Genomic DNA, 55011 nt, shown 5'->3' on the forward strand with positions numbered 1-55011 from the left:
GGCCTCATAGAGCGCCTCGCGCACGGAAGCGTCGCCGTTCTTGCTGATGCGGCCGGAGTAATCGGTCTCGCCTGACTGGTGCTTCTTCGGTGTCAACCCGAACAGCGGTCCCGCCCGCTTCGACGAGGCGAAGCGGGCGGGGTCGTCGATGGCGCAGGCATAGGTCAGCGAGATGATTGGTCCCACGGCCGGGGTCGACATCAGCAACCTGGCCTTGGCATCCAGAAGCGAGATCGCCCGCACCCGCTTCTCAAAGCTGTTGAACTCGCGCAGCAGCACCATGTGAACCGCGAGCATCGCCGCGGCGATCGTCTCGAGGGCCGGATGGCCGGCCACCAACTCGCTGATCCGTGTCGCAAAGTTGCGCTTCGTCGTCTTGCCGACCTTCAAGCCGAAGCCGCGCAAGATCCCGCGCAAGCTGTTCTCGATGTCCTGAAGCTTGGTCTGGATCAGCTTGCGCGCCGTCAGCATGGCGCGGGTCTCCTGGGCACTCATCGATTTGCAATGGACTGGCCGGAACCAGCCGAGCCGCATCAATTGCGCAATGTTGCGGGCATCGTTGCGGTCCGACTTCACCGGCATCGCCTTGAAGGCATCGCTCACATGGCGCGTCTCCAGAAGCTCAACGGCAAGGCCCGCCTTCTTCATCGCAGCGTAGAGCCACTGCGACAGAGGCCCCGCCTCAAGTCCGATCCGGGCGAGATCGAACCCGAGCGAATGGAGCCAGTCGATCAGTGCCTCCGGTTCGCTTGCCACCTTGGCCTCCCGGACGATCTTCCCCTTCGCATCGACAACGCACACACTTGAGCATTCCAACGACACGTCGATTCCGGCATAATGGTCCATGGTCGTCTCTCCTCGATGCTTGGGACGAGGCCTAACCTCGACCCCGTTACACCATCAATGTGAGGGACGACCGCCAACCTTCCAGTCAAGCCGCGCGACGCGCGCCACCAAATTGCGCCGTAGCTAGCGCGGCTTGGCTGGAAGGTCCCGGGGGGCCCGTTACCCCATCTACCGCCAATCAATCAGTGCCTGAAGTGCCGTGTCCCCGTGAACACCATGGCGATCCCGTGCTCGTCGGCGGCCTTGATCACTTCGTCGTCGCGCATGGAGCCGCCGGGCTGCACCACGGCGGTGGCGCCGGCCTCGATGCAGGCGAGCATGCCGTCGGCGAACGGGAAGAACGCATCCGACGCCACCACCGAGCCCTTGGTGAGCGGCTCGGCGAGCTTCAGCTCGGCCGCTGCATCCTGGGCCTTGCGCGCCGCGATCCGCGCTGAATCCACGCGGCTCATCTGGCCGGCGCCGATGCCGACGGTGGCGAGATCCTTGGCGTAGATGATGGTGTTGGACTTGACGTGCTTCGCCACCCGAAACGCGAACTTCAGGTCGCGCATCTCCGCATCATCAGGCGCACGCTTGGTCACGACCTTGAAAATCATGTCGTCGACCACCGCATTGTCGCGGCTCTGCACGAGAAGGCCGCCCGCCACCGTCTTGGCGGTGAGGCCGGGCGCGCGCGGATCGGGCAGGCTGCCGGCGAGCAGAAGGCGAAGGTTCTTGCGCGCGCCGATGATGGCGATCGCCTCTTCGCTGGCGTCAGGCGCGATGATCACCTCGGTGAAGATCTTTGTAATCTCCCGCGCGGTATCGGCGTCGAGTGCGCGGTTCATCGCGATGATGCCGCCGAAGGCCGAGGTTGAGTCGCAGGCCAGCGCCTTGCGATAGGCGCTGACGAGGTCCGAGCCCTCAGCGACGCCGCAGGGGTTGGCATGCTTGACGATGACGCAGGCCGCGGTGCGCCTGGCGTCGAACTCGCCGATGCATTCATAGGCCGCATCGGTGTCGTTGATGTTGTTGTAGGAGAGCTCCTTGCCCTGGAGCTGCCGCGCGGTCGAGACTCCCGGCCGCTTGTCGGGCGTCGCATAGAACGCCGCGGTCTGGTGCGGGTTCTCGCCATAGCGCAGCGACTGGATCAGCTTTCCGCCGAAGGCGCGGAAATCGGGTGCGTCGATTTCGAGCTGACGTGCGAACCAATTCGAGATCGCGGCATCATACGCGCCCGTGCGCGCGTAAGCCTTGGCGGCAAGGCGCCGGCGCAGCTTCAGCGTGGTTGCGCCTTTGTTGGCGGCGAGCTCGTCGAGCACGGCCTTGTAGTCCTCCGCCTCGACCACGACGGCGACGTCGTCATGGTTCTTCGCGGCGGCGCGGATCATCGCGGGGCCGCCGATATCGATGTTCTCGATGCAATCCTCAAAGCCCGCGCCTTTGTCGACGGTCGCCTCGAACGGATAGAGATTGACGACCAGGAGATCGATCGGTGCGATGCCGTGCGCCTTCATCGCTTCCGCGTGGTCCTTGTTGTCGCGGATCGCGAGCAGGCCGCCATGCACCTTCGGATGCAGCGTCTTGACGCGGCCATCCATCATCTCGGGGAAGCCGGTCAGCTCGGAGACGTCTTTCACCTTGAGGCCGGCCGCAGCGATCGCCTTGGCGGTGCCGCCGGTCGAGACCAGCTCGACATCATGCGCGGCAAGCGCCTTTGCGAAGTCGATCAGGCCGGTTTTGTCGGAAACGGAAAGAAGTGCGCGGGTGACGCGGCGGGGCTGGTCAGTCATGAGCAAGATCCTCTGTCTGAAGGAGTAATGCCCAGGCGCGCGGCAGCTATGTCCCACGCTTCCCGATGGTGCTCCATCCAAGGTCGCCAGTCGCGCGAGCGAGGGCTCGATAGCAGTTTTCGGTCGCTTTCACAACGATCAGATGGGGCCGGATCGCGGGCGTTTACAGCGGAAGTTCCGGCTCCCGCCGCGCGTTTCTGCGGGCGTTGGTGATCGCCGGCGAGGCGGTGGAGCGGACGAAACTCCAGCGGATCGAGGGCGCCTGCCGCGCATCCTGGCGGATCACGATCTGCGCGGTGCGGCGCGGGCCGTCATTGCCGGCCAGGAACACGCTGTCCTCGAGATCGACCTTGTCGTCGAGCGCCTCGAAGGTCCAGACGTCGCGGTTCGGCAACACCAGCATGACGCCGCGGGCATCGGACAGCCGGCTCGCCTTCACCGCCGCGTGCAGATGGAAGCGCAGCGCGAAATCGGCATCCGCGCCCTTGAAGCGTCCGCCCTGCGGCGGCGATAGCGTGTCCTCGCCGTCGATGCGCGCGCCGTCATTGGCGAGCATCAGCACGCGGCGGTGGATCGCGCCGAACTTGGCGAGATAGCCATCATGCGACGTCGTCAGCAGCGTGCCGTTCTGCACGATTTCGCGATAGCTCTCGACCTCGACGGGGCCGCTGGTGACGGGCGCGCCATGCAAGAGCCGCTTCATCGCCGACATCTCCACGAACTGGCATGATGAGGTGTCGTGATAGGTCAGCGTCGAATGCGCTGCCGTGCCGCGTGCGAACGGCCGCCAATTGTCGCGGCCCGTGGTCGGCATGCCGCAATTGGTGACGATGCGGCTGATGCCGGAGGACAGTTCGAACGACAGGCAGCCGGCATGGGCGTCATGGCTGACGCCGGCCGCCGGCGGCGGGCCGGTGTCGATGATCACGGTGGTCTGGCCGGCATCGAGGCGCTGGAAACCGGTATGCGGCATGTTCGCCATCGGCGCGCCGTGGGTGTCGTCATAGGCAAGCAGCGTCGCGAGCAGGTCCGAGGGTGTCGCGCTCATGCCGTTGAACAGCGCGAAATTGCCGTCGCCGTGGCGGAAGAAGCGCAGCATCGGCATCATGCGGTCGATCGCGTTGAGCAGCGCCGGCGGCGGCGCGATGTTGCGTGCGGCAAAGGTCTGCCGCAGCGGCAACAGGTCGATCAAGAGCTCGATCAGCGCACCCGGGTTGCGCGAGATATGTCCGCCGTCGGGCAGGATCTGCCGCTGCAATTCATCCGAGAGCTTCTTCGAGACGCTGCGGATGTGACTTGCCTGGTTGGCGAGGCACAGCGCCGCATAGCACAGCGCGATCAGCACCTGGAGTTTTGGCACCCCGTCGGGGATGTTGACCATGGTGTAGCGCAGGAAGCGGATCTCGCGCGCCAGCGCGCGCAGATAGCGGCGGTAGAATTTGTTGTCGGTGTCGTTGAGCACCAGCGGCGCCTGCGACAGCAGCGAGATCACGCGTCGCGCCAGCACGTCGGCGCGTCGCGCGACGGCACGGCGCTTGCTGCCGGGATTGGCGATCCAGTCCTCGATCAGCGCGCGCGCATTCGCGCGTGTCAGCGCGGTGTCGGCGGCGCGCAAATGGCGCAACCAGCCGAAGCCGAGCAGCGCGACCTCCCAATCCTCCGACGGCGGCTCGAGATCGAAGATCGAGCGGCCGTGGCAATTGACGATCTTGCCGGCGAAGACGAAGCGGCCGGCATAGATCTCGGCGGCGCGGGTCGCATCCGCGGTGCGCAGGTCATGCGGCGCGATGATCAGCCGGTCGGAGCGGCCGGGCCAGACCCGCGACAGGGCGACGGAACCACCGCTCGCGCGCGCGAGCACATTCCGCGCGAAGCGGTTCATCACCAGCGTCGAGATACGTCTGCGTTGAGCGACCGACACACCTTGCCTTGATGGGGAGAGGATTCCGACGAATCCTTCTTAATCCCAAAATCCGGCGGCCGACACCACCTTGAACGACGCGAATCAGCGCCGTGGTCGCAAAATCCACTGCAAAATCAGGATTTAACCAGCCGGGCCGCGAAAAATCCGTCGAGCCCGCCGAGCTTGGGATCGGCGTTCGGCAGATGGCTGGGCAGGGTGCGCAAGTCGCCCTCGGCGGTGATGATCTCGCCGAGCCCCGACACCTCTGATGCATCGACCGGGACGCGGCGAATCGCAGGCTCGGCGGCCAGTAGCGTGGCGATCGCATGCTCGCCCTCTTCGGGTTCCAGCGAGCAGGTGCAGTAGACCAGCGTTCCGCCGGGCTTGAGCAGCGAGACCGATTTTTGCAGCAACCGCTGCTGGAGCGTGGTCATCGCGGCGATGTCGGATTCCTGCCGGAGCCAGGATACGTCGGGGTGGCGGCGGATCGTGCCGGTCGAGGTGCAGGGCGCATCGATCAGGATGCCGTCGAAGCCATCGGCTGGGCCGGCCCATTCCACGGCGTCGGCGACGACAGTCTCGGCCTGGAGCGACAACCGCGTCAGATTCTCGCGCAGCCGCGCCACCCGGGCGGGCGAGCGGTCGATGGCCGTGACATGCGCGCCGGCCTGCGCCAGCTGCGCGGTCTTGCCGCCGGGAGCGGCGCAGAGATCGGCGATGGATTTGCCGGCAATGTCGCCGAACAGCCGGGCTGGCAGCGCGGCGGCGGCGTCCTGCACCCACCATTGTCCTTCGGCGAAGCCGGGAAGCATGGTCACCGCGCCGTGCAGCACCGTACGCACCGATCCAGTCGGCAGCACCTCGCCATGTAGCCGGCTCGCCCATTGCGCGGCGTCCGACTTCACGGTCAGATCCAGCGAAGGATCGTGGCTGAGCGCGAGCGCCATGTCCCTTGCGACTGTCTCGCCGTAATGCGCGCTCCAGCGCGCGAGCATCCAGGGCGGCAAATCCAGCGACTGCGCGGCAACCTCTTCCACCAGCGCCTTGCCCTCGCGGGCGCAACGGCGCAGCACGGCGTTGACGAGGCCGGCATAGCGGGCGGCCCGGCGGTCGGACTGCACGAGGCGAACGGAGAGATCGACGGCGGCGTGATCGGGCACGTCCATCCAGAGGATCTGGGCGGCGCCGATCAGCAGCGCGCTCTGCGCGCGCGGCGCATCGGAGGGGATGCCCTTGTCGAGCAGGCGGGACATCACGTGGCCGAGCGTGCCGAGCCGGCGCAGCACGGTGGCGACCAGGCGCCGCATCAGCGCGCGATCGCGGTCGGGAAGCGTCTTCAGTCCGGGATGGGCGCCGCTGCCGTCGAGCTGCTCGTCAAGTGTGCGGTGCTTCTGCAGCACGCCGTCGACGATGTCGGCAGCAATCCGCCGCGCGGCAAGACCAGGCACTTCGGATGGAGGGGCAAAACGTTGAGATGGCATGCGGAAGCAAGGTTCTCAGCAAGCGGCAGTTCCGCCGCAATGGGCGCATGCCTTGAGGACGCGATCTCTGGCACGCGAATATGCCAAATGTAAGAATCGCTTCCGGGTTTTTCAGCCCTTTCGGAGCAATTTCAGGAATGCGTTATTGGGCATCGCGCCGCGGGCCGTCCTGCGCTAGAAATTCGACGATGAGTGACCGGCCTCACGTTTCCGACCGCAAGCCGCTATCGCCGGCCGCCCAGCGTGCGCTGGCCGAAGCCGAAGCGCGCCGGCAGGCTGCGGCGATGGCGCATGCCGAAGCTGCGCCGAAAGAGGTGCAGGGGCCAAAGGGACCCGAGCCCACCCGGTACGGTGATTGGGAACGCAAAGGCATCGCCTCGGACTTTTGAGGCGCCGGGTTTACGCACACTTGCCGGTGCAGCCGACTCAGCCCTAGCGTGCGCGAATGCCCCGCTTCGATCCCAGCCATCAGTATCGACCCTCATTCCGCGGCTCGCCGTTCGGCCGTCGTTTCTCCGGATTGTTGCCGTGGATGTTCGTGGTCGGCGTCGCGCTGGCGGCTGTGCTCATCTTCAGGCACGGGACGAACTGGACGGTCCCGCACCCGGATGGCGGCGGCACGCGGGACGCCGAGATCGTGCTCCAGCAGGGCGGCCATCCCGATCGTCGCGAGTCGGTCGACGTTGTTCGCACCATTGACGGTGACACCTTTCTCGCGCGCGTTCGTCAGCGCGACGGCCGCGATCTCGTCGTGCGCGTTCGCTTGCGCGGCATCGACGCACCCGAGATGAAAGCATCCTGCCAGGAGGAACTGGACAAAGCCGAAGCCGCGGCCCGCGCATTGCGCGATCTGCTCGGCCAGGGCGGCGTGACGATCACCAACCTTGGCCCCGACAAATATGGTCGGGTTCTCGCCGACGTCGCGACCAGGCGAACCGCCAACGTTTCGGCGGCGTTGCTCGCCGGCGGTTACGCACGGAGCTACAATGGCGGCCATCGCGACGGCTGGTGCGCGCGCGGCTGGCGCTTCTGGTAACAAAAAAGCCGCGTCGACGGCGCGGCTCTTGTTGTCGGGATTTCGTCCCGGGGATCAGCGCGTCACGACGACCGTGGTGCCGACCGAGACGCGGCTGTAGAGATCGGTGATGTCGTCGTTGAGCATGCGGATGCAGCCATAGGAGACGAAGCCGCCGACCGAGCCCGGCACGTTGGTGCCGTGGATCGCGTATTCCCCGCCGGACAGCGTCATCGCCGCGACGCCCATCGGATTACGCGGCGAGCCGCCCGGAATGACGTCAGGGATGCTCGGCTTGTCGCGCTTCACCTCCGCAGGCGGCGACCAGGCCGGATTGCGGTACTTGCCGTCGATGCGGGTGGTGCCCGCCCACTGCTTGCCGGACTTGCCGACGCCCACCGGATAGCGCACCGCGTGGCCGTTATCGAGGACGAGATAGAGCCGACGCTCGTTGGTTTTGACCACGATGGTGCCCGGCGAATAGTCGGCCAGGTGCGTCCCCACCATTTCCGGCCGGGCCTGCGCCGCGGTCGACATCACGACCACCGCTCCGATGGTGGCAGCCAGCGCCACTGCAATCCTGATCGACATCGATTTTCCCCTTGACCCGAACCAATCGTCAAAAATGACGCACAACCGGCAATCGCCGACCTGCCAAATCCTCGTTAGGGGGCATTCTTAACCGCGCCTGTTAACCGGATGGTTTCCACGCACGGCCGCCAAGGGCCAGCCAGCAGGGGGAACAGAGGAAATGTTCGAAACAAAGTAAATGACTTGAAAACAACACTCAGCCGGAAAGATGCGGGCGCGCGGGCACGCGCCCTGACGAATGCGTGAGCGTGTGAACGGCTGTTGTTTGGGGGGCGTGGGGAGCGCGGTGGAATGCCGTTGGTTTTGTTTCCCGGACGCGGCGCGGCACGCAAGTGACGCGACGCAGAGCCGGGACCCAGATTTGTGCAAGGATAGATGGGCCCCGGCTCTGCAGCGCACCGCTATAGCAGCGCTGCGCTGTGTCCGGGGCACGAGAGACCCTGGCTCAGACCGACTTCTTGTTCTGCCGGTTCTTGACGAGATCGTCGACCACCGCGGGATCGGCCAAGGTCGAGGTGTCGCCGAGGCTGCCGGGCTCGTCCTCGGCGATCTTGCGCAGGATGCGGCGCATGATCTTGCCGGAGCGGGTCTTGGGTAGGCCGGGCGCGAACTGGATCTGGTCGGGCGAGGCGATCGGGCCGATCTCCTTGCGCACCCAGGTGACAAGCTCCTTGCGCAAATCCTCGGTCGGCTCGACGCCGGCCATCAGGGTCACATAGGCGTAGATGCCCTGCCCCTTGATGTCGTGCGGGAAGCCGACGACGGCGGCCTCCGACACCATCTCATGCGCGACCAGCGCGCTCTCGACTTCGGCCGTGCCCATGCGATGGCCGGAGACGTTGATGACGTCATCGACGCGGCCGGTGATCCAGTAATAACCGTCAGCATCGCGTCGGCAGCCGTCGCCGGTGAAGTACTTGCCCTTGTAGGTCGAGAAATAGGTCTGCTCGAAGCGGGCGTGGTCGCCATAGACCGTGCGCATCTGGCCCGGCCATGATCGCGTCAGGCACAGATTGCCTGATGTCTCGCCGTCCAGCACCTTGCCGTCGGCGTCGACGATCTCAGGCACCACGCCGAAGAACGGCTGCGTCGCCGAGCCCGGCTTCAGCTTGGTCGCGCCCGGCAGCGGTGTGATCAAAATGCCGCCGGTCTCGGTCTGCCACCAGGTGTCGACGATCGGGCAGCGGTCGTCACCGACGACACGGTGATACCACTCCCAGGCTTCCGGATTGATTGGCTCACCGACCGAGCCCAGCAGGCGCAAGCTGGCGCGCGAGGTCTTGGTCACCGGCTCGTCGCCGAACTGCATCAGCGCGCGGATCGCGGTCGGGGCGGTGTAGAAGATGTTGACCTTGTGCTTGTCGATGACGTTCCAGAATCGCGAATTATCCGGGTAATTCGGCACGCCTTCGAACATCAGCGTGGTCGCGCCGTTGGCGAGCGGTCCGTACAGAATGTAGCTGTGGCCGGTGACCCAGCCGACGTCGGCGGTGCACCAGTAGATGTCGCCGTCGTGATAGTCGAAGACGTATTGATGCGTCATCGCGGCGAACAGGAGATAGCCGGCGGAGGTGTGCAGCACGCCCTTCGGCTGGCCGGTCGAGCCCGACGTATAGAGGATGAACAGCGGATCTTCGGCGTGCATGTGCTCGACCCGGCATTCCGTCGTCACCATCGCGGCAGCCTCGTGATACCAGAGGTCGCGCGTCGGGTTCATGTCGACCTTGCCGCCGGTGCGCTTGACCACGACGACCCAGTCGACGCCGTCTGCCTTGGCGAGCGCCGCGTCCACATTGGCCTTCAGCGGCACCCTCTTGCCGCCGCGCAGGCCTTCGTCCGCGGTGATGATCACCTTGGACTGGCAGTCGTTGATGCGCTGGGCGAGGCTGTCGGGCGAGAAGCCGGCGAACACCACGGAGTGAACCGCGCCGATCCGCGCGCAGGCCAGCATCGCGTAGGCCGCTTCCGGAATCATCGGCAGGTAGATGGTGACGCGGTCACCTTTCTTGACGTTGCGGGTGCGCAGGATGTTGGCCATCCGGCAGACCTCGTCGTGCAGCTCCTTGTAGGTGATGTGCTTGGACTGCGAGGGATCGTCGCCTTCCCAGATGATCGCGGTCTGGTTGGCGCGGGTGTGGAGATGCCGGTCGATGCAGTTATGGGCGACGTTGAGGACGCCGTCCTCGAACCATTTGATCGAGATGTTGCCGGGCGCGAAGGAGACGTTCTCGATCTTCGTCGGCGCGTGCATCCAGTCGACGCGCTTGGCCTGCTCGGCCCAGAAGGCGTTCGGGTCCGAGATCGAGCGGGCGTACATGTCCTTGTACTTGGCCTGGTCGATCCAGGCGCGCTTCGCCCATTCCGCGGGGACGTCGTAGAGCTTCTCGGACATGTTTCCCTCCCTCCACATGCGGCAAGCCGAGCACGGGCCACTGGCGAGCCGACTTGATCGTTGAACTGATTATGCGTCGGGCTAACCGGACCCGACAAGGTGCACAAGCTGGACCTTCGGCGAGCGCCCGGCCAGACGAAGGATCAAGGCCATCGGGCCGGCTGTCGCAGATCTGGAACAGGCCGGGGCCGCTTTCGGGCCTTTGCCCAAACCCTCGGAACAGTCCGCCGCAGAGCCCCATGCATTCGCCAGAGGTATTTAGAAACCGCACCTCACTGATTCGGGACTCGCAATGCTGTTCGGAACACCCTAAGTGGCTAACCCGGGTCCAACGAGACCCTTGGAACAAAGATCAGAACAGCGGCATTGACCGATAACAGACAGGGCTAAGGCTTAAGACTATGATGGATCAGCAGAATTTCGGGACGATACGGCCCGCTTCAGCCGATCCTGCAGCCGTTGCGCTGGCCAAAGCACTCGGACAATGGCCGAAACCGGCAGGTTCCGCCCGTCTTAGCCCGAAAAAAGCGTTCGACACGGCGCCTGCTGCAACGGTCGAGGCGCTCGCCAAGGAACTGGGCCTGCGGCTCGGCGACCAGAACGAGCTGAAGATCCGGCGCATCAAGCGCGGCAAGGGCTATTCCTTCGTCCGTCCCAATGGCGCGCATATCCGCGATGCCCGCACCATCCGCCGGCTGCATTCCATGGCGGTGCCGCCGGCCTATCGCGAGGTGCGCTACTCGGCCGATCCGAGCTCGCATCTCCAGGCGGTCGGACGCGATGCCGCGGGCCGGCTGCAATATCGCTATCACGCCGATTGGGAGAAGGTCCGCGAGCAACGCAAGGCGCATCGGCTGGAGAAACTCGTCGGCGCGCTGCCAAAGATCCGGCGCAAGGTTTCGGCGTTCCTGTCGGGCGAGGAGCCGACGCGCGAGTTCGCGCTCTCGGCCGTCATCGAACTGATTGCGCGCACCGCGATCCGCCCCGGCAACGAATCCTACGCCCGCCTCAACGGCACCCGCGGCGCCACCACGCTGCTGAAGTCCAACGTCACGCTGGAAGACGATTGCTTCGTGCTGACCTTCAAGGCCAAGGGCGGCAAGGCGGTGCGCAAAGAGTGCGATGCGGCCAAGCTGGTGCGTGCCATCGGCATTTTGCAGGGCGTCCCTGGCAAGCGCATGTTCCAGTATCGCGATGCCTACGGCGTCGTGCGCGCGGTGAACACCACGCAGGTGAACGCGTTCCTGCGCGAGATCGCCGGCATCAAGATCTCGCTGAAGGATTTTCGTACGCTGATGGCCTCCGCCGTCGTCGTGGAATCGCTGTCGCGGATCACCCCGGCGACCAGCCAGCACGGCCGCAAGAAGCAGGTGCTGGAAGCGATCCGCGCCGCCGCCGACCAGCTCTCCAATACGCCGGCGATCTGCCGCAAGAGCTATGTGCACGACACCATCGTCACCGCGTTCGAGGACGGCATCCTCGAACGCTTCGCCGCGACCATGAAGGGCCAGCGCTCGCAGGCCAGGCGCGAGCAACTTTTGCAGCAGGTGGTGGCGACCGCGGCGGTCTGACCTTCGCCCGTCGCTACGCCTTGTTGGAAACACCCCTGTCGGGACCGGGATCGCCGCCCGCGGCCGCGGTCGTGAGCCGTTCCAGATAATGCGTCCATCCCGTCGCGTGGGCAGCAGCCTGTTCCTCGGTCGGCAGTCCGCTATGGGTCATGCGCAGCAGCGTGCCGCCGTCGCGTTCGATCAGGTCGATCTCGATCAGGCTCGAGCCGGGCGGCACTTCCTGGCCGCTCTCCCATCCAAAAGTGTAGGCGAGACGATGCACCGGCACGACTTCGCGGAACGCGCCGCGGGCGACGCCGCCGCGGGGGCCGATGCCTTTGAGCAGATACAGCCCGCCGGGATGCGGCTCAGTGGTCGCGTCGGAGCCCATCCAGCTCAAAATCTTCTCGGGGTCGGTCAGGTAAGCGAAGACGGTGGCGCGTGGGGCTGCGATCTGGGTCTCGCGTCGCACTATGAAGGGTTCGGTCATCGGCGATCATCCCTGGGCTGACACTGGGACATGGCGGCGCTCGCGCGGCCCGTCAAGGATTGCCCGTGACAAAGAGGGTCTGGCTTCGTCATGATCGGACCATGCACCTCTCGCCGACGCTCGCCTGGCTTGTCGATGCCGCCGCCGATAGCGCCGGGGCCGACCGCCTGCTCATGGAACTCGGCGCACATCTGGTCGCCGACGGCGTGCCGCTCGCGGCGGGCAGCCTGACGCTGGAGGTGCCACATCCGCTGATCGCGAAGCGGACCTGGTTGTGGCGCGCGGAGAGCGGCCGGGTGATCGAAGCGCTTGGCTTCGCACCTGGCGGCCTCGCGCCCGACACGCCCAACGATGCCGGCCGCCGCTGGCTGCGCGACATCGCGGACGGTGAGGTGCACGAAGACGCGGTCGGACCGCCCGATGGGCCTTTGCTCGGCTGGATCGGGCCGCGTCCGTTCACTGCGGACGAGATCGAGCAATTGCGCCGGGCTGCGCGCTTTGCCGCGACACCCCTTGCGGTGCTTGCCGCGCGTGCAACGTTGCGCGCGACGTTGGATGCTTATCTTGGCAAGCGCAGTGCGGAGCGGGTACTGGCGGCACCCCTGCGCCGCGATCTCGGCGAGACCATACAGGCCGCGCTGCTCTATGCCGATCTGCGCAACTTCACGCTCCTGTCGGAAGCCACGCCGCCTGCCGACGTCATCGCGGCGCTCGATGCCTGGTTCGATCGCATTGCCGGCGCGGTTCACGCCTTCGGCGGCGAGGTGCTGAAATTCATCGGCGACGGTGTGCTCGCGATCTTTCCGGTGGTCGAGGCGTCTCCGCGCCACGCGTGCGATGCGGCTCTGCGTGCCGCGAGCGCAGCCGAAGCCGGGATGGCGTATCTCAACGCGGAGCGCCGTGCCCAAGGTCTGCCGCCGCTCGCGTTCGGCGCGGCGCTGCATCTCGGCGGGATGCTGTGGGGCAATATCGGCGCCGCCAACCGGCTCGATTTCACGGCGATCGGTCCCGCCGTCAATCTCGCCAGCCGCCTCGAAGGATTGTGCAAGCCGCTCGGCAGGACGGTTCTGGTGTCCGGCGCGCTCGCCGCGGAGACGGACATGCCTCTGATCGCGCTTGGATCGCATTCGCTACGCGGCATCGCTGCGCCATGTGAGGTGTTTGCGTTGCCGGAGACGCAAGCTCGGATATCGTAGCGCTGATGGAGCAAAGCTAATCCCGGATCGGACTACACACCTGCAATTGCAGCAACTACATCCCACCCATCTTGCAGACGAGCTTCCATTCCTCGGCCGTCACCGGCTGCACCGAGAGGCGCGAATACTTCACCAGGGCCATGTCGGCGAGTTTCTTCTCGGCCTTGATCGTGGCCATCGTTACCGGCGTCTTCAAGGGTTTGTCGGCCTTGATGTCGACGCAGACGAATTTTGCGGTCTTGTCGGTCGGATCGGGATAGGCTTCCTTGATGATCTCCGCGATGCCGACGATCTCCTTGCCCTCGTTGGAATGATAGAAGAACGCCTTGTCGCCCTTCTTCATGTTCACGAGGTTTATGCGCGCGGTGTAATTGCGCACGCCGGTCCAGGCTTCGCCCTTGGCGCCCTTCGCCACCTGCTGGTCCCAGGACCACACCGACGGTTCGGATTTCACCAGCCAGTAGTTCATCGCAAACTCACCTCATTGTTGTTGGACCGGGATCCCTGCGGTTCGCCGCTAGGCTAAACCAGCGCGCACAGGTCGTTAAGTGCAACCTGCGACGCGGTAGAGGCCGCCGTCATTCCTCAGCCTTGAACGGCCTTGTCAGCAGCCCTTCGATCGCGGCGTCAATCGTCAACCGGCCATCCAGGATGGCAGCCACTGCCTGGGAGACCGGCATGTCGACGTGCCGCGCGGCCGCGAGCTCGACCAGCACGGGCGCAGTGAATGCACCTTCCGCAAGCTTGCCCGCCGGCGCCGCCTCTCCACGACCGAGCGCTATCCCGAGCGCGAAATTGCGCGATTGCGCGGTCGAACAGCTCAGGAGCAGGTCGCCGAGACCGGAGAGGCCGGAGAGCGTTTCCGTGCGCGCGCCACAGGCGCGGCCGAGCCGCGCCAGCTCGCTGAAGCCGCGCGTGGTCAGTGCGGCGAGCGCGGAGGCGCCGAGCTTGCGGCCGACCACGATGCCGGCGGCAATCGCCAGCACGTTCTTGGCCGCGCCGCCGATCTCGACGCCGCGGACATCCGTTGTGTGATAGGGCCGGAAGGTCGCCGAGCCCAGCGCCTGCACGAGGCTGCTGGCCAGCGCTTCTTCCACCGCCGCCAGCGTTACCGCAGTCGGCAGGCCGCGCGCGACGTCGTCGGCAAAGCTTGGGCCCGACAGGATCGCCGGCTGCGCGTGAGGCGCGGCCTCCGCGATCACGTCGGTCATGAATTTGTGCGTGCCGTGCTCGATGCCCTTGGCGCAGGCGACGATCGGCACCGGCTTTGCGAGGTGCGAAGCCAGCATGTTGACCGCGCCGCGCAGATGCTGCGCCGGCGTCGCGATCAGCAGCATGTCCGCGCGCGCCGCCATGGTGAGATCGCTCGTGACGATGATCTCCGGCGCGATCCGTACGCCGGGCAGCCGCGGATTGTCGCGGCTCGATGCGATTCGTATTGCGTGCTCGGCATTGCGAGCCCAGAGCGTCACGTTTCGTCCGGCTCGCGCAGCCACAGTCGCGAGCGCCGTGCCCCAGGCGCCTGCACCGATCACCGCGACGGATCGGAACGCTGTCATTGCTAGTATCCCGCCCGCGTTTTGCCGTACCCAGCCGGTGCCGTCGCGTTCGCGTCGAGCGACCAGCGCGCGCGGGGCTGCGCTTCCATCGTGTCGGTCATGCCGAGCGCGAGACGTTCGGCGCCGGCCCAGGCGATCATCGCGCCGTTGTCGGTGCAGAGTGCGGGCGGTGGCATGATCAGTTGCGTTCCGGCTTTCCTCGCAACGTCATGCAGAGCGCCGCGGATCGCCTGGTTGGCGGCTACACCCCCGGCCGCCACCAGAGCACGCGGCGCGCCGAACTGGTCGCGGAAAAGTTTAAGACCGACGCTCAACCGGTCCGCGGTGGAGTCGAGCACGGCAGCCTGAAAACTCGCGCAGAGATCGCTGACGTCCTGCGGCGTGATCTCAGCTAGCCGGCTCGCTTCGTTGCGCACCGCCGTCTTCAATCCCGACAACGAAAAATTGGCGTCGGGGCGTCCCTGCATCGGCCGCGGAAACGCAAATCGCCCCGGATCGCCGCTTGTTGCCGCGCGTTCGACCTGCGGGCCGCCCGGATAGGGCAGGCCCAGCATCTTCGCGACCTTGTCGAAGGCCTCGCCGATCGCGTCGTCCACGGTGGTGCCGAGCCGCACATACTGGCCGACGCCGGTGACCGCAACGATCTGGGTATGGCCGCCCGAGGCGAGGAACAGGCAATAGGGAAATTCGAGTGCATCGGTGAGGCGCGGCGTCAGCGCATGCGCTTCGAGGTGGTTCACCGCGACCAGCGGCGTGGCGTGCACCATCGCGATCGCCTTCGCGGTGGTGAGACCGACGATGACGCCGCCGATCAATCCGGGGCCCGCGGCGGCCGCGATACCGTTGAGCTGGGCGAAGTCGATGCCGGCCTCGTGCATGGCGCAGTCGATGATGCCGTCGAGCAGGTCGACATGGGCGCGTGCGGCGATCTCCGGCACGACGCCGCCGAAACGGGCATGCTCCTCGACCTGCGACCGCACGATATTGGACAGGATCTTGCCGCTGCCGTCAGGCGTGCGCTCGATCACGGCCGCGGCGGTCTCGTCGCAGGTGGTTTCTATGCCCAGTACCAGCATTGGCGAATTGGTATCCAATCTGCGCCCTTCTCACCCCTTGCGCTCATCCGCAAAGCAGAGTTCTGGTACGTCCGGTAGCATTCCGGGGTCGGCTTGCGCAATCGCCACGCGCAGCTCTCCTCGTGAATGCGTCACCGCCACGTGCCCGGAACCAAGCGATGTCCATTCTTGTCACACGGCCGCATCCCGACAATGTGGCGACAGCGGAAAATCTGCGCGCGCGGGGTCATGTGGTGCTGCTTGCGCCGGTGCTCAAGTTCGAGCCGGTCGCCTTCCATGACGAGAGTGAGACGGGCTACAGCGCCGTCATCGTCACGTCGGCCAATGCGATCCGTGCCGTCGCACCGCAATTGCCGGATCTTGGCCTCCTTCCGCTGCCGCTGTTTGCGGTCGGCGAGCACACCGCTGCCGCGGCGCGCGATGCAGGCTTTGCCGAGGTGGTGGTCGCCGGCGGCGATGCCGCGGCTTTGCGCGACAAGGTGATGGAGAGCGCGCGCAACAAGCGGCTGAAGAAAAAGAGCACGCTGCTTTATCTCGCGGGCGCGGATCTGTCGCGCGACCTCAGCGATGAGCTGGGCGCCGAAGGATTTAGCATCGTCACGCAGACGACCTATCGCATGGTCCCGGTCAAGCTGTTGCCGCGCGATGTCTGTGAGGGCTTTGCCGCCCATGGGATCGAGGCGGTGCTGCATTACTCCCGGCGCAGCGCGCGGGCTTTCCTGGAGGCCGCGCGGGGTGAAGGTGTCGAAATCTCGGCTCTGGCGATCCCGCAATGCTGCCTGTCCGAGACGGTCGCAGGCATATTGCGCGAGGCCGGTGCCTCGCAGGTTCTGGTGGCCGCGACGCCGGACGAAAATGCCTTATTTGACTCCTTGGAGCGTGCTTTGCGCACCCGTTTGGCGTAAGAGGTCGGGCCGAATCCCACGCAATCGGGTTCGTTTAGGGCATGTAAGTGTGAGGAACCGTCACGATGGCCGACGACAAGCCTGAAGACGCAGGATTGGCTCCCGAGTCCAGCCGTGCCAAGCGCACCCCGCCCACCATCGACCTCGAGGCAACCGAAGTCTCCACCCAGCCGCAGGAGGTGGCGGGCCAGCCGCAGGCTGCGGCGACCGAACAGGCCGCGCAGGAGCAGGCCAAGTCTGAAGAGGTCAAGCCCGAAGAGGCCAAGTCCGAAGAGGCCAAGTCCGAAGCCGCCAAGTTCGACGAAGCTAATGCCGAGCCGCAGCCCGAACCTGCCGAGGAGCGGTCTTCCGTTGCGTCCGCGTCCGTATCGCCATCGATTTCACCTTGGATTATCGCTCCGTTCTCGGGCGCGGTCGCAGCCGCAATTGTGATCGCCGTCGGCTGGATGCTGGGCTGGCCTGCGGTGCAGGCACCGCCGGCCGCTCCGCAAGTGACGGGCGCAACGGTCGATGCGCTGAGCGGGCGCGTTGCCGCGGTCGAAGCCAAGGCGGGCAAGCCTGCCGCCGATCCGGCCATGCTGGCGCGGATCGATGCGCTGGAGAAATCCGCAACCGGCCTGCGCAGCGACATCGCCAATCTGCGCGCGCAGTCTGACAAGACCGCGGGCGCCCTGAACGACGCGAAATCGGCGCCGCCCGCTGTCGCGCCCGATCTTGCCGCTCTCAACGACCGCCTCGCGCAGCTCGAGCGTGCCAGCAAGACCGAACGTGCGGAACTCGCGCAGCAAAGCGAGAAGATCGCCGAAGCGAAGACGATGGACGACAAGCCGCTGCGCCACGTGGTGGCGGCGGCCCTGCTCGACGTCGCCGTTCGCCACGGCGACGCCTACGAATCGCAGCTCGCCGCCGCGCGGTCGCTGGCAGCAAAGCCGGATATGCTGAAGCCGCTCGACACCTTTGCATCGTCCGGTATTCCGACGCCGGTCGCGCTGAGCCGCGAGCTCCTCAACATCGTGCCAAAACTGTCGCCGCCGCCGGAAACCCCGGCCAGCAGCGCAGGCATCGTCGAGCGCCTTCAGGCGGGGGCGTCAAAACTCGTTCGCATCGAACGTACCGACGGGATCGGCAGCGATCGCGGCGCTATCGTCTCGAGGGTGACGGCCGCAGCGCTTCGCAACGATTTCGTGGAAGCTCGGCGCGAGGTGAAGACGCTGCCGGAGGCCGACCGCGCACCGGCGCAGGCCTGGCTCGACAAGGCCGATGCCCGCGACGCCGCGCTCGCGGCGTCCCGCAAACTCGCCGACGATGCCATGGCGGATCTCGTCAAGCCCGGTCAATAAAGATTCGCGCAATAATCGGCGCGTATAGGGATCGTCATGCTTCGCATCGTCCTCTTCCTCGTCCTGATCGCGCTGGCGGCGGCTGGCGCGGCCTGGGTTGCCGACCAGCCCGGCGATCTCGTCCTGACCGCAGGCGCGTTCCGCGCCACAACGACGTTGCCCAGGTTCGTGTTCTTGCTCGGCCTCTTTGCCGCGGCAGTCGTGCTGGTCTGGAGTCTCCTGACGATGATCTGGCGCGCGCCGGGGCGTCTGCGCCGCCGTCGTCATGAGAAGCGTCACGCCCGCGGCCGTCACGCCATCACCCACGGCCTGCTCGCGATCGGCCATGGCGACACCGCGCTTGCTCGTCGCCACGCCGACACCGCGCGGCGGCTGGCCGCGAACGACCCGCTCGCACTTCTCTTGCATGCGCAATCCGCGCAGCTCGAAGGCAATCGCGACGAAGCCCAGCGCGTCTTCCGTGCCATGGCCGAGCGCGAGGATACGCGCCTGCTCGGCTTGCGCGGCCTGTTCATCGAGGCGCAGCGCGCCGACGATGCGGTCGGCGCGGTGATGATCGCCGAGGAAGCGATCAAGCTGTCGCCGTCCTCGACATGGGCCTCGCATGCGGTGCTCGGCTTCCGCTGCGCGCGCGGTGACTGGAGCGGCGCGCTCGCGATCCTCGATTCGAATCTGTCCGCGGGCCTGATCGACAAGCAGGCCTATCGCCGCCAGCGCGGCGTGCTGCTCGCCGCACGCGCGCTGGAATTGGAGACGATGGACCGCGATGTCGCGCGCGAGAGCGTGATGGAGGCGATCAAGCTCGCGCCGACCCTGGTGCCGGCCGCAGTGCTTGCCGCAAAATTCGAGAGCGAGGCGCATCAGGTGCGCCGCGCCATGAAGCTGGTGGAAGCCGCTTGGCTGGCCAATCCGCATCCCGACCTCGCGGATGCCTATGCGCATGTGAAGCTCGGCGATTCCGCACGGCAGCGCCTGCAGCGGGTCGAGACGCTTGCGGCCAAGGTTCCTGCCGACAAGGCTGGTTATGTCGAGGGCCAGCTCGCGATCGCGCGCGCCGCGATCGATGCGTCCGAGTTCGCCCGTGCGCGCGAGGTGCTGGCGCCTTACGTCAACGATTCGACCCAGCGCGTGGCGCTGCTGATGGCCGAGATCGAGCGCACCGAGCACGGTGACGGCGGCCGTGCCCGCGCCTGGACCTTGCGCGCGGTGCGCGCCCGCCACGATCCGGCCTGGACCGCGGACGGCTATGTTAGCGAGCGCTGGCGTCCGGTTTCCCCGGTCACCGGCCGCCTTGACGCGTTCCAGTGGCAGACGCCGGTCGCGAGTCTTCCTTCCGGCAAGGGCGACACGATCGAATCCTCGGCCTTCGAGGAAGCCATGCTGGCGGCACCGCCGCCGAAGCGGGTGACGGCGGCCCCGAGCGAAAGCCCGGCGGAACCGCCGGTAACGGCGCCGGATCCGTTGCCTGCCGCACAGGACAATTCGCCCCCCGAAGTCAAAGAGGCCGCCAACGAAGAGCCGGTCGTCGCGCCCGCCGAGTCGGTTAAGCCGGATCCCGAGATCGCCGAATCATCGCCGGCGGCAGCAACGCCGGTGTTCCGGACCCGCGCCGACCTCGGCAAGCCGGCACCAGCGCCTATTCCCGCTGTCATCCCGATCGTCCGCGCCCCGGATGATCCCGGGATCGACGACGAGGGTCCGAGCGATGAATTTACGGAACAAATCGGCACGGCCAAGGTCCAGGCCGGCGGCTGGCGCGGATTCTGGTCCCGCTGGGGCGGGTGAGCGGCATTTCGAAGCCGGCTCCACCTTGCCAATTCGGGCCATGCCCGATATCACGAGCGCGCGTATCGGACCGGCATTGCCGTGTTCCGGCGGGGTTCGCCGCAATAGCTCAGTTGGTAGAGCACGTCATTCGTAATGACGGGGTCGGGGGTTCGAATCCCTCTTGCGGCACCACTTATTTTATGTCCAGTTTTATGTCCAGCCCGGAGACATCGGTAACAGGTCGTCCCTAAGACATGGGTGACAACCTCGTGCCGAACGGGTTGTCGAGGGGTTGCCGGGTTTTCTGCTCCAGGTCGAAATATCCCAAATCATAGTGCATGAAGCTGGCGAGCCAAATGCCGTCGTCGACCTCCTTGATGCCGAGTTTCTGGCCGGCCAGCATGAGTGATCGTGATCACATAACCTCGCGATCGGCTCCCGTAGTGTCCAGCTCACGCCAAACACGGGGAGAATTCATATGCGCAAGATCATTCTGGTAGCCGCCGCCATGGTGCTGGCCTCCGCATCTGCCCAGGCCGGCGGCCCGCGCGGCTTGTCACTGGCCTCGACCAACGAACAGGCTTCGGCTCCGCAAACGACGGCGACAACGAGCGCGCCGACGCAGGTGAGCGAAGCAGCGCCAGCCGCCGAAGCTCCGAAATATCTCGATCGCCCGCCCGCGATTTCGCTCACGGCCCCTGCTGCGACCGCGCCGACCACGACGATGGCGACGTCAGCACCCGCGGCGATCCAACCCGCCGCGAAGGCGGACAAGCCGAAGCACAAGCGCAGCTGGACCGAAGGTCGCATCATCGGCGAGCTGCATCGCCACGGCATCTATTGGTAAGGTGTCTTTGGTCCCAAAAGCATATGGCCGGGACTAGCCCGGCCATGACGCAAGAGTTTTTGATCTGATCGGGCGCGTTACTGCGAAACCGTCTGCACCACGTTTCCGATCGGACGCGCGCTCGAGGTCGGCACCTTCAGGTCCTTCAGCAGCGCCTCGTCATATTCCGGCAGCGTCTGGAAGGTGGTCTTCGCCTTGATCTGCACGATTTTGTAGCCGCCGGCCTTGAGCCGTGCGAGCAGCGTCGGCAGCGCCTCGCCGGTGTGCTTCTGAAAGTCGTGCATCAGGACGATGCCCTTGCCGAGCTTGTCGAGCTTGGTCATCACCGTCTCGACGATCTTCTCGGGGGTAGCGCCCTTCCTGAAGTCAAAAGAATCGAGATCTGTCGACCACATCGCGACGTTGCGGGTGCCGAGATAGCTCACCATTGCCGGATTATGCTGAAGCTGCGGGAAGCGGAAGAACGGCGCAGGGTTGGTGCCGAGCGCGAGTTTCACCGCGCTGAACCCCTTCTCGATCTCGTCCTTGGCCTGCTGCTCCGTCAACTTCTTGCTGTTGAGATTGAGGTGCGACCAGGTGTGTGTGCCGACCGTGTGGCCCTGGGCCAGCACCTGGCGCAGGATTTCCGGATGGTAGGTCGCGTGCTTGCCGACCGAGAAGAACAGGCCCTTGGTGCATTCATCCGCAAGCGCCTTTAGCACCGCGGGCGTGTTGACCGGCCAGGGACTGTCGTCGAAGGTCAGCACGACCTCCTTGTCGGTGAGGAAGTCGAACTGCTTGAACGTTTCGAAGCCGAAGCCGGGACCGCCGGTGGTGTCGATCTCGACCACGCGGGACACGCCCAGTGCATTCGGATTTGCGCAGGTCGATTTCTGCTGCACCGGCATGGCCGGGGCTGGCGCCGGAGCGGGTAACGCCGGCTTGCCGGCGATCGCTGCAGTGGTCTCGACGTCATCCCTGGCGGCGAGCTTTGCCGGTGCCGGCAGTTGATCGGCGGCACGGGCTGCAATCGTCTTGGGAGCGGCCTGATCGGCGCGCGAGGAATAATAAAACCAACCGCCGGCGGCAATCACGACCGCCGCAACTACACTGGCCAGCATCAGGCCCAACGCATTACGCATCGCTACTCTTTCCAATTACGCAACCAAACCTGCGGAATTTCCCGCTCGCCGATCCATTAATGCGAAGGATCGGTTAACGTGACACCAACACGACAGCGGATCCGAAGGAATTTCAGCGGGGTGCGCCAAAGTGACCGATGTCACAGAGCGGGGGTCGCCCGTGACCGTCATCACAGTCGAAACTGTTTTGCTGGAGCATCGTCGTTCCCATCAACAACGGGCCCGCTTCCGCGGTGCCAGTGGGAGCTTCAAATGACCATCTCGCTGAACACCAAGTCCTTGAGTAGCAAGATCCGCGACACCAGCCTGGCTCTGGGCTTTGCCGCCATCGTCTCGATCGCCGCAACCGGCTCGAGCTTCGCCTTCTCGTCCGAAGCGCAGCAGCAGTGCACCGGAGACGCCTTCCGCCTGTGCTCGTCGGAAATCCCCAACATCCCGAAGATCACGGCGTGCATGATGAAGCATCGTTCGGATCTGAGCGTCGGTTGCCGCGCGGTGATGGACAAGGATCTCGCCAAGGGTGGCGCGTCACGCAAGGTCGCTGACGCCCAGGACGGTCAGTAAGAGACGGTCAGTAACAGCAACGATAACGATCGTTGCGTCGGTTAGCTCCCCTCGCGATGTGCCCCGGCGTCAAGCCGGGGCCACGCGGCGGCGCATACAGTCTGCGAATAAAGCCGTTGCGACCAGGAGATCGTCGCACTAGCTTCGCCCGCACGTTCTTCCGGGTAAGAGGCATTGCGCGATGACCAGATTTCTTTTCATTGTTTGTTTGATTGTGTGCGCATCGGGCGCGTCCGCGCAACAGCAGCCCGGACACGACGCCTGCGCACGCGACGTCACGCGCTTCTGCCGTCCGGTGATGAACAACGGCGATGGCGCCGTGCTCGCTTGCTTGAAGCAGAACCGTACCCGACTCGGCAAAGGCTGCGAGAAGGTGCTGACGGATCACGGGCAGTAGGACGCGGAGTCGGATTGCGAAAAACCTACGTGCTGCTGCCCGCCGCGGTCGCGACCACCGGTAGCACCTCTGTGCTGGCGCGATCCGGCGTGTCTTCTTTCCAGCGCACCGAGCCGAACGGGCGCTCCAGCATGCGGCGGATCCGCACCGGATCGGGCCCGATATGGAAGGCGATCGCCTCCTGATGCAGCGCGCGTTCGGACTGGGTCGAGCGGTTGCGCTGGCGCAGATAGTCGAGCCAGGTCGGACAGTGATAACGCTCGGTCCACAATTCGGGATCGGCGATGTCGCGCGCGATCGACCAGCCATAGGCGCCGTTGCGCTGCCTGGAGAGCTGCACGTCCTGCATCACGTTGTGAAAAGCGCGCGCGTTCTCCTGGCTGACCCGATATTCGATCTCGACCACCAGCGGCCCGCTGCGCGCCGTGAGCGACAGTTTGACTTCCGGATCGGCCAGCACATCGGCGTCTTCGTTGCGGGCACCGACGCGCGGCATCGTGAGCCAGATCCCGAGCACCGGCGAGATCAGCATCAGGCCGGCGGCCGTCAGCAGCGCAACCTCGACACCGGCATAGTCGGTGAGATGGCCCCAGCCCCAGGCACCGATCGCGATGCCGCCGGAAATCGAGGCCTGGAACGCCGCGAGCGAGCGGCCGGCGACCCAGCGCGGCGCCGAGAGCTGCACGCCGATATTGAACAGCGCGACGGCGGCCATCCAGACTGCGCCTGCGAGCACCAGCGCAGCCGCCGTCAGCACCGGCTCGGTGCTGATCGCGAGCGCCGCCATCGCAAACGCCATCGAGATGGTGCAGGCGCGGATCGCGGCTTCGCCGCTCATGCGCTTGCGCAATTCGTGGATGTTGAGCGCGCCGACCACCGCACCCATCCCGAAGGCGCCCAGCATGATGCCGTAGGTCTGCGCGCCGCCATGCAGCAGGTCGCGCGTGACCAGCGGCATCAGCGCCATGATGGCGCCGCCAATCAGGCCCATCACCAGCGTGCGCAGCAGCACGATCTTGATCGGCGGCGAATTGGTGATGTAGCGGAAGCCCGACACCATGGCACGGTTGAGCTTCTCCCGCGGAAGACGCGAGGGCTCGTTGTTGCGCCGCCAGAGCAGCAGCACCACCAGCAGCGGCAGATAGAGGATCGCGTTACACGCAAACGCCGCCACCGAGCCGAGCGCGGCGACGATGACACCGCCAACCGCAGGGCCGAAGCTGCGCGCGATGTTGTAGCTGATGCCGTTCAGCGCCACGGCCGAAGGTAGTGCATCGGGCGGCACCTGCTCGCTGACCGAGGACTGCCAGGCCGGACCGAACAGCGCGTTGCCGCTGCCGACCACGAAGCAGAAAGCGAGCAGCGTTTCCGGGGAGATGAGATTGAACCCGGCCAGGATCGTGAGCGCGGTCGCGCCAGTCAGCGCGATCACGAGCGCGATCAGGGTGACGATACGCCGGTCATACATGTCGGCGATGGCGCCCGCCGGCATCGAGATCAGCATGATCGGCAGCATCAGCGCGGTCTGCACCAGCGCCACCTTGTCCGCCGAGGCCGCCATCTGCGTCATTGCCCAGGCGGCGCCCACGCCCTGGATCAGCAGGCCGAGATTGGAGAGCAGGCTGGCGAGCCAGATGCGCCGGAACACGGTGTAACGCAGCGGCGCGGTGATGCCGTCGGCGTGAATTCTCTGACGGTTCGTCTGCTCGGTCATATCCCCTTCCAGGAGGTCTGGCAGAAGTGGCTTCAGCGATTCCGGTATGTTCAGTGATGCCCGCGAAAGTCCTTCGCTGTCCAGTGGTTAGGCCGGTATAAGCGGTGCAAAGAGATGGTTTTGCCGGGGAGGAACACATGGAGCTGTCGCGACGGATGATCTTGCAAGGTGCGGGCAGCCTGCCTTTCGCAATTGCGAGCTTGCGGGCGGGCGCGTTGGCCCAAACCGCCCCCGCCGCGCCGAGCGAGGTGCCGCCGATCCTGTTCGTCCATGGCAATGGCGAATACGACGCGCTCTGGATGACCACGATGTGGCGGATGGAATCCAACGGCATCGCGCGGGACCGCATGCAGGCGATCAATTTCACCGATCCCAATGCACGAAGCGACGACAAGGTCGAGCAAGCCGGCCGCTCCTCGACCGAGGACCAGCGCCGCGAGCTCGCCGCCGCCATCGTTGAATTGAAGCGTCGCACCGGTGCATCCCGCGTGGCGCTGGTCGGCAGCTCGCGCGGCGGCTATGCGATCCGTAACGTGATCAAGAACGGCGGTGCTGGCGATGTCAGCCATGCCGTGCTGTGCGGCGCGCCCAATCACGGCGTGTTCGCGACCGACGACCAGCTCAACAGCGAGTTCAACGGCCGCGGCACATTCCTGCGCGGCCTGAACGATGGCGAGAGCGAGGTGACGCCGGGTGTTGCCTTTCTCACCTTGCGCAGCGACGGCATGGACAAATACGCGCAGGCCGATGGCCGCTTCATCGGCAAGCCGGGCACGCCAACTGGCGTCACCGTTGAAGGTCCAGAGTTGAAGGGGGCCACCAATCTCGTGCTCGGCGCGCTTGATCATCGCGAGGTGGCGTTTCACCCTCGAGCCTTCCGCGAGATCTACAAATTTATCGCGGGACGTGAGCCCGCGCGCATCGCGATCGTGCCGGAGCAGAGCGTGACGCTGGGCGGGCTGGTGACGGGCACGCCGGGCGGCGCGCCGACCAATCGGCCGGTCGCGGGCGCAACCGTTGATGTCTTTCGTGTCGATCCTGAAACCGGTGAGCGCAAGGGCAATGCCGTGCACAGCGCGAAGACCGGCGCCGACGGCCGCTGGGGCCCGGCGCAGGTCGAGCCTTCCTGGTCGCTCGAGTTCGTCCTGACATCGCCGGATGCGCCGACAACGCACATCTACCGCTCACCCTTCCCCCGCTCGTCAGGAATGGTGCATCTGCGCGCCGCGCGCCCGCTCGGGCCCGCGGACAAGGACGCCGCAGCTGTCGTCATCCTGTCGCGTCCGCGCGGTTACTTCGGCTTGCCGCGCGACGTGGTGCTGCTCGACGGCAAGGGCCCGGCCGACGTCAAATCGGGCGTGCCCACGGATTCGACAGCAACACTGCGCCTTCCGGCCGGCGACGTCGGGCGTAGCATCGGGGCTCAATTCAACGAAGAACGAATTGTGGCACGCGCCTGGCCTGCCTCCGAGAACAGGATTGCGATTGCCGAGCTGACTTACTAGCTATTTGCCTGCGTCACCTCCGCGGGAGAGAGCCATGAATATCGCCAGCGTGCGTCGGCCCATCGTCCCTCCGACCCCGCCGCGTGCGCCCGACGATATGTCGTTCCTCGGCCGGCTTGCGGTGATCAAGCGGAACATGATCGCGACCTGGGGACAGCGGGCCTATGAGGAAGACGTCATCAAGGGCCGTTTCGTCTTCCGCAACAGTTTCATCCTGAACCAGCCGGATGCGATCCGGCACGTTCTGCTCAGCAATTACGAGAATTATTCGCGCACCCCGGCGGGCATCCGCATGCTGCGTCCCGTGCTCGGGGAAGGTCTTCTGATTGCCGAAGGCCATGCGTGGACGCATCAGCGCCGCACCCTCGCGCCGGCGTTCACGCCGCGCGCGACGGCAAACCTCGTCCCGCCCATGACGGCGGTGCTCGACGAGACTATCGTGAAGCTGGATGCACGCACGAGCGAGCCGGTCGATCTGCGCGAGATCATGCAGCGCATGACGCTGGAGATCGCCGGACGCACCATGTTCTCGTTCGGCATGGACCGGCACGGCCCGACCTTGCGCAACTTCGTCATGGAGTACGGAGCCCGGCTCGGGCGGCCGTACTTGCTCGACATGGTGCTGCCGCTGTCCTGGCCGAGCCCGATGGATTTTGCGCGCGCCCGTTTCCGCAAGCGCTGGACCGAGTTCGTCGCAATGCTGATCGCCGAGCGGCGTGAGATGGGCAAGAAGGACGGCGCGCCGCCGCGCGACCTGTTCGACCTCATGGACGAGGCGCGCGATCCTGAAACCGGCAAGGGCTTTTCCGACGAGCAACTTGTCGACGAAGTCGCGACCATGATCCTCGCGGGTCACGAGACCACGGCGACGGCACTGTTCTGGGCGCTCTATTTGCTCGCGCTCGATCCGGACACACAGGAGGAGGTCGCCTCCGAGACCCGTGGCGAGCACCTCGACAGCATGGCCGACATCGATCGCCAGAAGTTCACCCGCGCGGTGATCGAGGAGACCATGCGGCTTTACCCGCCGGCCTTCCTGATCGCCCGAGCTGCGCGCGAGAACGACAACGCGGCCGGCGTCGAGATCGGCAAGGGCGACATCATCATGATCGCGCCGTGGCTGCTGCACCGGCACGAGAAGCTGTGGGATCAGCCGAATGCGTTCATTCCCAAGCGCTTCATGGCGAAAGAAGCGCCCGACCGCTTCGCTTATTTGCCGTTCGGCGCGGGGCCGCGCGTCTGCATCGGCGCTCCGTTCGCGCAAGCCGAATCCGTGCTGGCGCTGGGCCGGCTGATCGGCGCGTTCCGTGTCGAGCTTGCAGATACGGCAAATCCCGTGATCCCGCTCGGCGTCGTCACGACCCAGCCGGACCGTTCACCCCTGTTCCGCATTAGGCGTCGGTGAGAGGCGCTTGCCTCGCCGATGGGTGATCCAACACAGATAGAGTTGCGCCATGAGCGATATCCAGGCCCAGTTTTCCGTTCTGAAGCAGACCGCCGATGCGAAGGTGGTCGACGCGATTACGCGCCTCATCGAGGACGGCGAGGATCACGAGCTCAACCGCGTCAATGTCCTCGACTTCTCCAGGGAGCACAGCCTCGACGAAGAGCGGGTGATCTCGGCGTTCCTGCATTCGGCACGCCTCGGCCTGTTCGATCTCGGCTGGAACGTGCTCTGCCCGGGCTGCGGCGGCGTGCTGGGGGCGCATTCGTCCCTGAAGGCGCTCAAGCCGGATGAGTATCACTGTGCGCTCTGCGCCTGCGGCTACAAGACCTCCGTCGACGATCAGGTCGAGGTCTCCTTCACCGTGAACTCGCGTGTCCGGCGCATTGCGGCGCACGATCCTGACACGCTTCCGGTGTGGGAGTATTTCAAGCAGGTGTTCTGGAGCTCGGGCGTCGACTTCAACAAGGAATCGTTCGCGACGCTCGCCAATGAGGTGACATTGGATACGATGGAGCTCTCGTCCGGCGAGAAGGCGACCATGTCGCTGCAACTGCCGAACGACTTCATCATCATCTTCGAGCCGGTGACGCACGCAGCCCATTTCATCGACGTGCAGGGCGAGCCGACCAAGGACCGTCAGCAGTTCGCCATCATGTACAACAAGGTGCAGGCGCCGACGGGAACCACGACCCTGCGGCCGGGCCCGCTGCGGCTGTCGCTGGAGAATCAGGCCGGCGTGCGCGTGCTGCCGTCGGTGTTCATCGCGGCCGAGGCGCTCCATCACCTCATCGGCAAGCGCAAGCCGTTCCTGACGGCCAAGCGGATGCTGTCGAACCAGACCTTTCGCGATGTGTTCAAGGCGGACAATCTCAGTCTCGACCAGCGGCTCCAGATCACCTCGCTCACCTTCCTGTTCACGGATTTGAAGGGCTCGACCGCGCTCTACGAGCGCGTCGGCGATCTGGCTGCCTTCGATCTCGTGCGCGCGCATTTCCATGCGCTGCTCGAGATCATCTCCTCGGAGAGAGGCGCGGTGGTGAAAACTATCGGCGACGCCGTGATGGCGACCTTCGTCCGACCCGAGCATGCGATCGTCGCCGGCCTGCGGATGCGCGCAGCCATGGACGAGCTCAACAAGAAGCGCGGCACTGGCGACCTCATCGTCAAGATCGGCATCCATGAAGGCCCGTGCCTTGCGGTGATGCTCAACGAGCGGCAGGATTATTTCGGCCAGACCGTCAACATCGCCGCCCGCGTGCAGAGCCTGTCGACCGCACAAGAGATTCACATCACGGGGCCCGTGCTGGATGCGCCCGCGGTTGCCGAGCTGCTCCAGCAGCGCGCGATCAAGCCGATCCAGAAACAGGCGGCCCTGCGCGGCATCGCTGACAAGATGGTGGTGTACGAGATACCGTGAGGGGCGGATCACGCTCACCAAAGTCTTGCAATGACGGAGGTGGAACAGATTGCCGAAACGTAATCAGCGTGCGTAACTGACGCACGTTGCGCCGGTTGAGTTTCCCACTCATATAAGGCTGATAGCGGCCGCGCTCCCGCGGCTTCATCGATTTCGGTAGGACCTTATGCTCGACGGCCTGCGCCAATTCATCGCCGACATTGTTGCTCCTCATGCCCAGGACCGCGCATTCGGTGACAGTGATTACCGGCTGGCGGCGACCGCGCTGCTGGTTCACGTGGTCTCGCTGGACGGCCAGCCGACGGCTGCCGAGCAGAGCAAGTTGCACAGCCTGATCGAAAGCCATTTCAGGCTCGATCGCGGCACTGCCGATCGTCTGATCGCGGATGCGACGGAGGTCGAGGGCGAGGCGGTCGACCTCTATCACTTCACCAGCGTCATGATGCGCTCGCTCGACGAAGAGGGCCGCAGGCGCATCGTCCAGATGATGTGGGAGCTGGTCTATGCCGATGGCCAGGTTACTGAATTTGAGGACAATGTCGTCTGGCGCGCCTCTGACCTGCTCGGGATTTCCCAGCGCGACCGGATCGACCTGAAGCACGCGGTCGCAGACCGCGCCGGCGGCCCGGTCAAGGACAACGCGGTCGGTGGGTGATCTGTGCCAACACCGCGAATTGGCGGTTGTACAGACCACATGACGAAACTTTAATGTAGCCTCTGGGCTGCCTGGGTTCCGGATCCCCCTGTAAATCCATGGTTTTCCTGCTTCCCCGTTTCCCGCTCAAGCGGCTATGCGGCGGGCGCCGCTTGCCTGTCGCGCACGGCCCATGCTCTCGTTCCAGCATTGCAGGCCAAAAAACTTCAATTCAAGAGACTTCGATCGTGACTGAGCGGGTAACGTTGATCACCGGTGCCTCGGCGGGCATCGGCACGGAGCTGGCGCGTGTGTTCGCCGCGAACGGACACCGTCTTGCGCTGACGGCGCGACGGGCGGACCGGCTGGAGGCACTCGCGAACGAGCTCGCCGCCAAGGGCGGCAAGAAGCCGATCGTGATCACCTGCGATCTCGAGGACGCGGATGCCGGCGAGAAGATCGCCGCCGCGCTCGCTGCCGAAGGCGTCGAGCTCGATCATCTCGTCAACAATGCCGGCTTCGGCGTATTCGGTGACGCAATCGAGCGCGACCGCGTCGAGCAGCTCGGCATCGTGGATGTCAACGTCCGGGCTCTGACGGATCTGTCGCTGCGCTTTGCCGATCAGCTCATCAGGAACAAGGGTGGTCTTCTCAATGTCGGATCGGTCGCCGGTTTTCTGCCCGGCCCCGGCATGGCCGTCTACTACGCGTCCAAGGCCTATGTGATTTCCTTCACCGAGGCCCTTCGGGCGGAGCTTGCACCACACGGCGTTCGCGTCACCGTACTTTGCCCGGGGCCGGTGCCCACCGAATTCCAGGCGCGCGCCGGCGTTGGGTCGGGACATGACACGGCCCTTCTCAATGTTTCTGCCGCCGATGTTGCACAGCAGGCCTACCGCGGCCTGATGGCCAACAAACGGGCAGTGCTTCCCGGCCTGGGCATCAAGATTGTGCCGTTCGCGCTGCGTTTTTTCCCGCGCGGCTTCATCCTGTCCGCCACCAGCCGGTTCCAGAGGCAAAGGCAGTAAAGGGAGCTCCGAGTCCGCCGTGGCCCGGAGCTTGCTTCAATATCGGGCGTGTGTGCGCAAACTCACACGAAATTAACGATCGCTTAGTTATGCTGGCGGTCTGAACCGATAGCACTCGCAGAGACCATGTCGTTCCGGACGAACAGGTTTGGTGACGCAGAAGTGGTGCCCTTCCCCAGAAGGACGCCAAACGTCGCCGCCTCCGAAACCCGGTTGCCGGTTCTGATGATCCTGCATCAAGAGTCCTCGACGCCGGGCCGCATCGGCAATGCGCTGCGCGCGCTCGGCCATCGCCTCGACATCCGTCGTCCCCGCTTCGGCGATCCCCTGCCCGAGACACTCGACCAGCATGCCGGCGCCGTGGTCTTCGGCGGCCCGATGAGCGCCAATGATCCCGACGACTACATTCGCCGCGAGATCGACTGGATCGAAATTCCGCTCCGCGAACAGCGGCCATTCCTTGGCATTTGCCTCGGCGCGCAAATGCTCGCGAAGCAGTTAGGGGCCCGCGTCGCGCCGCATGCGGATGCCCTGACCCAGATCGGCTATTACCCGATCCGCCCGACAGAAGCGGGACACCGGCTCTGCCCGAATTGGCCGGCGCGGGTCTATCATTGGCATCGCGAAGGCTTCGAGTTGCCGGTCGGCGCTGAATTGCTTGCGGAAGGCGACGATTTTCCGGTGCAGGCGTTTCGCGTCGGCAACGCTTTCGGCGTGCAGTTTCATCCTGACGTGACCTACGCGATGATGCATTGCTGGACCACGCGCGGCTATGACGGTCTCAGCGCGCCCGGCGCGCGGCAGCGGCATCACCATTTCGCGGACCGTGCCGTCTACGATGCCGCCGAACGCGCCTGGCTCGATCACTTCATCGACGGCTGGTTGGCGCGCCGACCGATGCTGGCGCAAGCCGCCGAGTGATCGCGCCTTCTCAGGTCCTTGGCGCAAGCCCTTGTCTCATCCCTTTATATGCTAGGCTTGCCGCCAACGAGCGCGTGTGAAACTGCGCCGGCAAACAAAGGGAGAGCGCCATGGCCTATGAACACATTCTCTATGAGGTCAGCGACAAGGTCGCGACCATCACGCTCAATCGTCCCGACCGCATGAATGCGTGGACGCCCATCATGGAGCGCGACGTGCGCCATGCGATGGAAGCATCGAGCGCGGATGAAAATGTCCGCGTCATTGTGCTCACCGGCGCGGGCCGGGCCTTCTGCGCTGGTGCCGACATGGATGCGCTGAAGGGGCTTGACCCCAATGACGTCAGGCGAGCGTCGAACCTGCCGCCCTTCGACATGAACCGGCGGCCCGACTGGCAGACGCGCTATGGCTTCTATCCGTCGATCGGGAAGCCCGTGATCGCCATGCTCGACGGGGCGACCGCCGGCATCGGCCTCGTCCACGCGCTCTATTGCGACCTGCGCTTTGCCGCCGACAACACCGTGTTCACCACCGCCTTCGCGCGGCGCGGTCTGATTGCCGAGCATGGCATCAGCTGGATGCTGCCGCGCATCATCGGTCATGCCAACGCGATGGATATGTTGCTCTCGGCGAGGCGCGTGGAGAGCGACGAGGCATTGCGGATCGGTTTGGTGAACCGGCTCTGCCCGCCGGAAAAACTCCGCGAGGAGACCTATGCCTATGCACGCGATCTCGTCGATTTCGTCTCGCCGAGCGCGATGGCCGTGATCAAGCGGCAGCTCTACGAGGTGCCGTTCCAGACGCTGGCGGAGGCGACGATCGAGGCCAACCGGGAAATGATGGTCGCGCTGAACGGTAGCGATTTCAGGGAGGGTGTCGCGAGCTTTATGGAGAAGCGGCCGCCAAGGTTTACGGGGAAGTAGGGGGATTATCATTTTTGAGAGGTCCGTCGTCGCCCTTCGGGCTATGGCGGGACAGCCTTCGCTACGCGAGGGCTTGCCTAGCCGTAGCTCGCGAAGCGAGCGAAGGCTGGTGGAGCCAGGCGGGATCGAACCGCCGACCTCGTCATTGCGAACGACGCGCTCTCCCAGCTGAGCTATGGCCCCTTTGCTGGCCGCTCTGGTCAATGCGGCCGACAACCGGGCGCCATTTAAGTCCCCGGCAAGGTCAAGTCAAGGACGGGTGTAACCCGGTTTTAGCCATCCCGGCACCGACTTCCCTTGTTTGGTCCGGGGGGAACCGATATCTAGCAGTCTTCCTCCCCTGCGAGCTCCCCATCAGATGCGTGCTATTCTCGAAATCATTCTGCTGATCTTGGACCTGTACGTCTGGCTCTTGATCGCCTCAGCCATCTTGTCGTGGCTCATCGCGTTCAACGTCGTGAATACGCGCAATCAATTGGTCGCAGCAATTGCCGAATTTCTGTACCGAATCACCGAGCCTCTGCTGGCGCCGATCCGGTCGATCATGCCAAATCTGGGCGGCCTCGATATTTCGCCCATTATCCTGATCTTGCTGATCTATCTGATCGAGAAGTTGATCGTTTACAACGTTATGCCTCTCGTCATCGGATATTGATGGAACCTTGGCGTTACGGAGCCGCAGGAATCAGCATCGCGCTGCGGGTGACGCCGCGCGGTGGCCGCGACGAGATCGACGGCATCCAGCAGCTGGCCGATGGCCGCAGCGTGCTCAAGGTGCGGGTGCGCGCCATCGCAGATGGCGGCGAGGCTAACAAGGCCGTTCTGGTGCTGCTGGCGAAATCGCTTGGCGTGCCCAAGGCCAGCGTAAAACTCCTGTCGGGAGCGACCTCGCGGCTGAAGCAGATCGCGGTCGACGGCGATCCGGCGCGGCTCGGCGAAGCTCTGCGCCAGTTCGCATCAGCCAAATCGACAGACTGAGGGAAGAGGCATGACCGCCAAGATCATCGACGGAAAAGTCATCGCCGCAGAACTGCGTGCGCGCGTCGCGGACGAGGTCGCCCGCGTCAAGCGCGAGCACAATCTGGTGCCGGGCCTTGCTGTGGTCCTGGTCGGAAGCGATCCGGCGAGCGAGGTCTATGTCCGCTCGAAACACACCCAGACCCAGGCTGCCGGCATGGCGTCGTTCGAGCACAAGCTGGCGGCCGACGTCTCGCAAGCAGATCTCCTGGCGCTGGTCGCAAAACTCAACCGCGATCCCGCCGTGCACGGCATTCTGGTGCAACTGCCGCTGCCCAAGGGCCTCAACACCGAGACCGTCGTCAATGCCATCGATCCCGCCAAGGATGTCGATGGGCTGCATCCGAACAATGCCGGCCGCCTTGCCGGCGGTTTCGAGGCGCTGTCGCCCTGCACGCCACTCGGCTGCATTATTTTGACCAAGAGCGTTCATGCTTCGCTCGAAGGCATGAACGCCATCGTCATCGGCCGCTCCAACCTCGTCGGCCGCCCACTGGTGCAGCTGTTGCTGAACGAGAACGCCACGGTGACCATCGCACATTCGCGCTCGCGCGACCTGCCCGGGCTCGTGAAGCGCGCCGACCTCGTCTACGCCGCGGTCGGAAAGGCCGAGATGGTGCGCGGCGACTGGCTGAAGCCGGGCGCGACCGTGATCGACGTCGGCATCAACCGGATCCCGAAGGACGACGGCAAGACGCGTCTCGTCGGCGATGTTGCCTACCAGGAAGCGCTCGCAGTGGCTGGCGCCGTTACGCCGGTGCCGGGCGGCGTCGGTCAGATGACGGTCGCGTGCCTGCTGGTGAATACGCTGCGCGCCGCCTGCGCGATCGCGGGTCTGCCGAAGCCGGCGGTGTAACTCAAATTCTCGCGCCCCGCCGCAGCGCCGCGTGCAACGATGCGCTGCTGCGCCGGGAGAAGGACAGCTCAGGCCTTCTTCTTCTCGCGATCAATGCCTTCGAGGATCAGCTTGTGCGCATCCTCGGGGCCGCCCCAGCGCAGGATCTTCACCCACTTGCCGGGTTCGAGATCCTTGTAGTGCTCGAAGAAGTGCTGGATCTGCTGGAGCGTAATGTCCGGCAGGTCGGAATACGATTTCACCTTGTCGTAGCGCTGCGTCAGCTTCGAGGACGGCACCGCCAAAATCTTCTCGTCGCCGCCGGCTTCGTCTTCCATGAACAGCACGCCGACCGGGCGCACGCTCATGACGGCGCCGGGGATGATGGCGCGGGTGTTGATGATCAGGACGTCGCAGGGGTCGCCGTCATCGGACAGCGTGTGCGGGATGAAGCCGTAGTTACCGGGGTAACGCATCGGCGTGTAGAGGAAGCGGTCGACCACCAGCGTGCCGGCTTCCTTGTCCATCTCGTATTTGATCGGCTCACCGCCCACAGGGACTTCGATGATGACGTTGACGTCCTGTGGTACGTTTTTCCCGATCGAGACCGCATCGATACGCATTCAAGGCTCCGTTGTTGCCGAGGTTAAATCGCACCCGGCAGCGATTTTGGCGCTGTCATACGCGGGCTTGCCCCGCTGATCCATCGCGTTTTTGTGAAATAATGAATCCAGCGATCACCGGCTCAAAAGGCAGCGGTATCGACGGAAGGGAAGCGCTGCCGGCTGGACTTCAGCAGCTCAATTGGTCCAAGCGAAGGCAACCTTGTCGAGCGACTTCGGCCCGAAACGCTCCGACGAGCGCGCCACCATGCGGCCGCCCAAGGCACGGTAGAACTCGGTGGCCGGATCGTTGTCCGAGAGTGCCCACACCACCATGCTCTTCAGGCCGCTCTGCATCAGGTCGCGGCGGGCCGCGGTGAACAGGCGGCGGCCGAAGCCCAGGCCTTGGAATTCGGGACGCAGATAGAGCTCATAGACCTCGCCGTCGAAATGCAGGCTGCGGGCGCGGTTGCGACCGTAATTGGCATAGCCCGCGATCTTGTCGCCGAACACCAGCACGCTGACGCGGCTGCCCTTGCGGATCGCGCTGTCCCACCATTGCGGACCGCGGCGGTTGATCAGCTTTTCCAGCTCGGCGCCGGGAATGATGCCTTGATAGGCGGAGCGCCAGGCTTCGTCATGGGTGGACGCCACCGCGGTTGCATCTGCGGCTTTGGCCGGCCGGACCTCGATCAGGGTTGTGCTCATGGACGCAATCAAACCAAGTCGCCGCGCCAACGGCAAGACCTATCGTTAATTATGGGTTAACCTGTGGACTTTCTGCATCAGTATTTTCACCATGTTGTACCGAAAAAAGACAAGGCGCCGATTCGAATGGCACCGGAGTGCCGTGCGTCGGTGCAAAACTGCTTTGCGGCAACGAATGAACGGCAATGGCAACGCAGAAAGTCTGCCGATATTGATTCGTTCCTATTAGTGTGACGGTCGCTGTTCTCGCCTCCGGCAATTCATGCGGCTCCTCAACACCCTCGTGCTTCTGCCTCTCCTGGCCCTGCTGACTGCGCCGCCTCTGTGCGCCCAGGTCACGTTTGGCTCGTCCGGAGCGGAGGGTGATCCATTTCGCCGGCAGCAATGGCGCGTGCCATCGCCGGGTACCGACATCGCCGCGCATGCTCTGCTGTTTCGCCCGCCAGGTGCCGGCCCGTTCCGGCTTGCGGTGATCGCGCATGCCTCGACGCAAAATGGCTTGCGGCGCGCGCAAATGCCACAGCCGGAATATCGCGCGCTCACCGCATTCCTCATCGCGCGCGGCTTCGCCGTGCTGGTGCCGGAACGGCTCGGCCATGGCGCGACCGGCGGCCGCTATGCCGAGGACCAGGGCGGCTGTGACGAGGCGGACTATGCGCGCTCGGGCCGCGCAACGGCCGACGCAATCTCACTCGCGCTGGAGGATTTGCGAAAGCAGGATTTTATCCGCGAGGACGCCGCGATCGTGATCGGCCATTCCGCCGGCGGTTGGGGCGCGTTGGCGTTCGCGAATGCCGATCCGAAAGCGATCTCCGCCATCATCGCCTTTGCGCCGGGACGCGGCGGCCATGCCAATGACGAGCCGAACCGGATCTGCGCGCCGCAGACGCTTCTCGCGGCAGCGGCTGAATTCGGCAAGGCCGCGCGCATCCCCGTCACGTGGCTCGTTGCCACCAATGACAGCTATTTTGCACCGGCATTCTCGAAAATGTTGGTCGACGCATTTCGCGGCAGCGGCGGCAAGGTCGATTTCCGCACCCTGCCGGCCGCCAGCGGCGAGGGGCACTGGACGATCGAAACCGAGGCCGGCGTCAAAGCCGCGAGTGCCGAACTCGATCGCGCACTGAAGCCGGTGGCTGGCAAAAAGCCATGACGCTGTATTTCCTGGTCGCGCTCCTGACGCTGGATAAGCGCTGATGCCAAAATGGCCCGACGACGACGTGATCCTGTTCGACGGCGTCTGCATCTTCTGCTCGCGCTGGGTGCGGTTCGTAGCCGCGCGCGACACGGCGAAGCGGTTTCGCTTCACGCCGATCCAGTCGGACTATGGCGCCCGGCTCGCGCGCACGTTCGGCATCGATCCGGATGATCCGGATACAAACGCCGTTATCCATGGCGGCGAGGTGTTCGTGAAGTCAGACGCCGCGCTGACGGTGCTGTCGAACTTGCCGGGATGGAATTGGACGCGCGCGTTGTTCGCCGTGCCCAAACCATTGCGAAACGCTGTGTACGGCCTCATCGCACGCAACCGCTATCGCATCTTCGGCAAGTATGACGCGTGCTTTGTGCCGGACGCGGATTTACGGGCACGGGTGATCGAATGACGGAGTTTGCTGTTACGGCTTGTTTGAAGCCGCCAGCACTTCCTGCGCCGCGCGCTCCCCTGAGTCCCTCGCGCCATGCGCCGTCGTGAAGAAGTTCGGCGACGTCGCTTCTCCCGCAAAGAACAACCGCCCATCTACCGGCGCGGTCAGCACGGCGCGGTCGCCGGAGTGGCCCGGCAGCGCGTGCGAATATGAGCCTCTCGCGAAGGGATCGTGGGCCCAGCGGGACTCGTAGAGCGGCTTCAGCTTTTGCCTGATGTCGTTGCCGAGAAAGCCTGCGATTTCGTCGATGCTTTGCGCGGCGATCGCGCCTTCGCCGGCGGCTTCCAACTCGCGGGCAAAGCTGCCGCCGAAAAAGCCTTCGATGCAGGGCTGGCCGAACGGGCGGATGTGGTAGGTGCCCATGGCGGTACGCATGGTGGCGCCGCGCAAATTACCTTCTTTCGGAAAGGCTTCGGCGTCCTCGAGCGCAAGCGTCACCTTGTCGTCGACGCCGAGCGGCAGGCCGGCTGCGGCATCGACCTTGGCGCGCAAGGCAGGTGAGAACCGGATTGCTTCGTCGGCGATCAGGTTGGTCGGCACGGTGACGATCACCTTGTCCGTGGCCAGCGCGCCCTGTGAAGTTTCGATGCGGATGCGCTGGCCGGAATGATCGATCAGCGTGACGTTGCAGTTCAGCGCCACCGGGCAAGGCGCGCCATAGGCCGCGATCAGGGTCCCATATCCGGCCCGCACGCGCCAATTGAAGTAGGTGTCCTCGTAGGCTTCCATGTCCAGGAGCGAGACCTGATCGAGCTCGCACCCGTTCACATAGGTCGAGACCGCGTCGATCATGGGATTCCAGCGGTTGCCGGGTTCGAGATAGCGGGAGGCGGGAGCATCCTCGCCTGCTTCCGCAGCCTCGGAGGCGCGATCGTAGAACTGATCGATCGCGCGCACGAAATCCTGGCGCAGAATTTCCGGAAACGCGTCGCCAAAGGCGCGATCGCTCCAGGGCGGCAGGTCGTTATTGAGTTCGAAATTGAGCTGCCGAGCGATCGGAACGAAGGAGTTCTTGTCCGCCGAATGCAGCCAGCCGCAGCCGACGTCGAAGGTGACTTCGGGCGAGGCCTGTACGGTCCAGGCGCGGCCGCCGAGCCTGTTACGCGCCTCCAGCACGATCACGGAAAGGCCTGAGCCTGCCAGCGCATGCGCCGCGCCGAGGCCGGCGGCGCCCGCGCCGATGATCGCGACGTCGACTGAGGAGGGAAGGGACATAGCGGTCAATTTCATCGTCATGCCCGGGCTCGTCCCGGCATCCACGTCATTGACACCAGTATCGAAGACGTCAATGGCCGGGACAAGCCCGGCCATGATGCATTCGTCGTGTGTCTGAGTGGCTCTTACGCCACCGCTTCCTTGGACTTTTCCGCACGCTTGCGTTCGTTGGCGTCGAGGTGCCGCTTGCGCAGACGGATCGACTTCGGCGTGATCTCGACCAGCTCGTCGTCCTCGATATAGGCCAGCGCCTTTTCCAGGGTCATCCGGATCGGCGGCGTCAGGCGCACCGCTTCGTCCTTCGAGGTGGTTCGGATGTTGGTGAGCTGCTTGCCCTTGAGAATGTTGATCTCGAGGTCGTTCTCGCGGGTATGCTCGCCGACGATCATGCCCTTGTAGACCTTCCAGCCTGGCTCGATCATCATCGGACCACGATCTTCCAGCTTGAACATGGCGTAAGCCACCGCTTCGCCCTGGTCGTTGGAGATCAGGACGCCGTTGCGGCGGCCCTGGATCTCGCCCTTGTAGGGCGCGTAGCCGTGGAACAGACGGTTCATGATCGCGGTGCCGCGCGTGTCGGTGAGCAGTTCGCCCTGATAGCCGATCAGGCCGCGGGTCGGCGCGTAGAACACCAGCCGGAGGCGGTTGCCGCCGGACGGCTTCATCTCGACCAGCTCGGACTTGCGCTCGCTCATCTTCTGCACGACGACGCCGGAATGCTCCTCGTCGACGTCGATGACGACTTCCTCAATCGGCTCCAGGGTGGCGCCGGTGGCCTCGTCCTTCTGCAGCACGACGCGCGGACGCGACACCGAAAGCTCGAAGCCTTCGCGGCGCATGGTCTCGATCAGGATCGCGAGCTGCAATTCGCCGCGGCCCGAGACTTCCATCGCGTCCTTGTCGGAGGCTTCGACGACCCGTAGCGCGACGTTGCCTTCGGACTCGCGCAGCAGGCGGTCGCGGATCATGCGGCTGGTCACCTTGTCGCCTTCGGTGCCGGCGAGCGGCGAGTTGTTGACGATGAAGGACATCGACACGGTCGGCGGGTCGATCGGCTGCGCCACGAGCGGGGTCTCGACCGACGGATCGCAGAAGGTGTCGGCGACAGTGCCCTTGGTCAGGCCGGCGATCGCGACGATGTCGCCTGCGTCGGCTTCTTCGAGCGGGGTGCGCTCGATGCCGCGGAAGGCGAGGATCTTGGTGATGCGGCCCTGCTCGATCATCTTGCCGTCGGCGCCCAGCACCTTCACGGCCTGGTTCGGCTTGATCGAGCCCGAGGTGATGCGGCCGGTGATGATGCGGCCGAGATAGGGGTTGGCTTCGAGAATGGTGCCGATCATGCGGAACGGGCCTTCCTCGACGGTCGGCGGCGCGACATGGCGCACGATCAGGTCGAACAGCGGCTGCATGCCGGCTTCGTGCGACCCATCCGGGCTCTCGGCCATCCAGCCTTGCTTGGCCGACCCGTAGAGGATCGGGAAGTCGAGCTGTTCCTCGCTGGCGTCGAGCGCCGCGAACAGGTCGAACACCTCGTTGATGACTTCGGTCGCCCGCGCGTCGGGACGGTCAACCTTGTTGATGACGACGATCGGCTTCAGACCGACCTTGAGCGCCTTGGAGACCACGAACTTGGTCTGCGGCAGCGGGCCTTCGGCGGCGTCCACCAGCACCAGCGCGCCGTCCACCATGTTGAGGATGCGCTCGACCTCACCGCCGAAATCGGCGTGGCCGGGAGTGTCGACGATGTTGATGCGCGTGTCCTTCCACTGCACCGAGGCCGCCTTCGCCAGAATGGTGATGCCGCGCTCGCGCTCCAGATCGTTGGAGTCCATGGCGCGCTCGGTCACCTTCTGGTTCTCGCGGTAGGTGCCGGATTGCTGGAGGAGACGGTCGACGAGCGTTGTCTTGCCGTGGTCGACGTGGGCGATGATAGCGATGTTGCGAAGGTTCATGAGTGAGCTTCTTTGCGGTCGGACAATGGGTTAAGCGCGATCTCGCCGGTCAGACCGGGACCTGTTCTCGAAACAACGCTGAAAGTCTGGAAACGGGGCGCTTTCCGCCCAAAAAAGGAAACCCGATCTCTTCGACCGGGTACCCTGTGCGTTGCGGCGCAATATATGCAGAAACAGCCAAAAAACAATGTGTTCTTTGGCTGTTGGTTGATTGAATTTTGTCCGGGAATCCCCGGGGGTTATGGGGCAGGCTGGGCCAGAACTCGCTGATCGCCAGCCGTGCCCGGACGTTACCGGCTGCTTGCTGAAAGGCGACTTTGACCAGCCCGCAGCTTCTCCGATATTGCGAACCTCGACTCGGGCCCAACCGGATGGCGGTTAATGTTCAGGGTTCCGGGATGCCCGCCGCCGCGGCGCGGCCAGGATCATCGTGAACCACGATCCATAGGCATACGCCGATGTATGTTTGACAGATCCATAGGTAACGCCCTATGGATAATGATGAGCCAAACACAGGCGACCGAGCTCTTTCGAGTTTTGTCCGATCCTACCAGACGGGGCCTGTTCGAGCGGCTTTCGCGAGAGGGAGACCTGACCGTGAGCGCCCTAACTGCTGGCGCCCACGTCTCGCAGCCTTCGGTATCGGAACATCTCAAAGCCTTGCGCTCGGCCGGATTGGTCACGGACGAGCGTCATGGTCGGCAGGTGTTCTATCGCGCCCAGCCCGATGGTCTCGCGCCTCTTATGGATTGGCTTGGGCACTACGAAGGTTTCTGGCGCGAGCGCTTCAATCAAATGGAAAATTTACTGAGGGAGATGGATCAGTGACCGAAGCTGTCGCCCTGCGCTCATTGATTGTTGAGCGCACGCTGCCTTACCAACCCGACAAGGTGTGGCGTGTACTGACGCGGCCAGCTCTCATTGACCGATGGTTGATGAAGAACGACTTCGAGCTTCGCGTCGGCCACCATTTTAATTTTCGCGCACAGCCCATCTACGGATGGAATGGCGTCACGGACTGCGAAGTTCTGGAAATCGTTCCGAACGAGCGGCTGGTCTACAGTTGGAACGCATCCGGCGAACAGGCCAAAGGCGGCCTCAAAACCATCGTGACCTGGACATTGACAGCAGTCGGCGGCGGCACAGCCGTTCGGATGGAGCAATCTGGCTTCCGGCCGGAAGACGAAGGCGGCTATCGCGCTATGGGCGGCGGTTGGCCAGGCATGCTGGCCAAAATGGAAGAGGTCGGATCCGACTTTTAGCAAACTGCTCGCGGGCATTATCGGATCGTATTTCAATTCTTCCCGCTCAACAGTTCTGGCATGGGTTCGCGGTCTTATTGAGCCAGGCTTCGGCGCGCGTATCAGCGTTTGGACCTCATGCCGAGTTGAGGTTCGCCCTCCTCGGTCGGATAGACCCCGCGCAGCACCTCCTCGAAGTGCATCTTCACGGCCTCGTTGCACATGCAGGCGCGCAGGCGGAGACCCTCGCGGTTGCGGACCAGGATCGATCCGCGCCGTGTGTCGAGCACGCCTTCCGCCTTGAACGACTGGAGCACGCGGCTGGCATAGCTGCGGCCGACGCCGAGCAGCGTCGCGAGTTGTTCGTGCGTCAGCGGCACGCTGCTCGCGTCGCCGGTCCGCTCCATCGCCGCCAGCATCCATTTGGCGGTGCGCTGCTCGATCGAGTGAATGGCGTTGCAGGCGGTGGACTGGAAGATCTGCGCCAGCATGCAATCGGCGTAGCGAGCGAAGACATGGCGCAACGACGGCGAGCGCTGCTTGGCGGCCTCCAGCTTGCTGACATGAATTCGCGCAAACGGCCCGCCGAATTTCACGCAGATCCGGGTATAGGCCGGCAGATAGCCCTCGCTGACGATGCCGCCGACCGCGCCTTCGCGGCCGACCAGAATGGTCTCGACATCGCGGCCGTCCTCATTGGGAACCACAAAGGTCGCAAGCGCCGGCCCGCATGGAAAATGGACCACTTGGACGTCGTCGCCGGGGTTGTAGAGCAGTTCATTCGCCGTGGCGTTTTCGACCATGACGTGTGGTGCAAGCAGGGTGAAATCGGCCTGGCTCAAGCGCCGCAGCAGATTGTTGGTCGGCCGGCTGTCGATCTCGGTGGCGTTGCTGGTGCGCGCGTCCATCTTAAACTCCCATCCGCCTCCACATTAGCTAGTTCCAACCAGGTCCTGTGTGCACAAGTGGACAGACCTAACAACTGCGATGTGGTGGGTTTCGTTCCGGGAACCCTCCGGCGCGCTGCGCGCAGGCGTCGTGACGCGGCTGTCCTGATCAGAGAAACCTCATGCTCCAAGTTGTGGCGATGGCACCCGCTCTTTCCGATGGTTCAGACTGTCCTGCCGATGTCCTGATCGTCGAGGACGATCCGATCATCGCAATCGACTTCGAGGATCGCCTGCTCGGATTTGGCGTGAAGAGCGTGCGCACGGTGGGATCGGTGGCGCAGGCGCTGGCCGCGATCGCGGCGCGGGCTCCCGATTTTGCGCTGCTCGACGTCGAGCTGAGCCGCGAGAAGAGCTTTGCGGTCGCCGAGCGGCTGGCGGCCCTGCAAATTCCCTTCGTCTTCGTCACCGGTTACGACGCCGAAGCACGGATCGCTCCCGATTTCGTCAAGCGGCCGCGTCTGCAAAAGCCATGCTCGAGCGAGGCGCTGGAGATCGCGCTACGGTCGCGTGGCGCCTGAAGCCGGTCAAGCCGGCTTGGGATCAAGCGTGGTCGACCACAGCGCGACGTCGGCGCGGTCGCGCAAGGTCACCGTCATCTGGCCGGACCCGCCGTCGATCTTGACGTGACCGAAAAATTGCATGCCGGTGGACGGCGGCAGGTTCTGGTCGTCCTTGCCCGGCGCCTTGACGAAGCGCACCTCCGGCCCAAAAGTGTTATCGAGTTCGTTCGGACCGAACGTGCCCGCATGCAGCGGCCCCGAGACGAATTCCCAGAACGGCTCGAACTCCTGGAATTGCGCCTTGTTCGGATCGTAATAATGCGCGGCGGCGTAGTGCACGTCCGCGGTCAGCCACACGGTGTTCTTGATCGGCGCCATCTTGATGAAGCGCAGGATGTCGGCGATCTCGAATTCGCGGCCGCGCACCGGGCCGTCACCCTGCGCAAACGCCTCGGAGCCGCCCTTCGGCGTGTCTGACACGACGAGGCTGAGCGGCATGTCAGAGGCGATCACCTTCCAGGTCGCGCGCGAATTTAGGAGGCCGCGCTTGAGCCAGGCCATCTGGTCCGGGCCGAGGAAGTAGCTGGCCGGGCCGTAAGCGGTCTCGAGATTGGGGCCGTTCGGGCCGCGATAGCCGCGTTCGTCGAGCACAAACAATTCGAGATGCGGGCCGTAGGAGATCTGGCGATAGACCCGGCCGGGCTCGACAATGCTCTCGCGCATCGGATACATCTCGTGGAAGGCGCGGCCTGCGCGCGCCGCGAGCAGCGTGACGTCGCGCTCCTTGTAGGTCGCTGGCAGCTCCTTCGACAGCGACCAATTGTTGGTCACCTCATGGTCGTCCCACTGCACGAAGATCGGCACTTCGGCGTTGAAGGCGCGAACGTTGTCGTCGGTGAAATTGTATTTGTGCGCGGCGCGGTACTCGTCCAGCGTCTCGGCGACCTTGGCCTTCTCGGGGATCGTAACGTTCTTCCAGATCTTGCCGTCGGCGAGCTTTACCTCGGACTGGATAGGACCGTCGGCATAGATGGTATCGCCGGAGTGCAGAAAGAAATCCGGACGGTGCTTGCGCATCGCCGAGAAGGTGAACATGCCGCCGTCGTCGGGATTGATGCCCCAGCCTTGTCCTGCGACGTCGCCGCCCCAGACGAAGCTGACGTTGCGGCGGTCGGCGGGCGCGGTGCGGAAGCGGCCGGTCACCGGCTCGCTCTCCACCGCGGTGTGCGAAAGGTCGCGGAAGCGGACGCGATAAAAGATGTCCTGCCCGCCCGGCAAGTTTTCGATCAGCATCTTTGCGGTGAAGTCGCTCTCGGGCAGCGCCGCGATCGGCGGCAGCGCGCGGGCATCCCTGAACGACTCCGTCGTCGCCACTTCGACCAGCATCTGCGAGGGACGGTCGGCGCGCGCCCAGACCACGCCACCGTCGACGGTGACGTCGCCAGACTGCACGCCATGGGTCACAGCCGGCCGGTCGGCCGCGCGGGAGAGATGGGGCATTGCGACCGCGCCAAGCGCGCCGGCACTGGTCGTCAGGAAACGACGGCGTGAAAATTTGATGTTCATGGGACGGTCTCGATATCGCGTGACGCGGACCGCCCAAGGCGGCCGCTACGGTGAAGTCCGACGCTATATCGAGACAATGTGACGCAGCGATTACGCGCTGCCGGCGGCCCTGAACTGCGCGCCCGCACGTTGCAGGTTCTGCGGCAGGCTGAACAGCACAGCCTTACGATCGGCGACGGCCGCATGGAACTGGTCGAGCGCGATGTTGAAGGCGGTGAGCGCGGCTTCTTCGACCGCGCCGTGATCGAAGCAGCGCAGCGTATTGCGCAGGATGTCGTCGGCCTCGGTCTGCATCTGGTCGAGGTCTTCGGTCGTCTCGCTCTTGCGTGCCGCCGCGATCATGTCGAGCAGGCGTTCACGCTGATGATTGTTGTTGTCGCGCTCGTCCTTCTTCAAATAGCCCGCAAACCAGGCGCCGATCGAGCCCATGGCCGAGAGCGCCATCAGGGTCCACCAGATGTAATCGCTGTATTTGTCGAGGAAGGTCTTTTCCTCGCCGTCGACGAAGGCGGCCGCGCCGGGATGCACCGGGATCACCGCATCCTTGTCGGTGTCGGGCGTTTCGATCTTCGCCGCCAGCGGGAATTCAGTCACCAGTTGCTGGCGCACGGCAAAAAGCTGGCGCGTGAACGCGGCGATGTTGGTTTCGGATACGCCTTTGCGCGCCACGATGTGGTGCGAAAAGCTGATCGTCTTGACCTCGTCGTCGGGGCGAACGGGTGAGCCGCCATAGGTGCCGGCCGGAATCTCCGAGGCTTCATAAACCGGATGGTTCTGCGCGATCGCATCCGCGGAATCGATCGCGAGGAAGACCGGCGTGCCGCCTTCCCTGGCAGTGGCGGCGATCGCGTCCGACGTAATCTTGCTGTTGACAGGGCCGGCCGCGAGATAGGCATCGGCCTTCTGGGCCTTGATCGCCTCGGCGGCTTCGTTGGCGGGGAACTGTATGACCTCGACCTTGGCAGGATCGACGCCGTATTGCTGGAGGATCACCTTGAGCAGATTGACGTTAGCCTGGGTGCGGCCGATCACCCCGACCCGATGGCCGGCGAGCTGCGCGATCTTGGTGATCTTCGCGCCCTTCTTCTTGCCCTTGCCGGGCACGGTCCACAGCACCACGACGTTCTTGCGCAGGGTCGCGACCGCTTGCGCGTTCTTCGGCACGTCGACGTCGCCGCGCACGATGGCGAGATCAACCTTGCTTTCCGCGAGCGCCTCGGCGCTGGCTGTGGCGCCGTCGGTCTGGATCGGCCGAAGCCGCACCTGACTCTTGTTCTGAGTGAAGGCCTGCGTCAGCGCCTGCACGACCTTGAGGTCATCGCTGTTGGCGGGACCGACCGCGATCTTCAGCGTCACCGGCCGCATCGCGAAATAATAGCCGCCGGCAAGCGCGCCCACGATCGCAAGCACGAGTGCCAGAGATACGAGCGCCGTCTTCCGCGCCGCTGATCGCGGCGAAGGCGGGGTGGGCGCTTCAGCCAGGTCCAATCCCCCGGTCATCGATCTCCCGAACAGTCGCTTGAGGTTCAGTTTCATCTTGGCCGGCGATTTACACCCGCAAGTGTAGCAAATTTCCTGTCCGGCGGGGTTACATCTCCGTCATGGTTAGCGGACGGCACAAATCCCGTATGAACCCGGGGCGCCAGCACGGTGTTAGGGTAAAGTTCCCCTGAAGGACGGAGGCGACGATGGCAGAACGGCTCGAGGCGGAGGCGCGCAGGCAGGCGCTGGGCGGACTCCCTGGCTGGACCGTGGTTCAAGGACGCGACGCGATCGGGAAGACCTTTGTCTTCAAGGATTTCAACGAGGCGTTCGGCTTTATGGCCCGCGTCGCGCTGGTCGCCGAAAAGATGGACCACCACCCCGAATGGCGCAACGTCTACAAGACGGTGGAGGTGGTGCTGGCGACCCATGATGCCGGCGGCGTCACCGCGCTCGACATCGAGCTTGCCAAGGCGATGAACGCCATCGCCAAGCTGACACCAGGCTGACATCTTGCGAGGCGCTGCCGCGTCCCCATCTTGTGATCAGCACGCGATGCGGCGATCTGCCGCTCTGACGCCACCCTTGGCTGAAGTGGAGTTTGTCGACCATGGCTGCCGAGCACAGCGTTGGTTTCGAGCCGGCCGACCGGCTCGCGGAAGATCGCGAGAGCGTGCGCCGCCGTTTCTGGCGCAAGCTGAAGCGTGTCGCCGCGCAACTGCCTTTCGCAGAGGATCTGCTCGCCGCCTATTACTGCGCCTTCGACCGGCAGACGCCGCGCCATATCCAGGCGTCGCTGCTCGGGGCGATCGCCTATTTCATCCTGCCGTTCGACTTCGTTCCCGACGTGATGCCGATCCTCGGCTTCACCGATGACGCCGCCGTGCTCGCCACCGCGATCCGCATGGTCGCCAGCCACATCACGAACGAGCATCGCGAAGCCGCCCGCGCCGCACTGAAGCGCGGGGTGGATGAGGTGGAGGCGATCTAGGAGCCGTGTCGTAGCGTTCGCCACAAGCACGCTGTCATTCCCCGCGAAGGCGGGGAATCCAGTACGCCGCGACCGTTCGGTTCAATCATTGCCGCGTCCGGGGTACTGGATCGCCCGGTCATCAAGCCGGGCGATGACGACTGAGTGTGTGGATACGAGCGCTCGCTACTTCTTCTCCGGCCCAGCTTGCGCCCGCGCCTTCTCCGCGTCCCACGCCTGGAATTGCTTGAAGAGCGTCTCCCTGTCCGCGTCGGAGACTTTCGCAGCCGTGGAGCTCTGCTTCAAAAAGGCCTCGAAGCGCTTCTGCGTCACTGGCTCGACGCCGTGTTTGTCGAGCCATTGCTGCGCCACCGGCAATCGGCTCCAGCCGGACAGCGGTGCCGCGAGCGAAACCTCCTTCCATTTGGGATGGAAAGGCGGGTTCTGGAGCGCAGGGAATTTCGTGAAGAACGCGTCCACGAACAGCGCGAGCTTGCGGTAGCGCTCGGTGTTGGGCGCCCAATTATAGGGCGCGAGCACCGCCGGCACCGCGATCGTGTCGACGCTTTCGCCCTCCTTGATCAGGTTCGGATAGTCCTTTGCAGTCAGCGTCGCCGGCAGATAGTCGTTCTGGAGCGGCTTGGCATAGTCGACCTTCGCAAGATGAAAGCGGCCGTCATTGCCGAACGTCGAGACCGATTTGTACGGCTTGCCGCCGACCACGATGACGGCGTCGATCTCGCCCGCCTTCAGCTTTTCCATCGCGATGCGCTGCTCGACATAGACGAATTTTGCCTTGATCCCGAGCCGTTCGAACACGGTGAGCGCGGTGACGAAGGTGCCGCCGTTCGGCAGATCGACGCTGACAGTCTTGCCTTCGAGGTCTTTGAGCGTCGCAACCGATTTCGGTGCGATCACCTGCATCTCCTCGTTGTAGAGTTTTGTCACATAGGTGAACTGCCGCTTGATGTCCTTGGCAAAACCCTTGCGCTCGAGATAGTCGAGCGTGTCGGCCCGCACGACGCCGAGATCGACGCCTTGCAGGAACAGGATGTCGGCGACGCTCTGTACCGAGCCACGGCCGACGATCGGCAGCACGCGAATCTTGTTGCCGTCGTCGAGCACGGAGGCGAGATCGGCGCCGAACTGCACATAGGTGCCGCCGATCGTGCCTGTTATCAGCGTGACGGTGTTGGCGTTCAGCGCCTGCTTGGTCGAGCTCGAGCCGAACTGGAAGATGGCTTTCAAACTGTCCGATACTTTGGCCGGATCGTATTCGGTCTGCTCGGCGCGGGCGGTGAAGGCACACATCGTCATGATGGCGGCAAGCGCCATTCGCAAAGTGTTACGCATGATGTTCCCTGAAGAGTTCTAGTTCTGAAACCGGGCGAGGCGCTGGCGTGCCTCCGCAGATCCGAGTGATGCAGCTCGCTGGTACCAGTCACGTGCGACCGATGCGTCGGCAATGACGCTCCGCGCGTCGCTGGTGCCAAGCACCGCGGGGTCATAGCTCTGTGCGAGCAGAAGCGCGGCCGTTGCATCCCCAGCATTGGCCGCGCGTTCGAGCAGCAAACGCGCCGATGTGATGTCGCCGATGCCGATCAGGCTCCTTGCGCGCGTCATCAGCCCTGCCAGCGTCTCGGCATCGAGTGCCCTGACGGGCTCGGGTGGTGGAAGCTGCGCCACGAGCGGCGCCGGTGCCGGCACGGGACCTTGGGTTTGCAGCGCGATCTGATAGGCGGTCGCGATCGCTTCGCGGCTTGGCGTCGACGGTGCAGGGAGGGCCTGCGGGTCGGCGCTCGCCAGCATCGGGTTGGTTACGCGGGCGGGATCCTTCAGCGGGGTCTGCCGGGCGGCCGGCGGACCGACCGGTGTCGCAATTTGCTGCGCGGCTGTGTCGGTCCAGCCTCCGGCATCGCCGGCCAGCAGCCGGCGAAGGTCGGACTGAAACAACGTGACCGGGATCGCGAGGGTGGACGCCACCAGAATGGCGGCCAGAACGCGCGAGACCATCCTCGTTCTGGGACGCAAACCCGGTGGCGCGTACTCCAATGGGTCCGGTGCCCCGAGCGGATCGGACAGGAACAGCGGCATTGGATCATCTGAAATATCGGCCCGTGCGGCGCGCGCACGGATGTAGGACCTGGCAGGCGGATGTGACGCAGATTGATCGGAGTCGAACGCCCCCGACTCCCTGGACGGACGGTATGCCGTCGTCTCCATGGTGTGATGCTCCCCATTACTACGCAACGCAGGGGCCTTCCCGGCTCCAGTCTTCTTGTTATTGTCCAGAAGCGCCCCGCAAACTGGAACCGGTAAATCGCCGTCCGATTCAGCCCAAAAAACGACGGCGGTTTGCGCGAATTGGGAAACATTTGGGTTTGATTACGGCGAGGCGGGGGAATGCACCGCAATTTTGGCGGTGATGGTTGATGGCATTTTCACCATGGAGCGCGCACGAAAAAACCGGCGCAGCTTCAGCAGCGCCGGCTTTCGCGCGATGACGGTTGCGCATGGGGCGACTGCGTCGCCCCTGACCTCACGGATGCAAGATCACCTTGCCCATGGCCTGGCGTCCCGCGAGCACCTTCAGCGCGTCGGCAGTCTGTGCCAGCGGGAAGACGCGGTCGACATGCGAGGAGATTTTTCCTTCCGCCGTCCACTTCACGAGCTTCTCGAGATTGGCGCGGTTCTTTTCCGGGTTGATGCGCGTCCAGGCGCCCCAGAACACGCCGCGGATGTCGCAGCCCTTCAGCAGTGCGAGGTTCAGCGGCATCTTCGGAATGTCGCCGGCGGCAAAGCCGATCACCAGGAAGCGGCCCTCCCAGGCGATCGAGCGCAACGCCTGCTCGGCATAGGTGCCACCAACCGGATCGAAGATGATGTCGACGCCCTTGCCGGCGGTAAGTTTTCGCAAGCCTTCCTTCAAATCTTCCTTGCCGTAGTTCAACGTCAGCTCGGCGCCATGCGCTTTCGCGAATTCGAGCTTCTCGTCCGACGAGGCGCAGGCGATCACCTTCAGGCCCATCAGCTTGCCGAGCTCGCAGGCGGCAAGGCCCGTGCCCCCGGCGGCGCCCAGCACCGCGAGCGTCTCGCCCGGCTTCGGGCTCGCGCGATCTTCCAGCGCATGCAGCGCCGTGCCGTAGATGATGATGATGCCGGCCGCGCGGTCATAGTCGAGATTGTCGGGAATCTTCACGATCGATGCCGCCGGCAGCGCGATCTTTTCGCGCGCGCCGTTGTGGCCGCAGGAGGCCACGACGCGGTCGCCGACCTTCACGTCGGTCACGCCGGGACCGACGCTCTCGATCACGCCCGCGACTTCGGCGGCCGGCGAGAACGGGAACAGCGGCTTGATCTGGTACTTGCCCTGGATCATCAGGATGTCGAAGAAGTTCAGCGCCGCAGCCTTGATCGCGATCACAGCTTCGCCGGGACCTGCCACCGGATCCGGCACGTCGGCCAGAACGAGATCGTCGGGCTGGCAATATTGCGAGCAGAGGATGGCTTTCATGGCGGCACCTTGGGCGTTTCGAGTGGAATTACAGTTTGCCCGTTTCTGCCGGATTTAGGTACGGGCGACAATCCGGTTTCTTTGTAGAAACTGCGCGCCGGCCTATCCTCCAGTCATCGTGAGCAATCCAGGCTATTTCCGCGGTACGGTTTCCGGATGGCTTGCCTTCGCTCGCAACGACGAAATAACAAGAAGGATTCAAACGATGTTTGAAACGAGCCTGCTTAGGGACAAGCGCATCCTCGTCACCGGTGGTGGCTCGGGTCTCGGCGCGGCGATGGGGCGCCGCTTCCTTGCGCTCGGTGCGGAGCTCGTGATCTGCGGTCGCAAGCTCGATCGGCTGGAAGCGACGGCGAGCGAGATGCGCGAAGAGACCGGCGGCAAGATCACCACCGTGGCCTGCGATATCCGCGACGGCACCGCCGTCGAGAGCATGATGGATGCCATCTGGCGCGAGGCGCCGCTCGATATTCTCGTCAACAATGCCGCTGCGACCTTCATCGCGCAGAGTGAGCATTTGTCGTTCCGTGCAGCGGATGCGATCCTCGCGCCGACGCTGCATGGCGCGATGTATTGCACGCTTGCCGCCGGCAAGCGCTGGATCGAGGGCAAGCATGGCGGCGTCGTGCTCTCGATCCTCTCGACCTCGACCATCACCGGTCGCGCCTTCACCGTGCCGTCGGCGATGGCGAAGTCGGCGATGCTGGCGATGACCAAGAGTCTTGCGGTCGAGTGGGGCCCGAAGGGCATCCGCACCGTCGCGATCGCGCCAGGACCGTTCCCGACCGCTGGTGCCTCAGGGCAGCTTCGCCCCGAGGGCCGCGACGAAGGGTGGGCCGCGCGCAACCCGATGGGGCGCGCCGGCGAGCACAGCGAGCTCGCCGACCTCGCCAGCTTTCTGATCTCCGATCGTGCCGGCTACATCAACGGCGAGATGGTGGTGATCGACGGTGGCGCGCATTTGCGCAGCTCCGGCGCCGAGGATTTGTTGCGCTGGACCGATGCGCAATGGACGGAGCAGCGTGCGGCGCGATCCAGGGCCTAGTCACCGCAACCTTCCCTAACTGCCTTCCCAAATTGGACTTTTCCGGCTATCCCTGCCGCGGGGACAACGCGCGGCCGGGCCATCTTCCAGTCACAATATTGAGGGAACCACTCCAGCATGTGGCGGGTGCTGATTTTAGCTCTAATGACTGGCGTGGCAGCCGGTGGAATCACCAATTCCGCGCGGGCGCAGACGGCGCAACCGGCGCCCAAAACTGCACCGAAGGAGGCCGCGCCGAAATCGGCTGCGCCGGCGGCCCATACGACCGGAAAGACGGCTGCAAAGCCCGAGAGCAAGCCGATGGCCGCTCCCGCGGCGGTTGCGGGCGGCGCCGAGCCAACCCTGATCGGCCAGTTCGGCACCTGGGGCGCCTATTCGGCCGCGCCCAACGGCAAAAAGGTCTGCTTCGCGCTGGCCAAGCCGTCGTCGTCGAAGACCAACCCGCCGAATCGGCCGCGCGATCCAGCCTATGCCTTCGTCTCCACCCGCCCGGCGGAGAAGGTCAACAACGAAGTCTCGGTCATGATCGGCTACGCGCTGAAGCCGGGCTCCGAATCCTCGGTCGAAGTCGGCGGCGGCGCTTTCGCCATGTACTCGCAGGGCGACGGTCTCTGGATCAAGAACGCGGCCGAGGAAGAGCGGATGGTCGAGGCCATGCGCAAATCCGCCGATCTCGTGGTCAAGGGCGTCTCAGCCAAAGGAACCGAGACAACCGACACCTTCTCGCTGAAGGGCCTCGCGCAGGCGCTTGACCGGATTTCGCAGGATTGCAGGCGTTAAGGCTGCGGGCGGTATCACGGTCGCAATCGGCGGTTCCGGTTGCTATATAGGGGCTATTCCCAAGGTACAGCCGTCATGGCCGGGCTTGTCCCGGCCATCCACGCGCTGGCTACGGGCGGATAAAGAACGTGGATGCCCGGGACAAGCCCGGCCATGACGAGACAGCAGCAATCTCAGGCAACCGATGACCGAGCCGCACAACGCAACACTGGTGGAGAAGACTCCGCTCGAAACCTATGTGCCGCCGGCGAGGCCCTCGCTCGTCGGTCTGTCGCGCACCGAGCTTGCCGATTGCCTCGGCGAGATCGGCGTCGCGCCGGCGCAGCGCAAGATGCGCGTGCAGCAGCTGTGGCATTGGCTCTATTTCCGCGGCGCCCGGAGCTTCGACGATATGACGTCGATCTCGAAGGGCATTCGGACCGATCTCGCTGAGCGCTTTACCGTCGACCGGCCCGAAGTCGTGGCGGAGCAGGTCTCCAACGACGGCACCCGCAAATGGCTGCTTCGGCTGCCGAGCGGCGACAATGTCGAGCGGGCGCATGAAGTCGAGTGCGTCTACATCCCCGAAACCGATCGCGGCACGCTGTGTGTGTCCTCCCAGGTCGGCTGCACGCTGAATTGCTCCTTCTGCCACACCGGCACGCAGCGGCTGGTGCGCAATCTCACCGCCGGCGAGATCGTGGGACAGGTGATGGTCGCGCGGGATCGTCTGAATGACTGGGCCGATCGCGAGGACGGCACGCGTCGTGTCACCAACATCGTGATGATGGGCATGGGCGAGCCGCTCTACAATTTCGAGGCGGTGCGCGATGCGCTGCTCATCGTCGGCGACAATGAAGGCATCGGCATCTCCCGCCGCCGCATCACGCTATCGACGTCGGGCGTGGTGCCGAACATCGTGCGTGCCGGTGACGAGATCGGCGTGATGCTCGCGATCTCGCTGCATGCGGTGCGTGACGAGCTGCGCAACGAGCTCGTGCCGCTCAATCGCAAATATCCGATCGCCGAGCTGCTGCAAGCCTGCCGAGATTATCCCGGCGCGTCCAACGCGCGCCGCATCACCTTCGAATATGTGATGCTCAAGGGCGTCAACGATTCGCTCGACGATGCGAAGCTGCTGGTGAAATTGCTCAAGGGCGTTCACGCCAAGATCAATCTGATCCCGTTCAATCCCTGGCCCGGCACGGCCTATGAATGTTCGGATTGGGACCAGATCGAAAAGTTCTCCGAATACATCTTCAACGCCGGCTATTCCTCGCCGGTGCGCACTCCGCGCGGCCGCGATATTCTCGCCGCTTGCGGCCAGCTCAAGTCGGAAACTGAAAAGCTCTCGGTGCGCGAACGCCAGACGCTGCGCGCCATGGCGATGACGGATTGACCTGATCATGCTCGCGCTCTCGCCTCCTCGTCATTGCGAGCGAAGCGAAGCAATCCAGAATGTCACCGCGGAAGCAGTCTGGATTGCTTCGTCGCACCAGCGCAAAATTGCTTCGCAATTTTGTCGCGGGCTCCTCGCAATGATGGTGGTTTTGGCGTCATGTCCCTGATCGGCCGCCTCATCGTCATTTTCATCGGCTTCCTCGCCGCCTGTTTCGTCGGCGGGATGATCGTCGTCGTCGCGCTGCTGTTTCCGGAATTTGCCGATCTTGGCGCCGGCCCCGTCGATCAGGGCGCGATCGACATCCTGCTCGGCTTCGGCTTCATCTTCGTCTCGGGCTTTGCGCTGGTGCCGGCGGCGGTGATCGTCGCGATCACCGAAGCGCTCTACATCCGCAGCGCGCTTGCCTACGCCGGCGGCGGTGGCATCGTCGGGCTCGCCTGCTATCTCGGCCTGATCCCCTTTCACCCCGATACGTTGCAGTTCGAGGGCGTGGTGCGGCGGCATCTGGAGATCATGACCGGTGCCGGTATTGTCGCCGGAATCGTCTATTGGCTGATCGCCGGCCGCAACGCCGGTGCCTGGCGTAATCCGCCGCCCCCGCGCACGCCGCCTCCGCCGCTGCCGGCGAATTCAAGGCCGGATTCGCGGTGACTTTCCTTGCTTCCGCCGGGGTTTCCATCCCCGCCCCACTCCGCTAAACCGCGCGCCATGAACCGGACCGGACTCTTCATCGCCCTGGCGCTGTGGCTCGTGATCGGCGTCGTTTTCGGCCTCTATCCCGAGCTCGATCTCAAGCTTGCTGCGCTGTTCTTCGACCCTGACACCAAGTCGTTTCCGCTCAAGCTGAACGGCTGGGCCGGCTTCGCGCGCGATGCCGCGATGTGGGTCTCCTGGGCGTTCGTGCTGCCTCCGTTGATCGCGCTTGTGGTCAAGATGGTCCGTCCCGACCGCCCGCTGATGGTATCGGGGCGCGCGATCGTCTTCCTGCTGGTCACGATCATCCTGTCGGCCGGCATCCTGACCAATCTCACCTTCAAGACCTATTGGGGTCGGCCGCGCCCGGTGGTGGTGACGCAGTTTGCCGGCGACCAGCAATTCGTGCCGTGGTGGGATCCGCGCGGCGGCTGCGCGCGCAACTGCTCGTTCTTCTCTGGCGAGGGCGCGACCGCGTTCTGGACGCTGGCGCCGGCGGCACTGGCGCCG

The 55011-nt window shown here is 64.6% G+C and carries 55 protein-coding genes, 2 tRNA genes and 1 riboswitch (1 of these 58 only partly in view); of the genes, 33 read left to right on the forward strand and 24 right to left on the reverse strand.

The genetic code is table 11. The features are described from left to right. The 4 genes from ABIB00_RS27645 to ABIB00_RS27660 all read right to left on the reverse strand — a co-directional run. A partial coding sequence (locus ABIB00_RS27645; RefSeq protein WP_354106536.1) for an IS110 family RNA-guided transposase occupies positions 1-846 on the reverse strand: 846 nt, incomplete at its 3' end. Between the two features lie 182 nt (positions 847-1028). After that, the gene (purH, locus tag ABIB00_RS27650; RefSeq protein WP_354106537.1) at positions 1029-2621 is read right to left on the reverse strand and encodes a bifunctional phosphoribosylaminoimidazolecarboxamide formyltransferase/IMP cyclohydrolase; all 1593 of its coding nucleotides are present in this window, start codon (positions 2619-2621) and stop codon (positions 1029-1031) included. Positions 2622-2643: 22 nt separating this feature from the next. Next, positions 2644-2725: riboswitch (ZMP/ZTP riboswitch) on the reverse strand. Positions 2726-2784: 59 nt separating this feature from the next. Beyond that, complete coding sequence (locus ABIB00_RS27655) at positions 2785-4503, reverse strand: heparinase II/III family protein (RefSeq protein ID WP_354106538.1); 1719 nt, start codon at positions 4501-4503, stop codon at positions 2785-2787. A 155-nt stretch (positions 4504-4658) separates the two neighbouring features. After that, positions 4659-6005, reverse strand: coding sequence for an RsmB/NOP family class I SAM-dependent RNA methyltransferase (locus tag ABIB00_RS27660; protein WP_354106539.1), 1347 nt, complete (start codon positions 6003-6005; stop codon positions 4659-4661). A 188-nt stretch (positions 6006-6193) separates the two neighbouring features. On the opposite strand from ABIB00_RS27660, the gene ABIB00_RS27665 reads away from it, so the two are divergent. Next, entirely contained in the window at positions 6194-6394 is a 201-nt protein-coding gene (locus ABIB00_RS27665) for a DUF1674 domain-containing protein (protein WP_247444174.1), read from the forward strand. A 56-nt stretch (positions 6395-6450) separates the two neighbouring features. After that, complete coding sequence (locus tag ABIB00_RS27670; RefSeq protein ID WP_354106540.1) at positions 6451-7041, forward strand: thermonuclease family protein; 591 nt, start codon at positions 6451-6453, stop codon at positions 7039-7041. A 54-nt stretch (positions 7042-7095) separates the two neighbouring features. Here ABIB00_RS27670 and ABIB00_RS27675 read toward each other — a convergent pair whose 3' ends face one another. Both ABIB00_RS27675 and acs read right to left on the reverse strand, forming a co-directional pair. Next, positions 7096-7611 (reverse strand): L,D-transpeptidase, encoded by a 516-nt coding sequence (locus ABIB00_RS27675; protein WP_247352474.1) that lies wholly within the window; start codon positions 7609-7611, stop codon positions 7096-7098. Positions 7612-8056: 445 nt separating this feature from the next. Then, entirely contained in the window at positions 8057-10003 is a 1947-nt protein-coding gene (gene acs, locus ABIB00_RS27680) for an acetate--CoA ligase (protein WP_354106541.1), read from the reverse strand. Positions 10004-10404: 401 nt separating this feature from the next. Here acs and ABIB00_RS27685 point away from each other — a divergent pair, with 401 nt between their 5' ends. Next, on the forward strand, positions 10405-11574 hold the full coding sequence (locus ABIB00_RS27685) for a DNA topoisomerase IB (RefSeq protein WP_354106542.1): 1170 nt from the start codon (positions 10405-10407) through the stop codon (positions 11572-11574). Positions 11575-11587: 13 nt separating this feature from the next. On the opposite strand, the gene ABIB00_RS27690 is transcribed toward ABIB00_RS27685, so the two are convergent. Continuing rightward, entirely contained in the window at positions 11588-12043 is a 456-nt protein-coding gene (locus ABIB00_RS27690) for an SRPBCC family protein (protein ID WP_247444169.1), read from the reverse strand. 101 nt (positions 12044-12144) lie between these two features. Here ABIB00_RS27690 and ABIB00_RS27695 point away from each other — a divergent pair, with 101 nt between their 5' ends. Continuing rightward, entirely contained in the window at positions 12145-13239 is a 1095-nt protein-coding gene (locus ABIB00_RS27695) for an adenylate/guanylate cyclase domain-containing protein (RefSeq protein ID WP_354106614.1), read from the forward strand. A gap of 55 nt (positions 13240-13294) precedes the next feature. Here the strand turns inward: ABIB00_RS27695 and ABIB00_RS27700 are convergent, their stop codons facing one another. The 3 genes from ABIB00_RS27700 to tsaD all read right to left on the reverse strand — a co-directional run bounded on the left by ABIB00_RS27700 (position 13295) and on the right by tsaD (position 15874). Continuing rightward, positions 13295-13708: an EVE domain-containing protein gene (locus tag ABIB00_RS27700; RefSeq protein ID WP_247352467.1), complete on the reverse strand. Its 414-nt coding sequence runs from the start codon at positions 13706-13708 to the stop codon at positions 13295-13297. A 109-nt stretch (positions 13709-13817) separates the two neighbouring features. Beyond that, a complete protein-coding gene (locus tag ABIB00_RS27705; protein WP_247352465.1) occupies positions 13818-14798 on the reverse strand; it encodes an NAD(P)H-dependent glycerol-3-phosphate dehydrogenase in 981 nt (326 codons plus the stop codon). Positions 14799-14800: 2 nt separating this feature from the next. After that, entirely contained in the window at positions 14801-15874 is a 1074-nt protein-coding gene (tsaD, locus tag ABIB00_RS27710; protein WP_354106543.1) for a tRNA (adenosine(37)-N6)-threonylcarbamoyltransferase complex transferase subunit TsaD, read from the reverse strand. Positions 15875-16032: 158 nt separating this feature from the next. Between tsaD and ABIB00_RS27715 the strand changes: the two genes are divergently transcribed. The 4 genes from ABIB00_RS27715 to ABIB00_RS27730 all read left to right on the forward strand — a co-directional run bounded on the left by ABIB00_RS27715 (position 16033) and on the right by ABIB00_RS27730 (position 20078). After that, a complete protein-coding gene (locus tag ABIB00_RS27715) occupies positions 16033-16779 on the forward strand; it encodes a uroporphyrinogen-III synthase (RefSeq protein ID WP_247352461.1) in 747 nt (248 codons plus the stop codon). A gap of 65 nt (positions 16780-16844) precedes the next feature. Then, on the forward strand, positions 16845-18119 hold the full coding sequence (locus ABIB00_RS27720) for a COG4223 family protein (RefSeq protein ID WP_354106544.1): 1275 nt from the start codon (positions 16845-16847) through the stop codon (positions 18117-18119). 36 nt (positions 18120-18155) lie between these two features. Beyond that, positions 18156-19904 carry a heme biosynthesis HemY N-terminal domain-containing protein gene (locus ABIB00_RS27725; protein ID WP_354106545.1) on the forward strand — a complete coding sequence of 583 codons (1749 nt, stop codon included), beginning with the start codon at positions 18156-18158 and terminating at the stop codon, positions 19902-19904. A gap of 98 nt (positions 19905-20002) precedes the next feature. Then, a tRNA-Thr gene (locus tag ABIB00_RS27730) sits at positions 20003-20078 on the forward strand. Positions 20079-20133: 55 nt separating this feature from the next. Here the strand turns inward: ABIB00_RS27730 and ABIB00_RS27735 are convergent. Further along, positions 20134-20289 (reverse strand): hypothetical protein, encoded by a 156-nt coding sequence (locus ABIB00_RS27735; protein WP_354106546.1) that lies wholly within the window; start codon positions 20287-20289, stop codon positions 20134-20136. A 75-nt stretch (positions 20290-20364) separates the two neighbouring features. On the opposite strand from ABIB00_RS27735, the gene ABIB00_RS27740 reads away from it, so the two are divergent. Continuing rightward, on the forward strand, positions 20365-20733 hold the full coding sequence (locus ABIB00_RS27740; protein ID WP_247352454.1) for a hypothetical protein: 369 nt from the start codon (positions 20365-20367) through the stop codon (positions 20731-20733). Positions 20734-20810: 77 nt separating this feature from the next. Here the strand turns inward: ABIB00_RS27740 and ABIB00_RS27745 are convergent, their stop codons facing one another. Continuing rightward, positions 20811-21854, reverse strand: a complete 1044-nt coding sequence (locus ABIB00_RS27745; protein WP_247352452.1) for a polysaccharide deacetylase family protein — start codon at positions 21852-21854, stop codon at positions 20811-20813. 252 nt (positions 21855-22106) lie between these two features. Between ABIB00_RS27745 and ABIB00_RS27750 the strand changes: the two genes are divergently transcribed. After that, entirely contained in the window at positions 22107-22418 is a 312-nt protein-coding gene (locus tag ABIB00_RS27750) for a hypothetical protein (protein ID WP_354106547.1), read from the forward strand. A gap of 181 nt (positions 22419-22599) precedes the next feature. Then, positions 22600-22815, forward strand: coding sequence for a hypothetical protein (locus ABIB00_RS27755; RefSeq protein ID WP_354106548.1), 216 nt, complete (start codon positions 22600-22602; stop codon positions 22813-22815). A gap of 25 nt (positions 22816-22840) precedes the next feature. On the opposite strand, the gene ABIB00_RS27760 is transcribed toward ABIB00_RS27755, so the two are convergent. Next, complete coding sequence (locus ABIB00_RS27760) at positions 22841-24529, reverse strand: MFS transporter (RefSeq protein ID WP_354106549.1); 1689 nt, start codon at positions 24527-24529, stop codon at positions 22841-22843. A 137-nt stretch (positions 24530-24666) separates the two neighbouring features. Here ABIB00_RS27760 and ABIB00_RS27765 point away from each other — a divergent pair, with 137 nt between their 5' ends. The 7 genes from ABIB00_RS27765 (at position 24667) to ABIB00_RS27795 (ending at position 32404) form a co-directional block, all read left to right on the forward strand. After that, a complete protein-coding gene (locus ABIB00_RS27765; RefSeq protein WP_354106550.1) occupies positions 24667-26034 on the forward strand; it encodes a hydrolase in 1368 nt (455 codons plus the stop codon). Between the two features lie 34 nt (positions 26035-26068). Next, a complete protein-coding gene (locus ABIB00_RS27770; protein WP_354106551.1) occupies positions 26069-27439 on the forward strand; it encodes a cytochrome P450 in 1371 nt (456 codons plus the stop codon). A 49-nt stretch (positions 27440-27488) separates the two neighbouring features. Next, entirely contained in the window at positions 27489-28898 is a 1410-nt protein-coding gene (locus ABIB00_RS27775) for an adenylate/guanylate cyclase domain-containing protein (RefSeq protein ID WP_354106552.1), read from the forward strand. A 166-nt stretch (positions 28899-29064) separates the two neighbouring features. Then, positions 29065-29553: a tellurite resistance TerB family protein gene (locus ABIB00_RS27780; protein ID WP_354106553.1), complete on the forward strand. Its 489-nt coding sequence runs from the start codon at positions 29065-29067 to the stop codon at positions 29551-29553. 227 nt (positions 29554-29780) lie between these two features. Continuing rightward, complete coding sequence (locus tag ABIB00_RS27785) at positions 29781-30560, forward strand: SDR family NAD(P)-dependent oxidoreductase (RefSeq protein WP_354106554.1); 780 nt, start codon at positions 29781-29783, stop codon at positions 30558-30560. A 126-nt stretch (positions 30561-30686) separates the two neighbouring features. Further along, on the forward strand, positions 30687-31481 hold the full coding sequence (locus ABIB00_RS27790) for a glutamine amidotransferase (protein WP_354106555.1): 795 nt from the start codon (positions 30687-30689) through the stop codon (positions 31479-31481). A 110-nt stretch (positions 31482-31591) separates the two neighbouring features. Then, positions 31592-32404, forward strand: coding sequence for an enoyl-CoA hydratase (locus ABIB00_RS27795; protein ID WP_354106556.1), 813 nt, complete (start codon positions 31592-31594; stop codon positions 32402-32404). Between the two features lie 107 nt (positions 32405-32511). Here the strand turns inward: ABIB00_RS27795 and ABIB00_RS27800 are convergent. Next, a tRNA-Ala gene (locus ABIB00_RS27800) sits at positions 32512-32587 on the reverse strand. A gap of 175 nt (positions 32588-32762) precedes the next feature. On the opposite strand from ABIB00_RS27800, the gene ABIB00_RS27805 reads away from it, so the two are divergent. Genes ABIB00_RS27805 through ABIB00_RS27815 form a run of 3 tightly spaced genes read left to right on the forward strand, consistent with a single transcriptional unit; the run spans position 32763 to position 34277 of the window. Beyond that, complete coding sequence (locus ABIB00_RS27805) at positions 32763-33059, forward strand: YggT family protein (RefSeq protein ID WP_247352886.1); 297 nt, start codon at positions 32763-32765, stop codon at positions 33057-33059. Then, complete coding sequence (locus tag ABIB00_RS27810; RefSeq protein WP_354106557.1) at positions 33059-33382, forward strand: DUF167 domain-containing protein; 324 nt, start codon at positions 33059-33061, stop codon at positions 33380-33382. The genes ABIB00_RS27805 and ABIB00_RS27810 overlap by 1 nt, the downstream gene beginning before the upstream one ends. 10 nt (positions 33383-33392) lie before the next feature. Further along, positions 33393-34277, forward strand: a complete 885-nt coding sequence (locus tag ABIB00_RS27815; RefSeq protein WP_247444151.1) for a bifunctional methylenetetrahydrofolate dehydrogenase/methenyltetrahydrofolate cyclohydrolase — start codon at positions 33393-33395, stop codon at positions 34275-34277. A gap of 68 nt (positions 34278-34345) precedes the next feature. Here the strand turns inward: ABIB00_RS27815 and ppa are convergent, their stop codons facing one another. Both ppa and ABIB00_RS27825 read right to left on the reverse strand, forming a co-directional pair. Next, the gene (gene ppa, locus ABIB00_RS27820; RefSeq protein ID WP_247352428.1) at positions 34346-34879 is read right to left on the reverse strand and encodes an inorganic diphosphatase; all 534 of its coding nucleotides are present in this window, start codon (positions 34877-34879) and stop codon (positions 34346-34348) included. Between the two features lie 177 nt (positions 34880-35056). Further along, positions 35057-35566 carry a GNAT family N-acetyltransferase gene (locus ABIB00_RS27825; RefSeq protein ID WP_007598725.1) on the reverse strand — a complete coding sequence of 170 codons (510 nt, stop codon included), beginning with the start codon at positions 35564-35566 and terminating at the stop codon, positions 35057-35059. 262 nt (positions 35567-35828) lie between these two features. Here ABIB00_RS27825 and ABIB00_RS27830 point away from each other — a divergent pair, with 262 nt between their 5' ends. Then, complete coding sequence (locus ABIB00_RS27830) at positions 35829-36719, forward strand: alpha/beta hydrolase family protein (RefSeq protein WP_354048422.1); 891 nt, start codon at positions 35829-35831, stop codon at positions 36717-36719. Between the two features lie 43 nt (positions 36720-36762). Next, positions 36763-37170 (forward strand): thiol-disulfide oxidoreductase DCC family protein, encoded by a 408-nt coding sequence (locus ABIB00_RS27835; protein WP_354106558.1) that lies wholly within the window; start codon positions 36763-36765, stop codon positions 37168-37170. Positions 37171-37182: 12 nt separating this feature from the next. Here ABIB00_RS27835 and ABIB00_RS27840 read toward each other — a convergent pair whose 3' ends face one another. Both ABIB00_RS27840 and typA read right to left on the reverse strand, forming a co-directional pair. Next, positions 37183-38427: a flavin monoamine oxidase family protein gene (locus ABIB00_RS27840; RefSeq protein WP_354106615.1), complete on the reverse strand. Its 1245-nt coding sequence runs from the start codon at positions 38425-38427 to the stop codon at positions 37183-37185. A 125-nt stretch (positions 38428-38552) separates the two neighbouring features. Beyond that, positions 38553-40379, reverse strand: coding sequence for a translational GTPase TypA (gene typA, locus ABIB00_RS27845; RefSeq protein ID WP_247444147.1), 1827 nt, complete (start codon positions 40377-40379; stop codon positions 38553-38555). A gap of 501 nt (positions 40380-40880) precedes the next feature. Between typA and ABIB00_RS27850 the strand changes: the two genes are divergently transcribed. After that, positions 40881-41207, forward strand: coding sequence for an ArsR/SmtB family transcription factor (locus tag ABIB00_RS27850; protein ID WP_354106559.1), 327 nt, complete (start codon positions 40881-40883; stop codon positions 41205-41207). Further along, the gene (locus tag ABIB00_RS27855) at positions 41204-41641 is read left to right on the forward strand and encodes an SRPBCC family protein (RefSeq protein WP_247352417.1); all 438 of its coding nucleotides are present in this window, start codon (positions 41204-41206) and stop codon (positions 41639-41641) included. The genes ABIB00_RS27850 and ABIB00_RS27855 overlap by 4 nt, the downstream gene beginning before the upstream one ends. Before the next feature lie 101 nt (positions 41642-41742). On the opposite strand, the gene ABIB00_RS27860 is transcribed toward ABIB00_RS27855, so the two are convergent. After that, positions 41743-42528, reverse strand: a complete 786-nt coding sequence (locus ABIB00_RS27860) for a Crp/Fnr family transcriptional regulator (protein WP_354106560.1) — start codon at positions 42526-42528, stop codon at positions 41743-41745. Positions 42529-42689: 161 nt separating this feature from the next. Between ABIB00_RS27860 and ABIB00_RS27865 the strand changes: the two genes are divergently transcribed. Further along, a complete protein-coding gene (locus tag ABIB00_RS27865) occupies positions 42690-43088 on the forward strand; it encodes a response regulator (RefSeq protein WP_247444144.1) in 399 nt (132 codons plus the stop codon). A gap of 6 nt (positions 43089-43094) precedes the next feature. Here the strand turns inward: ABIB00_RS27865 and ABIB00_RS27870 are convergent, their stop codons facing one another. Together ABIB00_RS27870 and ABIB00_RS27875 are read right to left on the reverse strand one after the other, a co-directional pair. Then, entirely contained in the window at positions 43095-44636 is a 1542-nt protein-coding gene (locus tag ABIB00_RS27870; RefSeq protein WP_354106561.1) for an alkaline phosphatase D family protein, read from the reverse strand. A 90-nt stretch (positions 44637-44726) separates the two neighbouring features. Next, entirely contained in the window at positions 44727-46172 is a 1446-nt protein-coding gene (locus ABIB00_RS27875; RefSeq protein ID WP_354106562.1) for a TAXI family TRAP transporter solute-binding subunit, read from the reverse strand. Between the two features lie 152 nt (positions 46173-46324). Between ABIB00_RS27875 and ABIB00_RS27880 the strand changes: the two genes are divergently transcribed. Together ABIB00_RS27880 and ABIB00_RS27885 are read left to right on the forward strand one after the other, a co-directional pair. Beyond that, positions 46325-46627: a 4a-hydroxytetrahydrobiopterin dehydratase gene (locus ABIB00_RS27880; RefSeq protein WP_247352408.1), complete on the forward strand. Its 303-nt coding sequence runs from the start codon at positions 46325-46327 to the stop codon at positions 46625-46627. Between the two features lie 101 nt (positions 46628-46728). Then, on the forward strand, positions 46729-47109 hold the full coding sequence (locus ABIB00_RS27885; RefSeq protein ID WP_354106563.1) for a YkvA family protein: 381 nt from the start codon (positions 46729-46731) through the stop codon (positions 47107-47109). A 165-nt stretch (positions 47110-47274) separates the two neighbouring features. Here ABIB00_RS27885 and ABIB00_RS27890 read toward each other — a convergent pair whose 3' ends face one another. From ABIB00_RS27890 to ABIB00_RS27900, 3 genes are all read right to left on the reverse strand, one after another. Further along, the gene (locus ABIB00_RS27890) at positions 47275-48441 is read right to left on the reverse strand and encodes a TAXI family TRAP transporter solute-binding subunit (protein ID WP_354106564.1); all 1167 of its coding nucleotides are present in this window, start codon (positions 48439-48441) and stop codon (positions 47275-47277) included. A gap of 18 nt (positions 48442-48459) precedes the next feature. Further along, a complete protein-coding gene (locus ABIB00_RS27895; RefSeq protein ID WP_354106565.1) occupies positions 48460-49182 on the reverse strand; it encodes a hypothetical protein in 723 nt (240 codons plus the stop codon). A gap of 445 nt (positions 49183-49627) precedes the next feature. Further along, positions 49628-50602 carry an NADPH:quinone oxidoreductase family protein gene (locus tag ABIB00_RS27900; RefSeq protein ID WP_354106566.1) on the reverse strand — a complete coding sequence of 325 codons (975 nt, stop codon included), beginning with the start codon at positions 50600-50602 and terminating at the stop codon, positions 49628-49630. Between the two features lie 205 nt (positions 50603-50807). On the opposite strand from ABIB00_RS27900, the gene ABIB00_RS27905 reads away from it, so the two are divergent. The 5 genes from ABIB00_RS27905 to ABIB00_RS27925 all read left to right on the forward strand — a co-directional run. Then, the gene (locus ABIB00_RS27905) at positions 50808-51647 is read left to right on the forward strand and encodes an SDR family oxidoreductase (protein ID WP_354106567.1); all 840 of its coding nucleotides are present in this window, start codon (positions 50808-50810) and stop codon (positions 51645-51647) included. 117 nt (positions 51648-51764) lie between these two features. After that, entirely contained in the window at positions 51765-52427 is a 663-nt protein-coding gene (locus ABIB00_RS27910; protein WP_247444135.1) for an invasion associated locus B family protein, read from the forward strand. Positions 52428-52611: 184 nt separating this feature from the next. Further along, on the forward strand, positions 52612-53805 hold the full coding sequence (gene rlmN, locus ABIB00_RS27915) for a dual-specificity RNA methyltransferase RlmN (protein ID WP_247352395.1): 1194 nt from the start codon (positions 52612-52614) through the stop codon (positions 53803-53805). Between the two features lie 159 nt (positions 53806-53964). Continuing rightward, entirely contained in the window at positions 53965-54459 is a 495-nt protein-coding gene (locus tag ABIB00_RS27920; RefSeq protein ID WP_247352392.1) for a hypothetical protein, read from the forward strand. Positions 54460-54516: 57 nt separating this feature from the next. Beyond that, on the forward strand, positions 54517-55011 hold the 5' portion of the coding sequence (locus ABIB00_RS27925; RefSeq protein WP_354106568.1) for a phosphatase PAP2 family protein. It continues 282 nt past the right edge of the window; only the first 495 of its 777 coding nucleotides appear in the window; it begins with the start codon at positions 54517-54519; the stop codon falls past the right edge of the window.

It is taken from the genome of Bradyrhizobium sp. LB14.3 (assembly GCF_040547985.1).
GTDB lineage: Bacteria > Pseudomonadota > Alphaproteobacteria > Rhizobiales > Xanthobacteraceae > Bradyrhizobium.

Bases quoted from the DNA above. Each gene is read 5' to 3' on its own strand.
- ABIB00_RS27910 (WP_247444135.1), top strand. From the start codon at position 51,765: ATGTGGCGGGTGCTGATTTTAGCTCTAATGACTGGCGTGGCAGCCGGT.
- ABIB00_RS27920 (WP_247352392.1), top strand. From the start codon at position 53,965: ATGTCCCTGATCGGCCGCCTCATCGTCATTTTCATCGGCTTCCTCGCC.
- ABIB00_RS27860 (WP_354106560.1), bottom strand. From the start codon at position 42,528: ATGGACGCGCGCACCAGCAACGCCACCGAGATCGACAGCCGGCCGACC.
- ABIB00_RS27900 (WP_354106566.1), bottom strand. From the start codon at position 50,602: ATGAAAGCCATCCTCTGCTCGCAATATTGCCAGCCCGACGATCTCGTT.
- ABIB00_RS27670 (WP_354106540.1), top strand. From the start codon at position 6,451: ATGCCCCGCTTCGATCCCAGCCATCAGTATCGACCCTCATTCCGCGGC.
- ABIB00_RS27870 (WP_354106561.1), bottom strand. From the start codon at position 44,636: ATGAACATCAAATTTTCACGCCGTCGTTTCCTGACGACCAGTGCCGGC.
- ABIB00_RS27805 (WP_247352886.1), top strand. From the start codon at position 32,763: ATGCGTGCTATTCTCGAAATCATTCTGCTGATCTTGGACCTGTACGTC.
- ABIB00_RS27770 (WP_354106551.1), top strand. From the start codon at position 26,069: ATGAATATCGCCAGCGTGCGTCGGCCCATCGTCCCTCCGACCCCGCCG.
- ABIB00_RS27850 (WP_354106559.1), top strand. From the start codon at position 40,881: ATGAGCCAAACACAGGCGACCGAGCTCTTTCGAGTTTTGTCCGATCCT.
- ABIB00_RS27810 (WP_354106557.1), top strand. From the start codon at position 33,059: ATGGAACCTTGGCGTTACGGAGCCGCAGGAATCAGCATCGCGCTGCGG.
- ABIB00_RS27825 (WP_007598725.1), bottom strand. From the start codon at position 35,566: ATGAGCACAACCCTGATCGAGGTCCGGCCGGCCAAAGCCGCAGATGCA.
- ABIB00_RS27755 (WP_354106548.1), top strand. From the start codon at position 22,600: ATGACCAGATTTCTTTTCATTGTTTGTTTGATTGTGTGCGCATCGGGC.
- ABIB00_RS27835 (WP_354106558.1), top strand. From the start codon at position 36,763: ATGCCAAAATGGCCCGACGACGACGTGATCCTGTTCGACGGCGTCTGC.
- ABIB00_RS27705 (WP_247352465.1), bottom strand. From the start codon at position 14,798: ATGACAGCGTTCCGATCCGTCGCGGTGATCGGTGCAGGCGCCTGGGGC.
- ABIB00_RS27780 (WP_354106553.1), top strand. From the start codon at position 29,065: ATGCTCGACGGCCTGCGCCAATTCATCGCCGACATTGTTGCTCCTCAT.
- ppa (WP_247352428.1), bottom strand. From the start codon at position 34,879: ATGCGTATCGATGCGGTCTCGATCGGGAAAAACGTACCACAGGACGTC.
- ABIB00_RS27885 (WP_354106563.1), top strand. From the start codon at position 46,729: ATGGCTGCCGAGCACAGCGTTGGTTTCGAGCCGGCCGACCGGCTCGCG.
- ABIB00_RS27745 (WP_247352452.1), bottom strand. From the start codon at position 21,854: ATGCGTAATGCGTTGGGCCTGATGCTGGCCAGTGTAGTTGCGGCGGTC.
- ABIB00_RS27890 (WP_354106564.1), bottom strand. From the start codon at position 48,441: ATGCGTAACACTTTGCGAATGGCGCTTGCCGCCATCATGACGATGTGT.
- ABIB00_RS27765 (WP_354106550.1), top strand. From the start codon at position 24,667: ATGGAGCTGTCGCGACGGATGATCTTGCAAGGTGCGGGCAGCCTGCCT.
- ABIB00_RS27905 (WP_354106567.1), top strand. From the start codon at position 50,808: ATGTTTGAAACGAGCCTGCTTAGGGACAAGCGCATCCTCGTCACCGGT.
- ABIB00_RS27775 (WP_354106552.1), top strand. From the start codon at position 27,489: ATGAGCGATATCCAGGCCCAGTTTTCCGTTCTGAAGCAGACCGCCGAT.
- acs (WP_354106541.1), bottom strand. From the start codon at position 10,003: ATGTCCGAGAAGCTCTACGACGTCCCCGCGGAATGGGCGAAGCGCGCC.
- ABIB00_RS27750 (WP_354106547.1), top strand. From the start codon at position 22,107: ATGACCATCTCGCTGAACACCAAGTCCTTGAGTAGCAAGATCCGCGAC.
- rlmN (WP_247352395.1), top strand. From the start codon at position 52,612: ATGACCGAGCCGCACAACGCAACACTGGTGGAGAAGACTCCGCTCGAA.
- purH (WP_354106537.1), bottom strand. From the start codon at position 2,621: ATGACTGACCAGCCCCGCCGCGTCACCCGCGCACTTCTTTCCGTTTCC.
- ABIB00_RS27815 (WP_247444151.1), top strand. From the start codon at position 33,393: ATGACCGCCAAGATCATCGACGGAAAAGTCATCGCCGCAGAACTGCGT.
- ABIB00_RS27685 (WP_354106542.1), top strand. From the start codon at position 10,405: ATGATGGATCAGCAGAATTTCGGGACGATACGGCCCGCTTCAGCCGAT.
- ABIB00_RS27880 (WP_247352408.1), top strand. From the start codon at position 46,325: ATGGCAGAACGGCTCGAGGCGGAGGCGCGCAGGCAGGCGCTGGGCGGA.
- typA (WP_247444147.1), bottom strand. From the start codon at position 40,379: ATGAACCTTCGCAACATCGCTATCATCGCCCACGTCGACCACGGCAAG.
- ABIB00_RS27735 (WP_354106546.1), bottom strand. From the start codon at position 20,289: ATGCTGGCCGGCCAGAAACTCGGCATCAAGGAGGTCGACGACGGCATT.
- ABIB00_RS27865 (WP_247444144.1), top strand. From the start codon at position 42,690: ATGCTCCAAGTTGTGGCGATGGCACCCGCTCTTTCCGATGGTTCAGAC.
- ABIB00_RS27700 (WP_247352467.1), bottom strand. From the start codon at position 13,708: ATGAACTACTGGCTGGTGAAATCCGAACCGTCGGTGTGGTCCTGGGAC.
- ABIB00_RS27895 (WP_354106565.1), bottom strand. From the start codon at position 49,182: ATGCCGCTGTTCCTGTCCGATCCGCTCGGGGCACCGGACCCATTGGAG.
- ABIB00_RS27760 (WP_354106549.1), bottom strand. From the start codon at position 24,529: ATGACCGAGCAGACGAACCGTCAGAGAATTCACGCCGACGGCATCACC.
- ABIB00_RS27665 (WP_247444174.1), top strand. From the start codon at position 6,194: ATGAGTGACCGGCCTCACGTTTCCGACCGCAAGCCGCTATCGCCGGCC.
- ABIB00_RS27795 (WP_354106556.1), top strand. From the start codon at position 31,592: ATGGCCTATGAACACATTCTCTATGAGGTCAGCGACAAGGTCGCGACC.
- ABIB00_RS27655 (WP_354106538.1), bottom strand. From the start codon at position 4,503: ATGAACCGCTTCGCGCGGAATGTGCTCGCGCGCGCGAGCGGTGGTTCC.
- ABIB00_RS27830 (WP_354048422.1), top strand. From the start codon at position 35,829: ATGCGGCTCCTCAACACCCTCGTGCTTCTGCCTCTCCTGGCCCTGCTG.
- ABIB00_RS27740 (WP_247352454.1), top strand. From the start codon at position 20,365: ATGCGCAAGATCATTCTGGTAGCCGCCGCCATGGTGCTGGCCTCCGCA.
- ABIB00_RS27875 (WP_354106562.1), bottom strand. From the start codon at position 46,172: ATGAAACTGAACCTCAAGCGACTGTTCGGGAGATCGATGACCGGGGGA.
- ABIB00_RS27715 (WP_247352461.1), top strand. From the start codon at position 16,033: ATGTCCATTCTTGTCACACGGCCGCATCCCGACAATGTGGCGACAGCG.
- ABIB00_RS27720 (WP_354106544.1), top strand. From the start codon at position 16,845: ATGGCCGACGACAAGCCTGAAGACGCAGGATTGGCTCCCGAGTCCAGC.
- ABIB00_RS27840 (WP_354106615.1), bottom strand. From the start codon at position 38,427: ATGTCCCTTCCCTCCTCAGTCGACGTCGCGATCATCGGCGCGGGCGCC.
- ABIB00_RS27790 (WP_354106555.1), top strand. From the start codon at position 30,687: ATGTCGTTCCGGACGAACAGGTTTGGTGACGCAGAAGTGGTGCCCTTC.
- ABIB00_RS27690 (WP_247444169.1), bottom strand. From the start codon at position 12,043: ATGACCGAACCCTTCATAGTGCGACGCGAGACCCAGATCGCAGCCCCA.
- tsaD (WP_354106543.1), bottom strand. From the start codon at position 15,874: ATGCTGGTACTGGGCATAGAAACCACCTGCGACGAGACCGCCGCGGCC.
- ABIB00_RS27660 (WP_354106539.1), bottom strand. From the start codon at position 6,005: ATGCCATCTCAACGTTTTGCCCCTCCATCCGAAGTGCCTGGTCTTGCC.
- ABIB00_RS27695 (WP_354106614.1), top strand. From the start codon at position 12,145: ATGCACCTCTCGCCGACGCTCGCCTGGCTTGTCGATGCCGCCGCCGAT.
- ABIB00_RS27725 (WP_354106545.1), top strand. From the start codon at position 18,156: ATGCTTCGCATCGTCCTCTTCCTCGTCCTGATCGCGCTGGCGGCGGCT.
- ABIB00_RS27675 (WP_247352474.1), bottom strand. From the start codon at position 7,611: ATGTCGATCAGGATTGCAGTGGCGCTGGCTGCCACCATCGGAGCGGTG.